Annotated in this window: 60 protein-coding genes, 1 tRNA gene, 1 riboswitch and 1 other annotated feature (1 of these 63 running past the window's edge); of the genes, 58 read left to right on the top strand and 3 right to left on the bottom strand. The window is 42.1% G+C overall.

The features are described 5' to 3' along the window. Positions 1–82: 82 nt before the first annotated feature. From U2P91_RS13220 to U2P91_RS13235, 4 genes are read left to right on the top strand one after another with little or no spacing between them, the layout of a single operon-like run. Positions 83–1,084 (top strand): ATP-binding protein, encoded by a 1,002-nt coding sequence (locus U2P91_RS13220; RefSeq protein WP_111889804.1) that lies wholly within the window; start codon positions 83–85, stop codon positions 1,082–1,084. After that, a complete protein-coding gene (locus U2P91_RS13225) occupies positions 1,071–3,137 on the top strand; it encodes a magnesium chelatase subunit D family protein (protein WP_322519785.1) in 2,067 nt (688 codons plus the stop codon). Before U2P91_RS13220 ends, U2P91_RS13225 begins: the two co-directional genes overlap by 14 nt. 9 nt (positions 3,138–3,146) lie before the next feature. After that, on the top strand, positions 3,147–6,623 hold the full coding sequence (locus U2P91_RS13230) for a cobaltochelatase subunit CobN (RefSeq protein WP_111889243.1): 3,477 nt from the start codon (positions 3,147–3,149) through the stop codon (positions 6,621–6,623). A gap of 13 nt (positions 6,624–6,636) precedes the next feature. Then, positions 6,637–7,692 carry a radical SAM/SPASM domain-containing protein gene (locus tag U2P91_RS13235; RefSeq protein ID WP_111889244.1) on the top strand — a complete coding sequence of 352 codons (1,056 nt, stop codon included), beginning with the start codon at positions 6,637–6,639 and terminating at the stop codon, positions 7,690–7,692. Positions 7,693–7,779: 87 nt separating this feature from the next. Here U2P91_RS13235 and U2P91_RS13240 read toward each other — a convergent pair whose 3' ends face one another. Further along, positions 7,780–8,241 carry a EutP/PduV family microcompartment system protein gene (locus tag U2P91_RS13240; protein ID WP_111889805.1) on the bottom strand — a complete coding sequence of 154 codons (462 nt, stop codon included), beginning with the start codon at positions 8,239–8,241 and terminating at the stop codon, positions 7,780–7,782. 146 nt (positions 8,242–8,387) lie between these two features. Further along, a riboswitch (cobalamin riboswitch) is annotated at positions 8,388–8,573 on the bottom strand. A 177-nt stretch (positions 8,574–8,750) separates the two neighbouring features. Between U2P91_RS13240 and modA the strand changes: the two genes are divergently transcribed. The 22 genes from modA (at position 8,751) to U2P91_RS13350 (ending at position 27,971) form a co-directional block, all read left to right on the top strand. Then, complete coding sequence (gene modA / locus U2P91_RS13245; RefSeq protein ID WP_111889245.1) at positions 8,751–9,545, top strand: molybdate ABC transporter substrate-binding protein; 795 nt, start codon at positions 8,751–8,753, stop codon at positions 9,543–9,545. Between the two features lie 8 nt (positions 9,546–9,553). Further along, positions 9,554–10,375 (top strand): ABC transporter permease, encoded by an 822-nt coding sequence (locus U2P91_RS13250; protein WP_111889246.1) that lies wholly within the window; start codon positions 9,554–9,556, stop codon positions 10,373–10,375. After that, entirely contained in the window at positions 10,372–11,133 is a 762-nt protein-coding gene (locus U2P91_RS13255; protein ID WP_111889247.1) for an ATP-binding cassette domain-containing protein, read from the top strand. The genes U2P91_RS13250 and U2P91_RS13255 overlap by 4 nt, the downstream gene beginning before the upstream one ends. Beyond that, positions 11,108–11,326 (top strand): heavy-metal-associated domain-containing protein, encoded by a 219-nt coding sequence (locus U2P91_RS13260; protein WP_111889248.1) that lies wholly within the window; start codon positions 11,108–11,110, stop codon positions 11,324–11,326. Before U2P91_RS13255 ends, U2P91_RS13260 begins: the two co-directional genes overlap by 26 nt. A 14-nt stretch (positions 11,327–11,340) precedes the next feature. Continuing rightward, positions 11,341–12,186 (top strand): ModD protein, encoded by an 846-nt coding sequence (modD, locus tag U2P91_RS13265; RefSeq protein WP_111889249.1) that lies wholly within the window; start codon positions 11,341–11,343, stop codon positions 12,184–12,186. An 81-nt stretch (positions 12,187–12,267) separates the two neighbouring features. Next, complete coding sequence (locus U2P91_RS13270) at positions 12,268–12,765, top strand: C-GCAxxG-C-C family protein (RefSeq protein WP_111889250.1); 498 nt, start codon at positions 12,268–12,270, stop codon at positions 12,763–12,765. Between the two features lie 368 nt (positions 12,766–13,133). Continuing rightward, the gene (locus U2P91_RS13275; RefSeq protein ID WP_111889251.1) at positions 13,134–13,421 is read left to right on the top strand and encodes an ArsR/SmtB family transcription factor; all 288 of its coding nucleotides are present in this window, start codon (positions 13,134–13,136) and stop codon (positions 13,419–13,421) included. After that, entirely contained in the window at positions 13,421–15,949 is a 2,529-nt protein-coding gene (locus U2P91_RS13280; protein ID WP_111889252.1) for an FAD-dependent oxidoreductase, read from the top strand. The genes U2P91_RS13275 and U2P91_RS13280 overlap by 1 nt, the downstream gene beginning before the upstream one ends. Before the next feature lie 271 nt (positions 15,950–16,220). Continuing rightward, positions 16,221–16,949 carry an ABC transporter ATP-binding protein gene (locus tag U2P91_RS13285; RefSeq protein WP_111889253.1) on the top strand — a complete coding sequence of 243 codons (729 nt, stop codon included), beginning with the start codon at positions 16,221–16,223 and terminating at the stop codon, positions 16,947–16,949. A gap of 4 nt (positions 16,950–16,953) precedes the next feature. Continuing rightward, entirely contained in the window at positions 16,954–17,874 is a 921-nt protein-coding gene (locus U2P91_RS13290) for a SufB/SufD family protein (protein ID WP_111889254.1), read from the top strand. A gap of 290 nt (positions 17,875–18,164) precedes the next feature. Beyond that, positions 18,165–18,533, top strand: coding sequence for a NifB/NifX family molybdenum-iron cluster-binding protein (locus U2P91_RS13295; RefSeq protein ID WP_111889255.1), 369 nt, complete (start codon positions 18,165–18,167; stop codon positions 18,531–18,533). A 2-nt stretch (positions 18,534–18,535) separates the two neighbouring features. Next, positions 18,536–18,838 (top strand): BMC domain-containing protein, encoded by a 303-nt coding sequence (locus tag U2P91_RS13300; protein WP_111889256.1) that lies wholly within the window; start codon positions 18,536–18,538, stop codon positions 18,836–18,838. Next, the gene (locus U2P91_RS13305; RefSeq protein WP_111889257.1) at positions 18,835–19,689 is read left to right on the top strand and encodes a 4Fe-4S binding protein; all 855 of its coding nucleotides are present in this window, start codon (positions 18,835–18,837) and stop codon (positions 19,687–19,689) included. Before U2P91_RS13300 ends, U2P91_RS13305 begins: the two co-directional genes overlap by 4 nt. After that, positions 19,667–20,533, top strand: coding sequence for an ATP-binding protein (locus U2P91_RS13310; protein ID WP_111889258.1), 867 nt, complete (start codon positions 19,667–19,669; stop codon positions 20,531–20,533). The genes U2P91_RS13305 and U2P91_RS13310 overlap by 23 nt, the downstream gene beginning before the upstream one ends. A gap of 178 nt (positions 20,534–20,711) precedes the next feature. After that, positions 20,712–21,080 (top strand): NifB/NifX family molybdenum-iron cluster-binding protein, encoded by a 369-nt coding sequence (locus tag U2P91_RS13315; RefSeq protein WP_111889259.1) that lies wholly within the window; start codon positions 20,712–20,714, stop codon positions 21,078–21,080. Positions 21,081–21,111: 31 nt separating this feature from the next. Continuing rightward, complete coding sequence (locus U2P91_RS13320; protein ID WP_111889260.1) at positions 21,112–21,471, top strand: DUF134 domain-containing protein; 360 nt, start codon at positions 21,112–21,114, stop codon at positions 21,469–21,471. 43 nt (positions 21,472–21,514) lie between these two features. Further along, positions 21,515–22,726, top strand: a complete 1,212-nt coding sequence (locus U2P91_RS13325; protein WP_111889261.1) for an iron-sulfur cluster carrier protein MrpORP — start codon at positions 21,515–21,517, stop codon at positions 22,724–22,726. Positions 22,727–23,014: 288 nt separating this feature from the next. Next, the gene (locus U2P91_RS13330; RefSeq protein WP_111889262.1) at positions 23,015–23,539 is read left to right on the top strand and encodes an FmdE family protein; all 525 of its coding nucleotides are present in this window, start codon (positions 23,015–23,017) and stop codon (positions 23,537–23,539) included. A 57-nt stretch (positions 23,540–23,596) separates the two neighbouring features. After that, positions 23,597–24,685: an ABC transporter substrate-binding protein gene (locus tag U2P91_RS13335; protein WP_111889263.1), complete on the top strand. Its 1,089-nt coding sequence runs from the start codon at positions 23,597–23,599 to the stop codon at positions 24,683–24,685. Between the two features lie 4 nt (positions 24,686–24,689). Then, entirely contained in the window at positions 24,690–25,772 is a 1,083-nt protein-coding gene (locus U2P91_RS13340) for a FecCD family ABC transporter permease (RefSeq protein ID WP_111889806.1), read from the top strand. Beyond that, positions 25,759–26,514, top strand: a complete 756-nt coding sequence (locus U2P91_RS13345) for an ABC transporter ATP-binding protein (protein WP_111889264.1) — start codon at positions 25,759–25,761, stop codon at positions 26,512–26,514. Before U2P91_RS13340 ends, U2P91_RS13345 begins: the two co-directional genes overlap by 14 nt. A gap of 125 nt (positions 26,515–26,639) precedes the next feature. Then, positions 26,640–27,971, top strand: coding sequence for an MFS transporter (locus tag U2P91_RS13350; RefSeq protein ID WP_322519786.1), 1,332 nt, complete (start codon positions 26,640–26,642; stop codon positions 27,969–27,971). A gap of 24 nt (positions 27,972–27,995) precedes the next feature. Here the strand turns inward: U2P91_RS13350 and U2P91_RS13355 are convergent, their stop codons facing one another. Continuing rightward, positions 27,996–28,652 (bottom strand): Crp/Fnr family transcriptional regulator, encoded by a 657-nt coding sequence (locus tag U2P91_RS13355; protein ID WP_322519787.1) that lies wholly within the window; start codon positions 28,650–28,652, stop codon positions 27,996–27,998. 97 nt (positions 28,653–28,749) lie between these two features. Here U2P91_RS13355 and U2P91_RS13360 point away from each other — a divergent pair, with 97 nt between their 5' ends. The 32 genes from U2P91_RS13360 to U2P91_RS13515 all read left to right on the top strand — a co-directional run bounded on the left by U2P91_RS13360 (position 28,750) and on the right by U2P91_RS13515 (position 57,324). Continuing rightward, complete coding sequence (locus U2P91_RS13360; RefSeq protein ID WP_322519788.1) at positions 28,750–29,553, top strand: ATP-binding protein; 804 nt, start codon at positions 28,750–28,752, stop codon at positions 29,551–29,553. A 493-nt stretch (positions 29,554–30,046) separates the two neighbouring features. Further along, positions 30,047–30,832 carry an AAA family ATPase gene (locus tag U2P91_RS13365; RefSeq protein ID WP_111889267.1) on the top strand — a complete coding sequence of 262 codons (786 nt, stop codon included), beginning with the start codon at positions 30,047–30,049 and terminating at the stop codon, positions 30,830–30,832. A 167-nt stretch (positions 30,833–30,999) separates the two neighbouring features. After that, a complete protein-coding gene (gene acsV, locus U2P91_RS13370) occupies positions 31,000–32,925 on the top strand; it encodes a corrinoid activation/regeneration protein AcsV (protein WP_322519789.1) in 1,926 nt (641 codons plus the stop codon). A gap of 17 nt (positions 32,926–32,942) precedes the next feature. Further along, complete coding sequence (locus U2P91_RS13375; RefSeq protein WP_322519790.1) at positions 32,943–33,590, top strand: DUF3786 domain-containing protein; 648 nt, start codon at positions 32,943–32,945, stop codon at positions 33,588–33,590. Continuing rightward, on the top strand, positions 33,590–34,246 hold the full coding sequence (locus tag U2P91_RS13380; protein WP_111889270.1) for a DUF3786 domain-containing protein: 657 nt from the start codon (positions 33,590–33,592) through the stop codon (positions 34,244–34,246). The genes U2P91_RS13375 and U2P91_RS13380 overlap by 1 nt, the downstream gene beginning before the upstream one ends. A 186-nt stretch (positions 34,247–34,432) precedes the next feature. Beyond that, on the top strand, positions 34,433–35,368 hold the full coding sequence (gene acsD / locus U2P91_RS13385) for an acetyl-CoA decarbonylase/synthase complex subunit delta (RefSeq protein ID WP_111889271.1): 936 nt from the start codon (positions 34,433–34,435) through the stop codon (positions 35,366–35,368). Positions 35,369–35,387: 19 nt separating this feature from the next. Next, on the top strand, positions 35,388–36,728 hold the full coding sequence (gene acsC, locus U2P91_RS13390) for an acetyl-CoA decarbonylase/synthase complex subunit gamma (RefSeq protein ID WP_111889272.1): 1,341 nt from the start codon (positions 35,388–35,390) through the stop codon (positions 36,726–36,728). A gap of 68 nt (positions 36,729–36,796) precedes the next feature. Beyond that, a complete protein-coding gene (gene acsE / locus U2P91_RS13395) occupies positions 36,797–37,582 on the top strand; it encodes a carbon monoxide dehydrogenase/acetyl-CoA synthase methytransferase subunit (protein ID WP_322519791.1) in 786 nt (261 codons plus the stop codon). Positions 37,583–37,868: 286 nt separating this feature from the next. Beyond that, positions 37,869–39,767, top strand: coding sequence for an anaerobic carbon-monoxide dehydrogenase catalytic subunit (gene cooS, locus U2P91_RS13400; RefSeq protein ID WP_322519792.1), 1,899 nt, complete (start codon positions 37,869–37,871; stop codon positions 39,765–39,767). Positions 39,768–39,793: 26 nt separating this feature from the next. Next, positions 39,794–40,579 carry an AAA family ATPase gene (locus U2P91_RS13405; RefSeq protein ID WP_322519793.1) on the top strand — a complete coding sequence of 262 codons (786 nt, stop codon included), beginning with the start codon at positions 39,794–39,796 and terminating at the stop codon, positions 40,577–40,579. A gap of 74 nt (positions 40,580–40,653) precedes the next feature. Further along, complete coding sequence (gene acsB, locus U2P91_RS13410; protein ID WP_322519804.1) at positions 40,654–42,822, top strand: acetyl-CoA decarbonylase/synthase complex subunit alpha/beta; 2,169 nt, start codon at positions 40,654–40,656, stop codon at positions 42,820–42,822. 181 nt (positions 42,823–43,003) lie between these two features. After that, a complete protein-coding gene (locus tag U2P91_RS13415) occupies positions 43,004–43,633 on the top strand; it encodes a hypothetical protein (protein WP_111889277.1) in 630 nt (209 codons plus the stop codon). Between the two features lie 175 nt (positions 43,634–43,808). Beyond that, on the top strand, positions 43,809–45,944 hold the full coding sequence (gene acsB / locus U2P91_RS13420; RefSeq protein WP_111889278.1) for an acetyl-CoA decarbonylase/synthase complex subunit alpha/beta: 2,136 nt from the start codon (positions 43,809–43,811) through the stop codon (positions 45,942–45,944). A gap of 117 nt (positions 45,945–46,061) precedes the next feature. Further along, complete coding sequence (locus U2P91_RS13425; RefSeq protein ID WP_111889279.1) at positions 46,062–46,259, top strand: CooT family nickel-binding protein; 198 nt, start codon at positions 46,062–46,064, stop codon at positions 46,257–46,259. A gap of 3 nt (positions 46,260–46,262) precedes the next feature. Beyond that, on the top strand, positions 46,263–46,685 hold the full coding sequence (locus tag U2P91_RS13430; RefSeq protein ID WP_111889280.1) for a DUF3842 family protein: 423 nt from the start codon (positions 46,263–46,265) through the stop codon (positions 46,683–46,685). Continuing rightward, positions 46,686–46,904 carry a hypothetical protein gene (locus tag U2P91_RS13435; RefSeq protein ID WP_111889281.1) on the top strand — a complete coding sequence of 73 codons (219 nt, stop codon included), beginning with the start codon at positions 46,686–46,688 and terminating at the stop codon, positions 46,902–46,904. Positions 46,905–47,134: 230 nt separating this feature from the next. Further along, positions 47,135–47,947, top strand: a complete 813-nt coding sequence (locus tag U2P91_RS13440; RefSeq protein WP_111889282.1) for a M15 family metallopeptidase — start codon at positions 47,135–47,137, stop codon at positions 47,945–47,947. A gap of 129 nt (positions 47,948–48,076) precedes the next feature. Beyond that, positions 48,077–48,153 (top strand) — tRNA-Arg (locus U2P91_RS13445). Positions 48,154–48,254: 101 nt separating this feature from the next. Then, positions 48,255–48,698: a GNAT family N-acetyltransferase gene (locus U2P91_RS13450; protein ID WP_111889283.1), complete on the top strand. Its 444-nt coding sequence runs from the start codon at positions 48,255–48,257 to the stop codon at positions 48,696–48,698. 262 nt (positions 48,699–48,960) lie between these two features. Beyond that, positions 48,961–49,728 (top strand): RNA polymerase sigma factor, encoded by a 768-nt coding sequence (locus tag U2P91_RS13455; RefSeq protein ID WP_162624553.1) that lies wholly within the window; start codon positions 48,961–48,963, stop codon positions 49,726–49,728. 52 nt (positions 49,729–49,780) lie between these two features. After that, on the top strand, positions 49,781–50,263 hold the full coding sequence (locus U2P91_RS13460; RefSeq protein ID WP_322519794.1) for a hypothetical protein: 483 nt from the start codon (positions 49,781–49,783) through the stop codon (positions 50,261–50,263). Positions 50,264–50,659: 396 nt separating this feature from the next. Beyond that, entirely contained in the window at positions 50,660–50,845 is a 186-nt protein-coding gene (locus tag U2P91_RS13465; RefSeq protein ID WP_111889286.1) for a hypothetical protein, read from the top strand. An 89-nt stretch (positions 50,846–50,934) separates the two neighbouring features. After that, a complete protein-coding gene (locus tag U2P91_RS13470) occupies positions 50,935–51,435 on the top strand; it encodes a GNAT family N-acetyltransferase (RefSeq protein WP_162624554.1) in 501 nt (166 codons plus the stop codon). Between the two features lie 250 nt (positions 51,436–51,685). After that, positions 51,686–51,835: a 50S ribosomal protein L33 gene (gene rpmG, locus U2P91_RS13475; protein WP_014355470.1), complete on the top strand. Its 150-nt coding sequence runs from the start codon at positions 51,686–51,688 to the stop codon at positions 51,833–51,835. A gap of 18 nt (positions 51,836–51,853) precedes the next feature. Next, complete coding sequence (gene secE / locus U2P91_RS13480) at positions 51,854–52,231, top strand: preprotein translocase subunit SecE (protein WP_111889288.1); 378 nt, start codon at positions 51,854–51,856, stop codon at positions 52,229–52,231. Between the two features lie 13 nt (positions 52,232–52,244). Further along, positions 52,245–52,781 carry a transcription termination/antitermination protein NusG gene (nusG, locus tag U2P91_RS13485; protein ID WP_111889289.1) on the top strand — a complete coding sequence of 179 codons (537 nt, stop codon included), beginning with the start codon at positions 52,245–52,247 and terminating at the stop codon, positions 52,779–52,781. A gap of 68 nt (positions 52,782–52,849) precedes the next feature. Next, positions 52,850–53,275 (top strand): 50S ribosomal protein L11, encoded by a 426-nt coding sequence (gene rplK, locus U2P91_RS13490; protein WP_111889290.1) that lies wholly within the window; start codon positions 52,850–52,852, stop codon positions 53,273–53,275. Between the two features lie 61 nt (positions 53,276–53,336). After that, the gene (rplA, locus tag U2P91_RS13495) at positions 53,337–54,026 is read left to right on the top strand and encodes a 50S ribosomal protein L1 (RefSeq protein WP_111889291.1); all 690 of its coding nucleotides are present in this window, start codon (positions 53,337–53,339) and stop codon (positions 54,024–54,026) included. Between the two features lie 70 nt (positions 54,027–54,096). Next, positions 54,097–54,217, top strand: a sequence feature (ribosomal protein L10 leader region). A gap of 24 nt (positions 54,218–54,241) precedes the next feature. Next, positions 54,242–54,763, top strand: a complete 522-nt coding sequence (rplJ, locus tag U2P91_RS13500) for a 50S ribosomal protein L10 (RefSeq protein ID WP_111889292.1) — start codon at positions 54,242–54,244, stop codon at positions 54,761–54,763. A gap of 44 nt (positions 54,764–54,807) precedes the next feature. Next, positions 54,808–55,194, top strand: a complete 387-nt coding sequence (rplL, locus tag U2P91_RS13505; RefSeq protein WP_111889293.1) for a 50S ribosomal protein L7/L12 — start codon at positions 54,808–54,810, stop codon at positions 55,192–55,194. Between the two features lie 80 nt (positions 55,195–55,274). Beyond that, on the top strand, positions 55,275–56,726 hold the full coding sequence (proS, locus tag U2P91_RS13510) for a proline--tRNA ligase (protein WP_111889294.1): 1,452 nt from the start codon (positions 55,275–55,277) through the stop codon (positions 56,724–56,726). A gap of 19 nt (positions 56,727–56,745) precedes the next feature. Next, a complete protein-coding gene (locus tag U2P91_RS13515) occupies positions 56,746–57,324 on the top strand; it encodes a hypothetical protein (protein ID WP_111889295.1) in 579 nt (192 codons plus the stop codon). 99 nt (positions 57,325–57,423) lie between these two features. On the opposite strand, the gene folK is transcribed toward U2P91_RS13515, so the two are convergent. Beyond that, on the bottom strand, positions 57,424–57,671 hold the 3' end of the coding sequence (gene folK / locus U2P91_RS13520) for a 2-amino-4-hydroxy-6-hydroxymethyldihydropteridine diphosphokinase (protein WP_111889296.1). 571 nt of this gene lie beyond the right edge of the window; only the last 248 of its 819 coding nucleotides appear in the window; its start codon lies off the right edge, out of view; the stop codon is at positions 57,424–57,426.

Here is a 57,671-nt window from a genome sequence, read left to right on the forward strand (position 1 = left end):
GGTTCGTCGTTTTCTACTCATGTGTATAGTTTATCTTATTTTCTGGATTTTGTGTCCAACTATTTGTGGACATTATAAAACGATGAAAAAGGCTTTGGTTCTCAATATCATCAATCCCCTTTTGGGTGGGGTATTAATTAGAGGGGAAAAGGGAACGGCCAAATCTACTGCGGTTCGGGCACTGGCGGATTTATTGCCGTCCCGTAGTCAGGTGGAAGGCTGCCCCTTTAGCTGTGATCCCCGGGAACCGGCCAATATGTGCAGTGATTGTCTTAACAAATATCAAAACCAGGAAACCTTTGTGGAGGTTTTTGGACGGATGAAGGTGGTGGATCTACCAGTCAGTGCTACCGAAGACCGGGTGGTGGGCACCCTGGATATTGAACACGCCATCAAAAAAGGCGAAAAGAAATTTGAACCGGGAATTCTGGCTCAGGCCAACCGGAACATTCTTTATGTCGATGAGGTAAATCTATTGGATGATCACATCGTCGATGTGCTGCTGGATTCTGCTGCAATGGGCGTGAACACCATTGAGCGGGAAGGGGTTTCTTTTTTTCATCCCTCACGGTTTATCCTGGTCGGCACCATGAACCCCGAAGAGGGGGATTTAAGACCCCAGCTGTTAGATCGGTTTGGGATGGTGGTGGATGTGATTGGTGAACGTAATCCTGAAAAACGGATTGATGTCATTAAAAACAGACTGGCCTATGAAAAGGATAAGGAAGCCTTTGCCAAACAGTTTACGACCGACCAGCAGGAGCTACGGGATCGCATTCTTATGGCGAAAAAGCTGCTCGAAAAGGTCAGCTATAGTGATCAGATGCTAGAGATAGCGGTAAAAATCAGTATCGAATTGGAGGTGGATGGTCATCGGGCCGATATTGCGATGATCAAAACCGCCATGACCATTGCCGCCTTTAAAGGTCAGACGGAGGTTGCTCCAGCCGATATGCAAGAAGCCGCGGAGCTGGTCTTGCCCCATCGCCTGCGTCGTACGCCGTTTGAAGAAGGCATTTACAATTTTGATCAGGTTGAGCAAATCATTAGTGCCGTCGGGAGTGCTCGCGATGCTGTCGTATAATTCGTTGCGGGACAGCGATCCCGGGAGAAGCCGGCCAGTTGTGGAGGAATGCCCGATGAATAAAAAAAACCTGAAGCAGATCGGACACCAGGATCGGCCTGCTTATCGCTTTCCTTTTGTCGCCGTCATGGGACAGGAAAGGGTGAAAAAAGCGCTGATTCTCAATCTGATTAATCCGCTGATCGGCGGGGTGCTGCTTTCGGGAGAAAAGGGTACCGCCAAGTCCACTCTGGTTCGTAATCTCGGTCAGATTACCCCGAACATGGAGGTGGTGGATTTACCCTTAAATGCCACCGAAGACCGGGTGATTGGTAGTATTGATATTGAAAAAACCATTTCTCAGGGTAAGCGAGCTTTTGGCAGCGGGATCTTAAAAAAGGCCCACAAGAACATCTTGTACATCGACGAGGTCAATTTGCTCAGTGAGCACATCGTTAACAGTATTTTAGAGGTGGCCGCATCCGGGGTGAATCATATTGAGCGGGAAGGTATTTCTTTTGAACATCCCGCCCGGTTTGTACTGATCGGAACCATGAATCCCGAAGAAGGCTTTTTACGGTCCCAGTTTCTGGATCGGTTTGGACTCTATGTGGCGGTGGAGGGGTCGAAGAATCCGGTTGAGCGAAAAGAGATTGTCAAACGGCGTCTGGCTTTTGAACACCATCCGGCTAGCTTTGTTAAAGCCTGGGAAGAGGACACCGAGATTTTAAAAAACCAAATACTTGAAGCCAGAAAGAATCTGGAGGCGGTAAAAATATCGGAAACGGTGTTAAAGCTGACTGCTGATATTGTTAACGAGGCCTATTGTGCCGGCAATCGGGCGGAGCTGATGATGATTGAAACGGCCAAAGCTCTGGCGGCTCTGGCAGGACGTCAGAATATTAATATCGATGATATCAAGGAAGCTGCACAGCTCGTTCTGCCCCATCGCAAACGGGAAAAGCCCAATGATCCCCAGGAACCGGATGAGCAAAATGATGAAGCACCGGAGCAACAACCAGAAGAAAAAAAACAAGAAAACCCGGAAAAAGATCAAAACGATGCTGAGGATGACAGCACCGATCAATCCGATCCGGAGGCCTCAGAAGCGCCTGATGATAATGATAAAGACAACGATGACAATGATGACAATGATGCGGAGGATTTGGAGCAAGAAGAAATCGAGCCCCCGCAACAACCGGATCTGAGTGAGCTGCTGGATCAGATTGACGCCATCGGCCGAACCTTTATGGTGAAAAACTTAAATATTAAGGTGCTTGACCGCAAAAAAAGAAGGGGCGAAGGCAAACGGCTTAAAACAAAAACCGATGCCAAAAAAGGGCAGTATATCAAAAGTGCCCTGCCCCGCAATACGATTAATGACCTGGCCTTTGACGCCACCTTACGGGCGGCAGCGCCCTATCAGCGGGTGCGGGAAGCTAACGGCCTGGCACTGATCATCAAAACCGAAGACCTGCGCGAAAAACTGCGGGAAAAGCGCACCGGCAGCACCATTGTTTTTGTGGTCGATGCCAGTGGTTCCATGGGTGTCAAAAAACGAATGGAAACGGTAAAGGGGGCGGTGGTATCACTGCTTACCGATGCCTATCAGAAACGGGATCGGGTTGGGCTGGTATCCTTTCGTAAAAAAGACGCTGAGGTACTACTAAACATTACCCGCAGTGTCGATATGGCCGAGAAATGCCTCCGGGATTTACCCACTGGCGGCAAAACCCCACTGGCCGCGGGTTTATTAAAGGGTTATGAAGTCATTAAGAACGAACAGCGAAAAAATTCGGATCTGTTGCCGATTCTGGTGCTGGTTTCCGATGGACGAACCAATGTCGCACTGGGTGAAGGGGATTCCTTTACAGAAGCCCTGGAAATGGGCAAACGGATCGCCGGGGAGGGTGTCCAGATGATCGTCGTGGATACTGAGGTGGATTTTATTAAACTGGGTCTGGCCAGGAAGCTGGCCGCCGCTATGGGTGCCCGTTACTACCGGATTGAAGATCTGGAAGCGGATGTGCTGGCTGAAGCTGTCCGGGATCTTTCCAAAGAATCGTCATTTTAGGGGGAAACAGTGAGTAATCAAGCGAACAGACGGATAAATAAAAAACAGAGCGATTTAAAACAGACCAATGGCGTCAGGGCGTCCGCCCACCAAGAAGGCAAATTAAAATCAGGCGAGCCAGCTGATTCCGAAAATTTTTCAAAACGCGTTCGGGATGGTATCTTTCATCCCGATACAAAAATTGTTTTTTCGAGCTTGGCGGCTTATCAGAATTGGTATCGTGGTTTGGACGATGCCCAAATGGTGGTAGGCATTCTAACCCACTACGAAAACTGGATTAAGAAAAAAGCGGCGGTGGAGGAAGCCTTAATTCGGGAGTTGGAGGTTCAGGGGATTCGGGTGATCCCGGTTTTTAGTTATTCGTCAGCGGATGAAGAAAGTGGGGTAAAAGGGTTTAGAACCATTATCAGCGATTATTTTTCCAGCAATGGAAAACTCAGCATTGATGGACTCATTAATTTTCAAATGCAGGCCGCTACCGGAAATACGCAATCCGGAGACTTGTTTTCTCAAAGTGTGGCTGTTTTTAAGGAAATGAATATCCCGGTTTTTCGGCCGGTTGTCAGTCGGCTCCAGAATCAGCAGCAATGGGAAGCGAATTTAGCCGGTCTTTCGGCGGAAATATCCTGGGCCTTTACCACCAGTGAAATGATGGGGATGATTGAACCGATTATTATTGGTACCCGCAAAGATACTCAGGATATGCTGAAGATGACGCCGATTCCCGAGCGGATTTCGCGGCTGGTTGCCAGAATTATTCGACGCATTGAACTTAAAAAGGTGAAAGCTGCTGATAAAAAAATCGTGTTAATGCTACACTGTTCACCCTGCGCGGGCGTTGAAGCGACGCTGGGATCAGGGGCCGGGCTTAATGTCTTTGAAAGTGTGGTGCGGATGTTGAAAACCTTGAAAGCCGCAGGCTACCAGATAACGGACATTCCCGCCGATGGACCGGCTCTTAAAAAAATGATGCTGGATAAAAAAGCCTATCAGGATTTTCGTTGGACCACGGTTGAGGACATTGTCAAGGCTGGCGGTGACATCTATCGGATGCCACTGTCCGGCCGGGGCGGATACAATCAATTCTATGAGAACTTGGACCCGCTGCTCAGAGCGTCGATGGAAGCAGCCTGGGGACCACCGCCCGGGGAAGGGATGGTTTTCGAGAATCAGCTGGTCATTACCGGGCTGAATTTTGGCAATGTGTGGGTGATGCTTCAGCCCAAACGGGGCTGTTATGGCCCGAAATGTACCGGGGAAGTCTGCAAGATTCTTCATGATCCAGCCTGCCCGCCGCCCCATCAGTATCTGGCCACCTATCGCTATATCGATGAGTTGTTAAAGGCCCATGCCGTAGTTCACGTCGGAACTGCTGGCAGTTTGGAGCATTTGCCGGGAAAAACCAATGCGTTGTCAGAATTCTGCTGGCCGGACGTGGTGATTGGCAATCTGCCTAATTTTTATTGCTATAATGCCGCCATCGGCGTCGAAGGCGTGGGTACCAAGCGCCGTAATTATGCGGTGGTGCTTGATTATCTGCCCAGCTGTCTCAATACCGATTATACCCGGATTGAAGTGATCAATGAGTTGGGAAACTACCTGGAGGCGGTTGATGTTCAAAGTCAGCAGGTTGAAGTGATGCAGAATAGCATTGAAAATCGCATCAATCAGACACCGGAATATTGCAAAATCGTTGAAAAAGAAGTGGCATTTTTAGAAGGCGTAAAAAAACTCAAGGGTTTACTAACTCAGTCCATCACCCATTCCTTTGAACAGGAGAATCATATTTGGGGAGAGGTTCCCAAACTCAGTCATCAGGTATCCTATATCAAAGAATCAATTGATGGAACCAGCTTGTATGCATCGCTGGTGAAAAAAGACTGTATCGATGACTATACCTATCATTCGGAAATGTTGTTGTTGATTTCTGGTTTGCTCAGCCCGACTAAAACTGCAGAACTCCAGTCGCACCCCAGTGATGTGATGGTACCGGGCATTCTGGAAGCGGCGGTGCTGGAAAATGAAATAAAAAACAACCAAAGCAGTTTGATGAGTGTTGAAAATGAATCAAGGGCCCTGATCGAGGCCTTGATGGGGGATTACATAGAGCCGGGGCTGGCGGGCTCACCCCGGGATGGACTGGGGCGGATTATGCCAACCGGGCGAAATTTTTACTTGATGGATACCCAAAAAGTTCCCACCAAATCGGCCTATGCCATTGGGGTGGAAATGGCGGATCAATTAATTCGTCAACATCAAAAAGACACCGGACAATTTCCCGAAAAGGTGGCCATGAACATGATTTCCACCGACATCTCGATGACCAATGGAGAACAGCTTTCTCAGGTTCTGGCCTTATTGGGCGTTACACCGGTCTGGAATGAATCGGGGATTGTGATGGATGTCAAGGCGATTCCATTAGAAGCACTGGGACGGCCGAGAATTGACGTGATCATCCGGATTTCCGGCGTTTTAAGAGATTCCTATCCCGATCTGATTGCCTTGATGGATCAGGCAGTGCAAATGGTGGCTGTGCTTAACGAACCAGAAAGCTTAAATTTTGTTCGCCGCAATGCCTTAAAAACAATCAATGAACTGGCAGGAACAGAAGAAGTGGCCCAGGAAACGAGGTGGCGGCGTGCCACCATGCGGATCTTTGGCGACAAGCCGGGAACCTACGGCTCTGGCGTAGATCTGGCCTTAAAAGCCAGTGCCTGGGAGTCGGAAGATGAGTTGGCCAAGGTGTTTACCTCATTTTCGGGTTATGCCTATGGCGATGGTTTAAACGGAGCGGTGTCCCATAAAGAATTTGTGGATAACGTTAAGTCGGCGGAGCTTGTTTTTGAAACCTCAGTGAGTAATCGGTATGACCTGCTTTCATCTGGCTATAGCGCTTCGGTGATCGGCGGTTTTAACATGGTCAAAAATCAGTTTGATCAGGATGCGCTCAAACAATATCACGGGACCTCCAACAATAAAGAAAAGGTAGTTATTACAACAATGGCAGATGAGCTCAATCGCATTGTCGAAGGCACCTTATTTAATCCGCTCTGGAACCGCTCAGTAATGGACAAGGGCTATCGTGGTGCCGCCGAGGTAATGCGAAAGGCGCAAACCATTTTTAGCTGGAAGTGTACCACCAAAAATGTTGATGACAGGGCTATTGATGAAATCGTTAAGACCTATCTCGGTGATCCGGAAATGGCAAGCTGGCTTAGCCAGGAGAATAGCTTTGCCATTGAGGAAATGTCAAGACGATTTCTGGAGCTCCACCAACGACAAAAATGGAATCCTAGTCTCGAGGCATTAGAAATTTTAACAAATATTTATATGAAAATTGAGGGTGATATGGAAGAGCTGATGGAAGAATCCCAGGGTGATTACCAGGGCGGGACAATCGAAATTGTCGGTCACCAGGATGTGGAAGCATGGAACAAAAGTATTCAGGAAGTGGATGCCCTGTTCGATTCAGAGAAAAGTCTGTAAAAAGAAGTGATGGGTGAGATCACAATTTTTAAGACGTGTAACGGAGGTGGTTATTATTTCAAAAGAAAGTGTGCTAATTGTCCTTTGGACTACCGGTCGCTGTAATCTGGCCTGCGAATACTGTTATGCCGGTTTAACCCATCTAAAAGCGGATATGGATTTTGAGACCGCGGCTCAGACGCTGGATCTGTTTTCCGATCATTATATGAAAATTCAGTTCGCCGGGGGAGAACCGCTGCTGAACTACCCTTTAATCTGTCAAGTGGTTTCTTATGTGAAGGAAAAAAATTACAATGCCAGCTTTCAGATGCAGACCAACGGCATCTGCATTACCCCGGAGATTGCCGTGGGCCTGAAAAAAATGAGGATTGCCTTAGGGGTCAGTCTTGATGGTCCCCCGGAGGTGAATGAGTTTACCCGGGGAAGGACAAGAGACGTGATTGCCGGGATTGGGTGTCTGGCTAATGAAGGAATCAAAATCAATCTCAACAGCGTGGTGACCAGTCACAGCATCACACAGCTTCCCAAGCTGGTCAGTTTCGCCTATTATTTGGGTAATGTAGGCGGGATTGGCCTTGATTTATTGCGGGATGCAGGGCGCGCCAGAGACCAGCGGGCGATCATCAAAAAAGCCACCCCAGAGCAAATCAAGACAGCGTTGACGAAAATGGTTGAGACTGCTGAGGAATTATATCGGCTGACTGGTAAAAAAATTGTGATCCGTGAGGTTCATGAAGCGAAGCAGCGGTTGAAAATGACCTCGTGCAACAAGGAATACTGTTATGCATCCTGCGGTAGATCCTATGTCGTGCTGCCTTGTGGCGATGTTTACCCTTGCGGATCACTAATTGAAAATCCGAAATATTTTATGGGGAATGTGGTAAAAGCGCGCCCCTTAAAAAACGTTGTCATTGTAAAGGCAGAATCGCAAGGCTGTAAAACATGTGACTATTATAGCATCTGTCCCGGGGGCTGTCCCTCGCGCCTGATCTTAAATGATGAAAAAAAACAGGACACCTCGCTGGACTGCGTGTTAAAAAAGGCCGCCTTTGAGCTGGCCAGACAATAACAAGGCTTGGTGAAGTGGGAAACGATTAAGACGCAAGTTTAGCAATCATATCGCTGTTTGAAAGTAAGTCTACGGCAGGTCGTTTGCTTAATGATCAAAAGCGACATACGCCTGAATAACCGTCTTAAGTTCAGAGACCCCTTCGCCGGTCAATGCACTTACCGGGTGAATCTTATCAGGGTGGACTCCGGCATAAGTCAGGTAGCGTAGACTTCGCTTGAGGTTACAGTGTTTATGATCAATTTTGGTAATAACCCCAATTACGGGGATGTTATAGGTACAGACAAAATTAGGTGGAACCGAGTTTTGGTGATCGGTGCTGGAATTAATTAGAATAATCAGCCCCGCATCACAGGTTACATTAATGGCCTGAGGACGAAAACAGGGTAATTCAACAAATTCGCCAGGGGTATCAATAAAATGATCAGAATAACTGACCTGCTGGGTTTTCCCATAGGTAATAAATTCATTGGTCAGCCGTAAAAATAGGGTGGTTTTACCGCTACCGATCCGTCCGATGAGGGCGATGCGATTTTTATTATTGGCCATAAATAAATCCTCCAGTCTGCAAAAAACAAAAAAACCTTTTTTAAAAAAGGTTTGCAAATACGGAGTTGTTTCCGTGACGCCTGCAGTTGATCGGTGGGGCGTCATTTCGTTTTATTCTCACATTTTGCAGCCTTCTTTGAAGCTTCAAACAGATCGTGTTTTGACAAAAATATCCTGACTCAGAGGGACATCATACACACAGCCTTCTTGGTTAACCCAATGACTGAATGCGTCCATATTCTTCTCCTTACAGTAGCAAAGAAACTGTCGCGGATTTTTACCGCGTTCCTTTTGTAAACACTTTTTCTAGTTTATTATAGTCTAAAATCGGTCAATAATCAAGCACCTTGATCATTTTTAAAAGGACCAAGGATTAATACAAGTGAAGAAATTTGGCTGCTTGCGAAGAAAAAGGGTTGGTTACTTGACATATGCCAATAACCTATTATATAATTCAAAACATATCTAAACGTTACAAAACAATACTAAAGTAATGAAAAGGAGATGTGATGAAGAGCGTTAAGAATTGGTTAGTGGTATTATTGGTAATGGGAATAATTATCAGCTTGGTATCAGGTTGTAGCAGTAAGGCTGACGGAGCGCAAGAGAAAGTTGCTGAAAGTCAAAGTCTCGCTGGTCAAATCTTGTTTGTGTACTGTGGGGCTGGCATGACCAAGCCTTTCGGGGAAATTGCCGATAAATTCAAAACAGAAACCGGTTGTGAAATGGAAGTTGTTTATGCCAATGCGGCCCAGCTTCAGAATCAGATTAAGACAACTGGTGAAGGGGATTTGTTTATTGCCGGCTCCGCTGATGAATTGGCACCAGTTAAAGATTTTGTTACAAAAAGTAAAGAACTGGTCAAACACATCCCTGTATTGGCTGTAAAAAGCGGAAACCCACTGGGAATTTCCGGCTTAAACGATCTAGCAAAAGAAGGGGTGGAAGTTGTGCTGGGTGATGGCGATGCCACGCCAATTGGTAAGATTGCCAATAAAGCGTTAACAGATCTGGGGATTTTAAGCAATGTCAATGTCATTGCCCGGGCAGCCACAGCACCGGAAATATTTAATGCCCTGTCCGTTGATGAATGCGATGCGATTATTGTCTGGAAAGAAAATGTGACTGGTTCCGCCACCGAAATTGTCAAGACAACGGATCTGGATACCTATGTCAAAAAAGTTCCGGCGGCACAATTAAGCAGCAGTAAAAATACCGAAACACTGGATGCGTTTATGACATTCTTAGATTCGGATTCTGCAAAAGCGATATGGGAAAACTATGGATACGAAGTAGTTAATTAAACGATCTGATGAGGGAACGATTTTCAGTATTTAGTTTATTTGAAATCATTACAATCGTCATTACGGTCATAGTTATTAGCTTTACCTCAGTACTGATAGTGGCAATCGTCTTAAAAGGGTTACCCTATTTGGGTCAGGCATTTTATTCAGAAGAAGTGCAATTCGCTGTTAAAATGAGCCTGTTCACCGCAAGTATATCCACAATCATTTGTATGGTGCTCGCCATTCCCACCGCATATGCATTAACACGGACTGCGTTTCCCTTTAAAAAACTGTGTCAGATGATGATTGAACTGCCATTATCGATGCCCTATCTGGTTTTGGGTCTTAGTTTATTAATTATTTTTTCGTCAGACTTTGGTAAGGCCCTTAAAGAGTTGGGATTTAAGGTTGTCTTTGATAAAAATGGTATCATTATTGCTCAAACCGTTGTCAATCTTCCCTATGTAGTCCGATTTATTCGGACCGCATTTGAGGAAGTTGATGAGCGACTGGAGTTTATTTCCGGCAGTCTGGGAGCGACGAAGTGGGAACGCTTCATAACCATTACCTTACCGCTATCCAAGAATGCCATTATCACAACTATTATTTTAGCCTGGTCAAGGGGCCTCGGCGAATTTGGGGCGACGCTGATGTTAGTAGGAGCCACCCGGATGAAAACAGAAACCCTGACGACATCCGTTTATTTAAATCTGGCAACCGGGGATACCGGTGCTTCCATGGCATCGGCAACAATTATTCTGATTATTTCGCTGATTTCTCTTTTTCTGACCAACTGGATTGGCAGGAAAAATCCCCAGGAGAGCAGGATGAAGGACGTGAACCGATGATTAATACAATGGTTGAAATTAAAGACTACTCCATTAAATTAGGAACCTTTCAATTGAATAATATCAATTTAAACATTCGTGAAAAAGAAATCTTTGCCGTGCTGGGCAGAACCGGATCAGGTAAAACTGTTCTGCTGGAGTCCGTGGCCGGTTTTTATCGGAAATTCTCTGGTGAAGTGTGCATTCAGGGAAAGCCGGTAGTCAAAATTCCTTTAGAGAGGCGGCAGATTGGTTTTGTTTATCAGGATTTCGGTCTGTTTCATCACATGTCTGTTTATGAGAATATTACTTATGGATTAAAAATTCAAAGAAAAGACAAGGCCTATAAAAAAGAAATGGCTGATAAAATGGCTGAAATCTTGTCCATCGGCGATATCTTGAATCAGTATCCGGGAACCTTAAGTGGGGGTGAACGTCAAAGAACGGCCCTTGCCCGGGCACTGATTCTTAATCCAAAATTGTTGTTGATGGATGAGCCCTTTTCATCCTTAGATCCGGCCACCAAAGAAATGATGTATCAGCAAATTAAAGAAATTCATAAACTATTTGGCTGTACTATTTTATTTGTAACCCATGATTTTAATGAGGCGCAAGTAATGGCTGATCGGATTGGCATTATGGTTAAGGGTGAACTACGGGGGGTCCGTAAAAGTACGGACTTGTTTAAAAACTGTCAGGATCAGGAAGTTAACCAGTTTTTATTGGGACGATACGAGAAAGGAGGAGCCGTGCATGAAAGAGTTTGCTTTGCAGGTTGAGGGCATTATGTGCCCAAAATGTGTTAAAAAAATCAAAGAGACATTACTAAGTAAGGATGGTATTGATGATGTTGGGGTTAGTGCGGATTTTACGACAGTAACGGTAAAACTAGATGAAAATAAAACGAATGCTTTACAGATTGGCAGTATTATTGAGAAAATAGAAGATAAATCATTTAAAATAATCAATTGAACATGGGGGAAGATATGGCGTTTATAGCAATTAATGAAATCGACCGGCTGATTAATGAGGATGTTCCTTATATTGACTTGACCAGCTGGACACTGGGGATCAGAGAGCAGGAGGCTCGGATTACTTATTTTACACGAGAAGACGCGGTTGTGTGCGGAACCGAAGAGGTGCGAGCGGTTTTTGATCGGATGCATATTGAGATGGATCATATGGTTGTTTCCGGAGAGAAGATTACCGCTGGTTCAGAGCTGATCACAGGAATCGGTCGGGCTGAGGATTTGCATATGGCCTGGAAAGTAGGACAGAATATTCTGGATAATTGTTCGGGAATCGCAACAAAAACACGAAAAATGGTAGATGTTGTTAAATCTTATAACCCGAATATGGCCGTTCTGACAACCCGAAAGGGTTTTCCCGGGACCAAAACCCTGGCGACCAAAGCCATTATGGCGGGTGGCGCCATGCCTCATCGGTTGGGTTTGTCTGAAACCATTCTTGTTTTTAAACAGCATCTGAATTTTATCGGTGGATTTGAGGGTTTGATCGACAAACTTCCGCAAATAAAAGCGGAATGTTGTGAAAAGAAAATCATTGTTGAAGCAACAACGCTGGAGCAGGCAGTTAGTCTTTGTCAGGCTGGAGTAGACGGCATCCAGTTTGACAAAATGAGTGCAGAAGAGCTGACTGGGGCAGTGGAACGTTTAAGAAAAGAGTTTCCATCCGGTATTTTATTGGCGGCCGGCGGAATCAACGAGACGAATATTTCAAAATATGCCCAAACAAATGTAAATGGGATCATTACAACCAGTTTATACAGTGCCAAGCCCATTGATATTGGTGTTAAAATAGACAGAAATTAAAAGTACTTACACATTGAAACCAGAAAAATTGGAGTAAGCATTTTTAAAAAAGTTCTAAGAAGGAAAGGCATGATAGATTAAATGAGACATCAAACAAAAGAAAAGACATCATTAAACGACAACCAGAGAAAAACGCATTCTGAAATAGCCCGGAACCTTTTTAGGCAAGGGTATAATTGTTCACAGTCTGTTTTTCTGGCGTTTTGTGATGAATGTGGATTGGCGTTTGAAACGGCTGCCAAATTAAGCTCATCTTTTGGTGCCGGAATGGGGCGGCTCCGGGAGGTTTGTGGTGCAGTCACGGGGATGTTTATGGTCGCAGGGCTCCTCTACGGCTACACCGATCCAGAAGACCAGAGCGGCAAAGCAGAGCATTATCAGCGGATTCAATTGCTTGCAAAGGCGTTTGAAGATCAGAATCACACGATTATCTGCCGGGAGCTTTTGGGACTTGAAAAAGGAAAAGACAACCCAACGCCGGAACAGCGGACAGAAGCATATTATGCGAATCGTCCCTGTGAATCATTGGTGGGAATGGCGGCAGAAATTATGGAAAAATACATTAACGAAGAAAATTAAAAATCCTTTGCTGGGTATCAATTATAACGCGGATCAGTTGGATAAAGAAATATTTAATAAGGTAGTTATTATTAAAGTATGAGAAAAGCCGGAAAATCAGGTTAAGCGCTAGGGCCACCTGAATAATCCGGTTTTTTTGTTATCTTCGAAAAATGACTCACACCAGTGCTTAAATCCATTTTGAATATTGATACTCAGAGCTTAAATAGGATTTTTAAAAAAGCTCGTTTAGATTAACAGAGTGTTTAAAGATTCTAAATAATGGTATATAAGTAAAATTAATAAAATTAAAAAAACACTTGACATATTAATATGTTATAATATAATGGTATTGACATTATCTTAACAGAGTTGATTGGAGAAATCTAATGGAAATGAAACCGAAAGATTGTGATGAACAGGCTGAAATATTAAAAATTTTAGGAAATCCGATTCGATTATGTATTGCCAGAGGTTTAATAAAAAAGGGCAGTTGTAATGTGACTTATATGGAAGAATGTCTTGGGGTATCACAATCATCGATTTCTCAACACTTGTCAAAATTAAAAAGTGCTGGGATCGTTAAAGGATACCGTTCCGGAACTGAAATTTATTATGAAGTAGTATCAGAAAGTGCAAAAAAAATAATTAATGCAATATACGAGGAGGAAAATTGATGAAAAAGATTTTGATTGTTGGAGGCGTTGCCGGTGGTGCGACTGCTGCTGCCAGATTGCGACGTTTAAGTGAAGAAGATGAGATTATTCTGTTTGAACGGGATGAATATATTTCTTTTGCCAACTGTGGTTTACCCTATTACATTGGGGATGTGATTAAAGATCGCAAGAAATTATTGGTTCAAACCGTCGATGGTATGTCTAAACGCTTTAATTTGGATATCAGAAATTTTAGTGAGGTCGTTGCGATTGACCCGGTTGCTAAAACTGTCGAAGTGAAAAATCATCAAACAGGAAAAACATACAACGAAAGCTATGATAAGTTGATTCTATCCCCCGGGGCAAAACCGATTGCACCACCGATTCCCGGATTGTCAGAAGCAAAAAATATTTTAACGCTAAGAAATATTCCGGACACAGATAAGATTAAAGCGGTTGTTGATAGCGGCAAGGTAAGACGGGCTGTTGTTATCGGCGGTGGTTTTATTGGTGTCGAAATGGCCGAAAATCTGCAAGAACTGGGTGCCAATGTAACCTTGGTGGAAAAAATGAACCAGGTCTTAAAACCCCTGGATTTTGAAATGGCGCAACTGGTGCATCAGGAAATCAATGCTAATTGTGTAAATCTGATTTTAGGAGATGGGGTCGATCATTTCCAAAAACAGGGCAGTGAAGTCGTTCTGGAAAGTGGTCGCGTACTGGAGGCCGATCTGGTCATTTTAGCTATTGGTGTGGTTCCCGATAATATGCTTGCCAAACAGGCAAATCTCAAGTGCGGGCTCCGTGGTCATATTGTCACGACACAAAACTACGAGGTACTCAGCGGGGTAGATGAGAGTGTTTATTCGGATATCTTTGCTATTGGTGATGCCATTGAAGTTAAAGATTTTGTGACTAAGGATCAAACCGCCATTCCACTGGCGTGGCCTGCTAACCGACAGGGGCGGGTTGTAGCGGATTACATCAATGGAAAAACAATTAAAAATTTTGGAATCCAGGGAACTGCGGTAGCAAAAGTATTTAATAAAACCATTGCTTCAACGGGAAATAATGCGGTACAACTGGATATGAAGAAAATTGACTATCAAATTGTGATGGCCCATCGTGCCAATCACGCGGGTTATTATCCTCATGCAACCAATATTGCCTTAAAGTTGCTTTACGATCCTAAAACGCTCAGCATTCTGGGGGCTCAGGCCGTTGGACAGGAAGGAACCGAAAAACGAATCGATGTGATTGCATCAGCCATGAAAATGGGGGCTACCGTTCTTGATCTTCAAGATTTTGAGCTTTGTTATGCACCACCTTTTTCATCAGCCAAGGATCCGGCTAACATTCTCGGTTATATTGCAGAAAACATTGAAGATGGGGTATACAAAACCGTTGAATGGCACGAAATTGATGCAATTGTCGAAAAAGGCGGATTTTTGCTGGATGTGCGCTCACCAGTCGAAGTCAGTGCGGGTGCCATTAAAGGTTCTGTCAATATTGAGTTGGATAGTTTAAGAGATCGTATTGCTGAGATTCCCATTTCAAAGGATACACCCATCTATGTCACCTGCCAGGTCGGTCAACGTGCTTATCTTGCCATCCGAATATTAAAGGGTAATGGCTTTACCAACATCTATAACTTGTCTGGTGGATATAGTACATACCGAACCGCTCATTACAAGTTGGCGGAGTTGGATTTTAATATTGGGGCGTGTATCGTTAAAAAAGTTGACTCAGATGACGGTGATGTTGACCAGGGCGGAAGAGGAAGTGATGGTGAGCAGGGTGGAACCGGAAATGATGTGATTAAAAAAAAAGTTGATGTAACTGGACTCCAATGCCCGGGGCCACTGATGGCCACTTATGACGCCATAAAAAGTGTCGAATCCGGTGATCTGGTTCAGATTATTGCCACTGATTTTGGATTTGTCAGTGACATAAAAAGCTGGTGTGAAACCAATGGACATACGCTGGTTTCTCAGGAGACAAAAGGGAAAAGCTATATTAGCATTATTAGAAAAGGTAGCGAGGGTGAAGCCTGTAGTTTGATGCCGGCGATATCGACTCAAAAAAATGCAACGTTGGTGGTTTTTAGTGGTGAGTTGGACAAGGTGCTGGCATCAATGATTATTGCACAGGGTGCGGCAGCCCAAGGAAAAAATGTGACCCTGTTTTTCACCTTTTGGGGACTTAATGCACTGCGAAAAAGAGATGGAAAAGGCCGCAACAAGACCTTTGTTGAAAAAATGTTTGGTGCAATGATGCCCAAAGGCGCGGGCAGATTGCCACTTTCGATGATGAACATGCTCGGCGCAGGACCAGCTATGATCAAAGGCATTATGAAGAAGAAACATGTCGATGATTTGGATACCATGATTAAAAAAGCTCAAAATGCCGGAGTTCGTTTTATCGCCTGTACCATGAGTATGGATCTGATGGGGATTAAAGAAGAAGAGCTTATTGACGGGATTGAATATGCCGGGGTAGGAACTTACATCGCCAGCAATGAAAATGCCGGGACAACCTTATTTGTCTGATTTAAGCACTTTAATTAGCTAACATAAGAATACATAAAAAGGATTGAAGTTTAACTTTAGTCCTTTTTTAGGTTGATGGCCCTTTAACATTTGGTACAGTTAAAAAATATGAATTTTGTTTTTTATATTTCAGTTAGAAATATATCCAAACGAAGTAATAAGTGGTAAAATAAAAAGTGAAAATAAGAAGTGTCTGGAAAATGCCTTTGCATTGACAAACAAAAACCATGATTAGCTTAAAAACTTTGAAAGAAAAAGGTAAGGAGAAAAAATGCTAAAGCTTGAAAACATTTCATTTGAAGTTGAAAATGAGAAAGAAATTTTAAAAAATGTCAACCTAACCATTGAAAAAGGGAAATTTATCGCCATCACTGGACCAAATGGCGGCGGGAAGTCGACGCTGGCCCGAATTATTTCTGGTGTTTTAAAACCAACCCGAGGGAAAATCACCTTTTATGGTGAAGATATCACTGATTTATCGATTACCGAACGAGCCCAAAAAGGGATCAGTTTCGGTTTTCAACAACCGATCCGCTTTAAAGGGATTACTGTTCATGATCTGATCAATATTGCCAAAGGAGAAGATCTTTCAGCTCTGGAAGCAAGTCATTATTTATCGGAAGTGGGTCTTTGTGCCAAGGATTACATCCACCGGGAGTTGGATGATAAACTGTCCGGGGGCGAAATCAAACGGATTGAAATTGCGACGATCATCGCTCGAGATACCGCATTATCTATTTTTGATGAACCGGAAGCGGGCATTGACTTATGGAGTTTTAATCATTTAATTGATGTTTTTATGAAGATTCATAAAAACAAAGAGAAATCAATTGTTATCATTTCCCATCAGGAGCGTATCCTGGATGTGGCAGATGAGATCATTGCGATGGTTGACGGAGCAATAATTGTGCGAGGCGCCAAGGAAAGTGTATTGCCGGAATTGCTCCATTGTGAAAATCCTGAAAATTGTGCATATTGCCAGGATATCGTGGAGGCATAAAGAAATGAATGAGATAGCAAAAAAATTACTAAAAGACGTGACGGGGCTGGAAGACATGCCTAAAGGTGCCTACAATATTCGTGAAAACAGTAAAACGGTATCCAGACAGTCCAGTGAAAACATCGAAATTGTAGGAAAAGAAGACAAGTCCGGGATTGACATTATCGTTAAACCCAATACTAAATCCGAAAGCGTTTTTATACCGGCTTTGGTTTCTTGTGGTGGGGTTTCGGACCTTGTTTATAATGATTTTTTTATTGGAGAAAATGCCGATATCACGATTATTGCAGGATGTGGTGTCAGTACTGGCGATAGCTGTGATGGTTCTGAGCATAATGGGATTCATCGATTTTTTCTGGGTAAAAATTCCCGAGTCCGATATGTAGAAAAGCACATCGGTGTGGGAACCGGCACTGGAAAACGGGTTATTGATCCGGTAACAGAGGTGGTGCAGGAAGAAAACAGTTATATGGAAATGGAAACTACCCAAATCAAAGGGGTCGATTCCACCAGACGGTTTACCAAGGCGAACCTGAAAGTGGGCGCTACCCTTGTGATTAAAGAAAAACTGATGACCCATGGGGAACAATTTGCAGAATCAAAATTTGAAGTGGATATGGATGGGGAAGATTCCCGTGTGAACCTTATATCGCGTTCCGTTGCCCGGGATTATTCAAGGCAAACCTTTATCTCGAAAATAAGCGGGAATACCCGATGTATGGGTCACTCCGAATGTGATGCCATTATCATGGATCATGGCGTGGTGAGTGCGATCCCGGAAATCACGGCTAATAGTCTGGATGCAGCCCTGATTCATGAAGCTGCCATTGGTAAAATTGCCGGAGAGCAGATCATTAAGCTTATGACTCTGGGTCTCACAGAAAGCGAAGCAGAAGCAAAAATTATTGATGGTTTTTTAAATTAACGGCGATAGAACCTTAAAAATAGTGGTGTTGGCAGATTTTAAAGGCAGATACTAAATAAAGTATGAAATGATTAAAACTGATTTCTCAAATCGTGAGAGATCAGTTTTTTTTTAAGTGCGCAGCGGTTCGGGATTATCAAAAGGATAAATATGACCAAATGTTTTGGTTTTAAGTCGTTTACGGTGAAGAAATATAAAAGGTATGAGAAAAGATAATTGTTGACATATGTTTTTAAAGGAGTATAATGGTTATTAAAGACATATGTCAATAAAAAAACAAGGAGATATCGATGAAAATTGCAATACCAGCTGATGAACAAATTTTAAATAGTGAAGTGTGTATGTCCTTTGGACGTGCACCATATTTTTATATTTATGAAACACTGACAAAAATGGGACACTTCATTGAAAATACGGCAGCAAGCAGCCCTGGAGGGGCGGGCGTTAAAGCGGCCCAAATCGTTGTCGATAATCATGCGGATATTTTAATAACACCGCGGTGCGGCGAAAATGCGGCTGAGGTTTTCAAGGCCACCAAACTTGAGATCTATAAGAGTAAGGTTGGTTCAATTCAGGATAATATTAATGCTTATCTGGATGAAAGATTAACGGTTCTGGACCAGTTTCATGCCGGTTTTCATGGGGTTAGCGGAGCTTGACGATGAAAATTCAATTGATCAATGGCGTGTCTCAAGGAACAATGGGGATTATTTCCCGAAAAATTGGAGAAAAAAAGCTCGTTGAACGTATTCTTCAAAATGAATTCGCAGCAGTTGGATTATGTCAGGGAGATGTTATCAGCATCCTGGAAGCCAGTGACATTGCTGAAAAAACATCAGATGTTGTGGTAACTGAAATTTCTGGGGTGTGTCCTCAGCATATTATTTGTCTGGCAATTCTGGGTGATATCACATCTGTCGAGACTTCTCTGGCGGCGATAGAAAGTAGGTTGATGAGTAAGTGAAATTAGCAGTACTCAGCGGAAAAGGCGGGACCGGAAAAACTCTGGTGTCGGTTAATCTGGCAGCAGTAGCAAAAGAATCTGTTTATGTGGATTGTGACGTTGAAGAACCAAATGGTCATTTGTTTTTTAAACCAACAGATGTGAAAACAAAAAAGGTAGTGAATAAAATTCCTGTGGTGGATGAGGATCTTTGCCTCGGTTGCCGAAAATGTGTAGACTTTTGTAAATTCAACGCGCTCGCCGCGATTGTTGATAAGCTACTTGTTTTTGATGATATTTGTCACGCCTGCGGGGGCTGTATCATGCTTTGTCCGAGCAACGCTTTGTCTGAAAAAGATAAGGTTATTGGAGTAATAAATTCAGGTGTTTCCGAAGCCGTCAAGGTCATTTCTGGGGTTTTAAATACCGGTGAAGTATCGGGAGTACCGATTATCAAAGCGTTGTTAAAAAAAATAGCTGATGAAAAAAGACTGACCGTGATTGACTGCCCACCAGGTAGTGCATGTGTGGTGATGGAAAGTATTCGCGATGCGGATTATTGCATCTTAGTAGCAGAACCAACCGTTTTTGGGCTCAGTAACCTGATCTTAGTTCATGAACTTGTGAAAATTTTTAACAAGCCTTATGGGGTCGTAATTAATAAAGGCATGGAAGGTGAGAATTTAATTGATACTTATTGTCTTGAAAATAAGATCAAGGTGTTAAGTAAAATACCTTTTGATTGCGAATTGGGAACGCTTAATTCCGAGGGCGAAATTGCATCAAAAATCGAGCCATACCACAGCATATTTTATGCGTTGCTTCAAGCCGTCATGAAGGAGGTGCAAGATGAAACAATTGCTTATTCTTAGTGGAAAAGGCGGAACCGGAAAAACAACGGTGGCAAGTGCATTTATCAAACTGTCCCAGGCAAAAGTCTATGCTGATTGCGATGTGGATGCCCCTAATTTACATCTTGCGATAAAACAGACCAGTCAGCCTAAGAGAAATGATTTTTTCGGGATGCCAAAGGCGGAAATTAATACAATTTTGTGCGCAAAATGTGACCGCTGTGTCGAAAATTGTCGTTTTGATGCAGTCCAGGTGGTTGACAATAACTATTGGATTGATCCATATCTGTGTGAAGGTTGTGGTGTCTGTGAAATGGTTTGCCCAGTTCGAGCGATCAATTTGAAACCTCATATTTCCGGAGAACTGATGCTATATGATAAGGATGTGATCTTTTCAACTGCTCAGCTCAAAATGGGTAGTGGCACATCGGGAATGCTGGTTACTGAAGTAAAAAAGCAAATGAAATCTATCGATCGCGGTGATGAGCTAGCGATAATTGATGGATCACCCGGAATTGGTTGCCCTGTTATTGCTTCGATCAGCGGGGTGGATATGGTCTTAATTGTTGCTGAACCATCGGTTTCTGGAATCAGTGATATGGAGCGGATCATTAAAACAGCCCAGACCTTTCATACAAAGACGGTTGTATGTGTGAATAAATACGATGCAAACTTAAAAAAAACCAAAGCGATTATCGATTATTGTCAAGCTCACGACATTCCATATGTGGGAAAAATACCTTATGATAAAAGTGCTGTTGAAGCGGTAAATAATGGATTAACGCTGGTCGATGTTTTTTGTGAGGCTGGCGCTGCAGTTCAGGTAGTGTTTGGTAATACGATGGAAATGTTATTAAGAAATTAAGCTAAGAGCACGTTTAGAAAAAAATAAATCAACAGGTAATGAAGATGAATAGCATGGAAAAGCAATATTGTTATTGACATATGCCATTCATGTATTATAATAATGCTGTTGATAACAGAGGTTAATGATCTTAATAACAAAAAAATCAATAACAACAAACATAATCGGAGGAACTATTATGAAAATTGCATTACCAACACGAGAGAACTTAATTGATGGCCATTTTGGTCACTGTGAGTATTATACGGTATTCACCATTGATGAGCAAAGCAAAGAAATATTGAGCCAGGAAATAATTGCTTCACCAGCAGGATGTGGCTGCAAATCCAATATTGCCACAACACTTAAAGAAATGGGCGTAGAACTTTTGCTCGCTGGCAACATGGGCGAAGGGGCTGTAAATGTACTTAAAAAGTCTGGCATCGAAGTTGTCCGGGGGTGCGCCGGGAATGTTAAAGAAGTGGCGCTAAGCTGGTTGGCTGGTTCTGTTATGGATTCTGGCGAAATGTGTCATGCCCATGAAGCTGGTCATGAGTGCCAGCACTAAGTCAATCAATTTGGATAAGGAGAGTTAGTTTATGTCCAGACCGGTAAAATGGAAAAAAGTCTGTTGTTTACCAGAAACGGATTTGTTTGGACCCCTTAATGCAAAAAACAGGGAAGATGGAATTATTACCATGTCAGTAGAAGAGTACGAAACGATCCGCTTGATTGATCTGGAAGGTATGCTTCAGGAAGAGTGTGCAGAAAGTATGCACGTGGCACGAACTACGGTCCAGAAAATTTATAATGATGCCCGAAAAAAGCTGGCTGACGCATTGGTTAACGGTAATGTCTTAAAAATTGAAGGCGGCAATTATAAATTGTGCGAAGAAGGCCAGGAAAATTTCGGCTGCAGCCGATGCCGTAAACAGCGGATGAATGGAAGCAACAATTAGAGTTAAGAAAAAACGATAAAACAAACGAATGAGGAGAATTGTTATGAGTGAAGAATGCAGTCAATCCTGTGGATCATGCGGCGAAGAGTGTGAAGATCGAAAGGTAGATTTTTCAGAACAACCGCATGAGCTAAGTAGAATAAAAAAAGTGATTGGTGTTGTCAGTGGAAAAGGTGGGGTTGGAAAATCGATGGTTACCTCCCTGATGGCAGTTACAATGAGACGAAAAGGCTATCATACCGCTATTCTAGATGCTGATATTACGGGGCCATCGATTCCCAAAGCATTTGGGATCAATGAAAAAGCGATGCCCACAGAATTAGGACTTTTTCCGATATCCAGTAAAACCGGAATCGAAATTATGTCCATTAACCTATTGTTGGAAAATGATACCGATCCGGTGGTTTGGAGAGGGCCGATTATTGCCAACACCGTTAAACAGTTCTGGACCGATGTGATCTGGGGCGACGTTGATTATATGTTTGTGGATATGCCGCCGGGAACTGGTGATGTGCCATTAACCGTCTTTCAATCGCTGCCGGTAGACGGGATTATCATTGTCACATCGCCTCAGGAATTGGTCTCAATGATTGTTGCCAAAGCCGTAAATATGGCAAAAATGATGAAGATTCCGGTGCTCGGTTTAGTTGAAAACATGTCTTACTTTAAATGTCCGGACTGCGATAAAAAGCATTATTTATTTGGTGAAAGTCGCATCGAAGAAGTAGCGAAACAACATGGCATTGAGGTTGTGGCCAAGATGCCGATTGATTCCTCCCTTGCCGGAGCCTGTGATAAAGGGCTGATTGAATTATTTGATAACACCTGGCTGGATCATCTAGCCGAGACGCTGGAAGTGAATTTAGACGAAAATACAAAAGAAAATGGAGAACTAAAAATGAAAATAGCAGTAGCAAGCGATAATGGTATAGTATCTGGTCATTTTGGCCATTGTGAAAGTTTTATGATTTATGATACCGTGGATGGTAAGGTTGTAACGACTGAAGCCGTACCAAACCCTGGCCACAAACCGGGATTTTTACCGGTATTTTTAGATGAAAAAGGTGTCAACGTTATTATTTCCGGCGGAATGGGCGGCGGTGCAGTTGATATTTTTAACGAAAAAAATATTGAAGTCATTACCGGTGCCCAAGGCAAAGCAGAAGATCTCGTTAATAGTTATCTATTGGGAGAACTGGTTTCGACCGGGTCTGTCTGTCACGAACATCAACATCATGATGAGTGTGGCGAATAAATTAAAAATTCCTAGCCAAGTAAAAAAAGCTGTTTATCGGGATCAAAACTAGAATTTAATCATATCCAGTCGTGAAATTAGTATTGACGGCTGGATATTATTATGTTAGAATAATGCTTGTATATACAAGGAGCTGGTGTTTTGCTGAAGCAAAATGTACATCTAAGAAAAGTACGTTGATCCGTATATGTGTTATACTGGGAAAGATTAATAAAATTTATAATTATGTGTCTGAAGACTCACTTTTGTGAGTCTTTTATTTTTTGAAAATTTAAGGAGAAAAGCAAAATGAATCAGAAATTATGGGAAAAATCGGTCGAGTTTCACGGACATCATTGTCCCGGATTAGCCATTGGGGTGAGAGCGTCACAGGAAGCGATTAAAGCGCTCAATGTTTCATTTTCAGAAGACGAGGATGTGGTTTGTATTACTGAAAACGATGCCTGTGGGGTTGATGGGGTACAGGTTATTTTAGGATGTAGCGTAGGAAAAGGTAACCTGCTGTTTAGAAACCGCGGAAAACAAGCCTTTTCATTCTTTAATCGCAATACCGGCGAAAAACTCAGACTGGTTTTAAAAGCGCTACCAGAAATGGAGCGGGATGAAATGGAAGCCTATATCTTAAATGAACCAGATGCCAGCAAAATCTTTGACTTTAAAACCCCGGATTATGAATTACCAGAACGGGCCCGGATTTTTCAGAGCGTGATCTGTGAAGAATGTGGCGAAAAAACCGCTGAGCATATGATTCGCCTGGAAAATGGCAAAAAAGTCTGCGTGGATTGCTCCAATCCCTACACTCGAGGTTTTTAAAGAACGCCTTTGCGGTTAGAAGAGAACTAAGGCAATAATTTGAAAGAGGTGAAACGAATGAAAAGAATCGTTGCAGTTTTATTGAGTTTAATGATGATGGTAACTTTTGCGGCCTGTACCAATACAATAGCAGAGACCACTGAGAGCGAAACGACCACAAAGGTTGTGACCGATAGTTTGGGCCGACAGGTGGAAGTGCCGGCCGAGATCACCAGTGTGGGTTCACTTGGTGTTATGCGGCTGTTAACTTATATGGATGCGGCCGATTTGGTGACTGGTGCAACGGATATGGACAACGTTCAAGTACTGACCCGTCCATACACGTTGGTTAATCCCAATTATGCAAGTCTGAAACAGATTGGTCAGGGCGGTGCCGGTGGAATTGTCCCCTTTGACGAAGAAATCATCAAATTGGCACCTGATGTGATTTTTGTGGTATCCGACTACACCCAGACCGATGAATTGCAGGCAAAAACCGGTATTCCTGTGGTGGCGGTAGCGAATCCCGGGCTGTTTGATGGAAAAATGGATGCTTCGATCGATATTATCGGCCAGGTACTGGGCAAAGAAGATCGTGCCAACGCAGTTAATGAATTTATGGATGCGGCTCAAAAAGATCTCAATGACCGGACCAAGGATATACCAGAAGCCAGTCGTATTACTGTCTACAACGGCGCTTTGAATTTTAAAGGCAAACACGGTTTTGATGGCACCAGCGGGAACTATGGACCCTTTGTGGCAATCAACGCTAATAATGTCGTCGATCAAACGGGACAAAAGACGGCATTTACTGTGGATCTTGAGCAGGTATTGGCCTGGAATCCGGAGATTATTTTCCTTAATCCAGAGAACATGGATCTGGTCAATGAACAGTATACCCAGAATCCAGACTTTTTCAACGCACTCAAAGCGGTTCAGGACAACAAGGTTTATACTCAATTGGCATATAACAATAACTATACCAATGTTGAGATTGCCTTGGCTGATGCTTATTATGCAGGAACTGTTGTTTATCCTGACAAGTTCAAGGATATTAATATTGAAAAGCAAGCTGACGAAATTTTTGAGTTCCTGCTTGGTGAAAAATTGTATGCAAAATATGTAGCAGCAGGTCAGGGCTTTGGTCCGCTGACAATTGGTAAGTAAAAAAATGGACAACAAAAAAAAGACGGCTTGCGGAGTTAACTATGATCAATACGTTCACCGCAAGGTTTTGACCATTGTAACTCTGGTGGTGTTGACATTTCTAACCGCTCTTTTTGCTATATCTGCTGGTTCAGCTGATATTCCGGTCTTGGAAGTACTTAAGGCACTGTTCGGATTTGGAGCGGCCAAAAACGTGCTGGTTACCGTCAATATCCGGTTGCCGCGAATTCTGATGGCGATTGTCGGAGGGATTGGGCTGGCTGCTGCTGGCTGTGTCATGCAGAGTATTTTAAAAAATCCGCTGGCATCGGCATCAACTCTGGGTATTTCCCAGGGAGCTTCTTTTGGCGCCGCGATTGCGATTACCTTTTTGGGTGGCGGAACCGTGATGGGAAATACCGCCAGTGCCGTGACCGTTAATAACCCCTATTTAACGAGTATGTGTGCATTTGCAGCGTCTATGTTTGTCACCCTAGTAATCTTAGGACTATCCAAGGCCCGGAAAGCTTCGCCGGAAACCATGATTCTGGCCGGGGTTGCACTCAGCTCGTTGTTTGCCGGAGCGACAGCACTGATTCAATATTTTTCCTCAGATGTTCAGATGGCTGCCATTGTATTTTGGACCTTTGGGGATCTGGGGCGGGCCAGCATGCAAAATATCCAGGTAGCTGCCGTGGTTACTGCTGGAGCACTGATTTACTTTATGTTTAACCGCTGGAATTACAACGCCCTCGAGTGTGGCGAACATACGGCTACCGGGCTGGGGGTCAATGTATCCCGGGTTCGGCTTATCGGAATGACGGTGGCTTCTCTGACAGCGGCAACGATCGTGTCCTTTGTGGGGATCATCAACTTTATCGGTTTAATTGCCCCTCATATTATGCGTCGTTTTGTGGGCAATGATTATCGCTACTTATTACCGGCATCAGCTTTAACAGGAGCTTTGATGCTGCTCGTCAGTGATACATTTGCTCGTCTGATTGTCTCACCAATTATTCTGCCAATCGGGGCCATTACCTCATTCCTTGGGGCTCCGTTATTCTTATATCTCATATTTAAAGGAGTTGGTCATAATGCTGAAAATTGATGCCTTAGAATTTGGCTATCGATTCAACCGAAAAATTTTGGATCACATTAAATTCGATGTAAAAAATGGCGAATGTGTGGCGATTTTAGGTAACAACGGGGCTGGGAAAAGTACCATGTTAAAGTGTCTGAATAAGATTATCTCACCCCAAAAAGGCCGGGTGGTGGTAAATGAGGTGGACATTCTTAAACTCAATCGTCTGGATATTGCAAAGAACACAGCTTATGTTGCCCAAAAAAGCGAAGGCAGCCGAATCACCGCTTACGATGCTATCTTGTTAGGGCGAAAACCCTATATCAAACTGGCGCCCAAAAAAGAAGACTATGAAATTGTCGAAACAATTATAGAAAGTATGGATTTAGAAGCGTTCTCATTGCGTTATATTGACGAGTTAAGCGGCGGGGAATTGCAAAAGGTGATGATCGCCCGGGCCCTGGCCCAGGAGCCGAAGGTTTTGCTTCTGGATGAACCCACCAGTTGCCTTGACCTTAAGAATCAGTTGGAGGTCTTAAAACTGATCCAGAGCATTACCAAAGAAAAAGAAATTGCCGTTGTCATTGTGATCCATGATCTGAACCTGGCACTGCGGTATTGTGACCGGTTCCTCTTTCTCAAAGACACGGAAATTTTCTGTTATGGCGGAATGGATGTGATGACCTCCGAAAACATCGGTGCCGTTTATCAGGTCCCGGTAGCTGTTGAATCGTACCAAAATCAGAAGGTTGTGATTCCTTTAACCTGAAATAGGCAAAAATTCTGGTTTGTTTAGTTGAACCAGAGTTTTTTGTTGCAATTAATCTAAATAATACGATTGTGGGCCTTCGCGAAGTCTGATAAAATAGAAGAAAAGTCAGGGGGACTATGCCGATGTCAGCATTTAAGAATACAGCTCCGATTGTTTGGTTATTAATATCCATTGCGGTATTTGCCGGTGGCATGATTATGCTGCTTGATGTCAAGCTGGCTTGGAATATGATTATTACCAGCATCTCGATTATGCTGGTGGTGGTCGGGATTATGTATCTGTCAGCTATTTTTCTAAAAAAGGGCGAAAGTAAGTTTAAAGAGTTGGGAATTGGAATTTTATCTCTGTTGGGCGGGGTTTTTACCTATCTCAACCCGCAGTATTTAAAGGTGCCGTTTAGTTTTGCAATTGGGATGCTGGGGATTATTATTGGTTGCTTTGTTTTATTAAGTAGCATTAAATTAAAAAAAGACGGTGCTTCCTGGGTGTGGACCTTGCTGGTGGCTCTGGTCTATATCGGCTTGGGTATTAACATGGCTTTTTTGACCACAACAGGCCGGATCTTTGGCATTATCTTCGGCGTTTATCTGATCTTTTTTGCTTTAAATATTTTTGGCGATGCCTTGGTCAGTTTGATGAAACACAATGATGGGGCCAAAAAAGCCAAGAAGCACATTCGTGTAACCCTACCACTGGTATTTGCTGCGTTCCTGCCGATGCGGATGTTAAAAAAAGTGAATGCATTGGTGCAAGAAGAACCGGATGCTTTATTATTGCTAGAAGACCACTCCATAGAACGAACCACCGATATGGAGATTTTTATCCATACCAAAGAAGGATTGATTCCGGGCATGGGTCATGTGGATGCTGCCATAGGCGAGTGTGTTTACAGCTATGGCAATTATGACGATTCCACCTGGAAGTTAGGGGGCTTTTTAGCTGATGGCGTTTTGGTTGAAATGCCCAAGACCGAACATGTTAAACAGGCGCTGAAAGTTGAAAAGAAAATTTTAATGGGCTATGGCCTCGCACTGACGCCAGAACAAAAAAAAGGGGTTCAGGAGCAGCTGGACGATCTCCTGTCTCACGTTCTTCCTTGGGAGCCAAAGGCGGAGCAAGCGGACAAAGGCGAAATCAAAGGAAATGCAAAGGATTTTGAGGATGTTTCCAGTCAGCTTTATAACGACGCAAAGGCCAGTTTTTATAAATTTAAACAGGGCAACGAGTTTAAAACCTATTATGCCCTGGGAACGAATTGTGTCAAGTTGGTGGATACGCTTGTCGGTAAAACCGGAATTGATCTGATCAAGATCAATGGCATTATTACCCCCGGTGCCTATCTGGATTATCTGGATCGTCTTTATGACCGGGGCGATTCCATTGTGGTTTCCCGTACCCTGTATCAGGACATTGAAAATAAGAGGGAAAAGGAAATAGCAGTTAGTCCGGCCTAGAACGCTCAGCTTTTACTGGGGCCATTAAAGCAGCTTGAAATGATTGTGGTTGTACTCAATGATCCCGTCTTTTTGAAGTTTGGAAAGAACCCGGGATAGGGCACTGCGGTCGACACATAAAAAATCAGCTAATTCATTGCGCGTAAAGGGAATCTCAAAAGCGAGGTTCCCTTTTTTTTCGGCCTGTAACGACAGATAGGAGAGTACCTTGTCTTGAATAGTCCGCCGCGATAACAACTGGTTTTTACTGCTGAGGAGGATGTTCTTTCGGGCGAGTATCTTCAGTAGATTCTCAATCAGGTGATTGTGAAACACACAGGAGTTAGGACAGGTATTAATAATCCGTTCGATCCCCAGAAACATGACAGCTGTGTTGGTTTTTGCCAGTACCGTGACGGGGCTTTCTTTAATACCGGCACTGGCAAAGGCTTCGCCAAAAATATGGCTGGGACTTAGTTCCGTGAGAATGGATCGATTACCGTAATAATCCTCTTGAATAACTTGGACTTCTCCCGATAAAATAACCCCCACAGTGGTTACCGGCTGGCCAGTCAGTAAAATAATCTCCCCCCGGTCATAATTTTTTTCTTCACCACCCAGGCACTTTAGCATGGCTTCCAGGTTTTCGTCGATGCCATCGAATAATTTAACTTTTCTTAAAACATCTAAATTTTTATTCATAATTATCCTTTGTGTTGCATATGCAACGGTAGTTTTGGGTAAATTATATTATGATTGGTTCAAGAAATCAATACCAAATTCCAAGGAGGAAAATAAGATGATCCGAAAAATAATTACAATAGATGAGAATAAGTGCAACGGCTGTGGATTATGTGCAGAAGCCTGCCATGAAGGCGCAATTGGAATGGTTGACGGCGTGGCCAAATTACTACGTGACGACTATTGCGACGGATTGGGAGATTGTCTGCCAAGTTGTCCCACCGGAGCGATAACCTTTGTGGAACGGGAAGCGGCAGCTTATGACGAAGCCGCGGTCTTAGAAAATATGAAAAAAAAGGAAACGACACAAAATAGTGGCGCGAAAAAAGCAGGCGGATGTCCGGGAACCCAGGCAAAAACCATTGTCCGAGAAACGATAGCGACCGATGACGGACCGGAACCACTGCCATGCGGATGCCCCGGCTCATCTTCTAAGGCCATTGTTCGGGAAACCGTGGCTGCGGAGAAACCAGCACCAACTGAAGCGCTCGAATCACAACTTAGACAATGGCCGGTTCAAATTAAGCTGGCACCGGTTAATGCCCCTTATTTCAATGGTGCCCACTTGTTGATTGCGGCAGATTGTACCGCCTATGCCTATGCTGATTTTCATAATCGCTTTATCAAAAATAAAATTACCTTAATCGGTTGTCCAAAACTAGATGCCGTTGACTATGCGGATAAGCTGACTGAAATATTAAAACGTAATGAGATTAAAAGCGTTACTGTCGTCCGAATGGAAGTTCCCTGTTGCGGAGGGATTACTGCAGCAGTTACCACGGCACTTAAGGATTCAGGAAAAATGATTCCATGGCAGGTATTGACCGTCACTACTGATGGAAAAGTATTGGAGAATGATTAAAGAAGCATGATAGCGATTTATTGTCTTAGGCGAAGAAAAATTAAGATAAGCGCTTAGGTATCAATTCCTGGCAGTAAGCTTGGCTAAAAAAGTGTCCTGTAATTATTCGTCCCCAAAATACAGCCATATCCAAAATTTTTGTGGATATGGCTCTTTTTAGTTTACAAATGCAAAATTTAAGTAGCTTCAGCGATCGAAAATAAAATGCATTACAAGTATTTAGAGCGTGGATAAAGTGCAAAAAAATACAGCATTTATCATGGTTTCGTAAACCTTTGCAGAAAACAGAAAAAAATAATTTATAAAGGCTTTAATTTGCTCATTAAGCGATAAAGTTCTGTTGTAAAATCAGAATGATTATGTTATGATAACCCTGTCGATACATATATATACAAGTTGACAAAATACGAATTTTTCCTGTTGATAAATCAGTGGGTATAACTTACACTGAAAAGAGAAAATTGACCGGAGAAACGATAATGGAGGAAACATTATGGCTTTTAATATTGCAGTTGCGGGTAAGGGTGGCGTTGGTAAAACAAGTCTTACCGGTATGCTTATTGAATATTTAGTTGCAGAAGGTCTGGGTCCAATTTTAGCAGTGGATGCCGATGCCAATGCAAACCTTAACGAAGTACTGGGGGAAGAAGTGGAACTTTCCATTGGTGAGATTAAAGAAGAAGTAAATCATGCCGAAATGGATGGGGTACCATTGCCTCCAGGTGTGACAAAAACAGACTTTTTGAGACTTCGGTTAAATCAGGCCGTTGCCGAAGGAAATGGTTATGATCTTCTGGTTATGGGTCGCAGCCAGGGTGCTGGTTGTTATTGTTATGTTAACGGAATCTTAAAAACTCAGCTTGATATGCTGGCAGGTAACTATCAATATATTATCGTTGATAATGAAGCGGGGATGGAACATCTAAGCCGGGGAACGCTCGGTCGAATTGATATGCTTATTCTTGTCAGCGACTGTTCCCGTCGTGGGATTCAGGCTGTTGGCCGAATCAAAGAGTTGGTTTCTGAACTTAAACTGAAAGTACCAGTGATTAAGCTGATCGTCAACCGCGCCCCAGATGGCGTTTTAAACGAAGGAACAGCCGAAGAAATTAAAAACCAGGGTCTTGATCTTATTGGTGTTGTGCCATTAGATCAGAATGTGTTTGAATTTGATGCTTATGGCAAACCGTTGGTTGATTTACCATCTGATTCACCAGCCAAGGTTGCGCTACGCGATATTGTCAACAAACTTGAACTGATCAAAAACGGCAAAAAATAAATGCCTGATTAAGGCTCTTAAGACTTATTGACAAATGGATTAAGTAGCACCGACAATTGTTATATCTAAAGAGATTATCAATTGATCGGTGCAGACGTTTGTCGAGAAACATGGGGCTGTTTGGCAGCCCTTTTAGACGGAAACTGCGGAAAAGGGGAGGTTGTTATATGAATAAGGTGCGATTTAATATTAAAGGAAAAAGATCGGTTGATTTAATCGCGAGCGACGGAGAAAATTTACTAGAAGCCGCCAGAAGAGCTGGTGTTATGATTGATTCACCGTGTAGCGGAAACGTGACCTGCGGTAAATGCAAGGTTAAAATAGAGTCGGGTCAGGTTAAAACAGAAAAATCCCGGCATATTTCTGAAGCAGAAATGGCCCAGGGGATCGTACTTTCATGTAATTCAACCATCATAGAAGATATCGAGGTGGAAGTACCGGATTTAGCGTCTTCTTTTGTAAACGAAATGCAGATCACCGATCTGTCGGTCAATGAGAATAGAAATATTAAATACGTACGCAAGAAAATGATCAAAGAAGGAATGACCAATGCCAGCCGACTCTGGTCTGAGATCATCAAGTTGCCGTGTCCCAGCATTGAAGATAACAGTGCTGATGAAGATCGTCTAAAGCTTTATTTTAAGCAGCAATTAGGCTATGAAGATATTGCCATCAGTTTAAATGTCATCAAGAAACTGCCAGATGCTTTTAGAAAGAATGATTTTTTGATCGAAGTCGTTTATTTAAAACGCCGGGAAGTGGCTGAAATTCTGGATGTCAAACCGGCAAACAGTGAAAAATCGGTTCTGTACGGGATTGCTCTGGATATTGGGACAACTTCGGTGTCGGCTTGTCTGGTCGATATGAATACCAATGAGATTTTAACAAAGGCTTCAATGGGGAATGCCCAGGTTAAATATGGGGCGGATGTTATCAACCGAATTGTTTATTCAGAAAAACCTGGTGGCTTGGAAAAACTGCGCCGTGCCATAGTTGATGAGAGCATCAATAACCTTATTGAAAAACTGGTCAATACCATTGGCATCAGCAAAGAAGATATTTATGAGGTCTGTGCGGCCGGAAATACGACCATGAACCACTTGCTGTTGGGGCTTAATCCGGACTATTTAAGACGGGAACCATTTATTCCGGCCATTAATGACATCCCCGAAATGAAATGTGCAGAATTAGGGATTACTGTTAATCCGGAAGGAAAAATATATTTAGCACCTTCGGTTGCCAGTTACGTAGGCGGCGATATTACCGCCGGTGTTTTTGCGGTACCCGTTTGGATGCGGGAAGATTTCACCATGCTGGTGGATCTGGGAACAAACGGCGAAATTGTCTTTGGAAATAAAGATTTTCTGATGACCTGCGCCTGTTCAGCCGGACCTGCTTTTGAAGGCGGTGAAATTAGCTGCGGTACCCGGGCTGTGCCTGGAGCGATTGAGCAAGTTACTATCAATGACGGAGACTTAAGGCCTTTTTATAATACCATTGGTCAGGTTAGCCCGGTGGGAATTTGTGGTTCAGGGATCATCGACTTAATTTGCGAGATGAAACGAACGGGTATAATCAATGGAAAAGGCCGAATGGAACGGGATCTGAATCATCCTCGAATCAAGTTTGATGAATACGGCATCGGTCAGTATTATCTCTACTCCAAAGAATTGGATAATGGTTCTAAAGATGTATATATTACGGAAATTGACATTGACAGTTTTATCAAGGCAAAAGGAGCGGTCTTCTCCGCGATCTATATTTTAATGGAAAGTCTGGATATGTCCATTGATGTTCTGGAAAATATCTATGTCGCCGGGGGCATCGGTACCAATCTGGATATTACCAATGCTATCGCCCTGGGGATGTTGCCAGATATCCCGGTGGAGAAATATTACTACATCGGTAACAGCTCAATGCAGGGATGTTACCTGGCATTGACCCTCAGTGAAGGAAAAGACAAGATTCGGGAGATTTCTCAGAATATGACGTATATGGAATTAAGTGTCCACCCAACTTATATGGATGAGTTCATATCAGCCTGTTTTATCCCCCATACCAATATGAATTTATTTCCTTCCCTGGAAAACTGAAAATAGGAGATTTTTAAATGGAAAATACGTTACGGGATGAAACCGCAATTGAAGAAAAAAGAAAAGATAAAATACCCTTCGAACACTACAAGGGCTTGTTAAAGGACCTTAATCCCCAGATGATTGCGGCTAACAGTACCTGTCCTTATAATGAAAAAGATAATTTTTTCACAGTCACCCTGATGGGAACGCCATATAAGGTGACCTATCCTCAGGGTGATGTGACTGATATGGACAGCCGGGATTTTGATAATTATAAACTCAAAACCATGATTTTACGGTATTTGATTAATGCTAAAGGGGTTAAGGCCACCGGCGAAAACATCGCCTATCGGGATGTTTCCGGTGGGAATGTCTACTATCCCTGTTTTGAAGGGCGTTGTTTAAAACGTTTTGCCTTTACCTTTAATTACAATCTTGACGGTTTAAAAAAGGCCATGGCTGTTCTAAAAGCAGAGCCGCAAAGTATTGGTGATCTTTCATGGCGTTTTGAAGTCATTAATAATATGTTTATGACTGCTATTCTCTGGATTGGGGATGATGAATTCCCACCGGAAGCGCAAATATTATTTGATGCTAATTTCCCCAGTGCCTTCAGTGCTGAGGATATGGCCGTAATGGGTGATATTTTTATTCCGGCATTAAAAGAACTCAGCAAGAAATAATGAAACAATCAAAGATACTAAATATTGATCCCCATTTTTCGGAAAGTAGTTATATCATCAACCGGGATTTATTTAAAAATTTTGATCCTGTTGCGATGAGTCAAAAGTCTCTTTGTCCCTTCGATCCGAAAAATGGGCGGTTTGAAATAATGGTCCTGGGTGAATCCTATTTTGTACTTCATCCCAGCGGTCTGGTTTTGAATGCCCGAGAGGAAGAATTTGATAATTACTCGGTCAAAATTTTTATTCTTCGCTACTTAATGAATGCCAACGGAAAAGAAGCAACCAACGAATGGATCAGCTTTAAAGAATTTCCGGATGGGCCCATTTATTATTCGAATTTTCATAAACGCTGTATTCAAGTTTTTGCGCAAATTGGCAATGAGAGGCCGGAACAGCTTAAACACTATATGAGCCTGCAAAAAGCTAAGACCTATGGTAAGGGTGATCTTTCCTGGCAGTTTACGGTGACACCGGGGGTTGATCTCATCTGGATTTTATGGTTTGGCGATGATGAGTTTGAAGCAGAGGCTCAAATATTATTTGACAAAAAATTAACAGACGTCTTTAATATTAAGGATTTGGCAATTTTAGGCGATGTTTTGATGATTTCGCTGAAAACCTTTACGCTCTCTTTAGACTCTAAAAAAAATTAGGATAAATTTTAGAAAAATGCCGAAAAATAATTGACAAACTTTTAACTAATAGTGTACAATCTGTGTATACTTATATATACAGGTAAAAAGCTGTAAAATATGTAATGGTTTTAATTTGGTTTTAAAGTGTGAAGCTTTGAAATAAATATTTTGAAAAAAGGTAACAGGTTAGGAGGAAACAAAAAAATGCCATACAAAAAAGCAGAACAAAAATTTAGTGGCAAGATCAACGCATGTGAGATAGGTGTAGGAGATGCAGCTATCAGCATTGGCGGAGAAAACTCATTACCATTTTTAGGTACTGAAGGCTTCAAAACCGCAGTTGGAATCGCAATCTCTGACACAACCGATGAATGGTCAGATTGCTTTGGAACAATTTACGGTGACGATCTTAAAAACCCAGCGGCTTTGGCAAAAGCAGCAGTAGAAAAATCAGGTGCGGACTTCTTGTTAATTAAACTTGAAAGTGCTGATCCAAACGGTGCTGACAATTCAGTCGAAAACTGTGTCGCGACAGCGGTAGCTGTAGAAGCGGCAATTAGCGTACCTTTAGTTGTAGAAGGATGTAAAAACGCAGACAAAGATGCTAAGTTACTGGAAAAAGTTGCTCAAGCTCTTGAAGGAAAAAATGTGGTTTTATTTTCTGCTGTAGAAGACAATTACAAGACAATCGGTGCTGCCGGCGGAATGGCTTACGGACAAAAAGTAGCCGCAGAATCCTCAGTTGATATCAACCTTGCAAAACAATTAAATATCTTATTAACACAATTAGGTGTTAAAGGAAAAGATATTCTGATGGATGTTGGTTCAGCAGCTGTAGGCTATGGCTTTGAGTATGTTGCATCAACCATGGATCGTATTCGTTTAGCTGGCCTAGGTCAAAATGATGAAAGTTTACAAATGCCAATTATGACTAATATTTCTGGTGAAGCGTGGGGCGTTAAAGAAGCGGTTTCCACCCTTGAAGATGCACCGGAATGGGGCGATCAGGAAGCACGCGGGGTTGGTATGGAAGTATCAACAGCGGCAGCTTGTGTTGTTGGCGGATCAAACGCAATCATCGTAAGACATCCAGAATCAGTTAAGGCGATCAAAAGCTTAGTTGCTGGAATCATAGGTTAGGAAAGGAAGGCGAATACAAATGGCAGTAAAAGGTTTAGATATTTTTAAACTCACTCCTAAGACAAACTGTAAAGAGTGTGGTTTCCCAACATGTATGGCTTTCTCTATGAAAGCAGCTACTGGTGCTGTACCCATCGAAAAATGTCCATACATTTCAGAAGAGTCCAAAGAATTATTATCAGAAGCAACAGCTCCACCAATGAAAACTATCAAAGTTGGCGCTGGCGAAACTGAAAAAGCGCTTGGTGGCGAAACAGTCTTATTCAGACATGAAAAAACATTGGTTAACAAAAACTTATTTGCAGTTGAATTATCAGATGCAATGAGTGACGCTGATGTGGATGCGATTTGTGCTACATTACAAAAGGTAAACTATGACCGTATCGGCGAAATGATGTCGGTTGAAGTTGTCGCCGTACGTTTTGTTTCTGATGCAGCTAAATTTGCGGCTTTAGTTAAAAAAGTTGCAGATTGCGGAAAAATTCCAATGATCGTTACTGTTGATGCTGAAGTAGCAAAAGCAGCGGTTGCAGGTGCTGGCGCTGGCGCTATCATCATGGGCGCAACCAAAGATAACGCAGCAGCGATGGTAGACGTAGCTAAGGCTGCAGATGCTGTTCTTGGTGTTTCTGCAGACAGTATCGAAGCACTACACGACTTAGTTGAAGCAATTGAAAAAATGGGCTATAAAAAACTGGTATTAAACGTAGGCGAAACTTCCATTAAAGAAGCTTACGCAAATGCAGTTGATATTCGTACCGCAGCAATCAAAGGCAATGACCGAACATTTGGCTATCCTTCAGTCGTGTTTGCCAACAAACTGGCAACTGGCGATATCAACCTACAAATTGCTCTGGCATCGGCTTTTGTTCTGCGATATGGTTCCATTATTGTTATGGAAGAAATGGACTTTAACGCTGCATTGCCGCTGTTTGGTTTAAGACAAAACATCTTTACCGATCCTCAAAAACCAATGCGTGTTGAACCGAAGGTTTATGAATTTAACAAACCAACCGGTAATGATCCTGTTTTAGTTACTGTTGACTTTGCATTATCTTATTTTGTTGTTGCTGGTGAAATTGAACGATCTAAGGTTCCTGCCTACCTGGCAATTCCAGATGCAGGTGGTTACTCTGTTCTGACCGCTTGGGCTGCTGGTAAATTTGGATCAAGCGTTATTGCTAACTTCATTAAAGAAAACAACGTTGCCGATGTAACGACATCTCGTAAGTTAATCTTACCTGGTAAAGTTGCCGTTCTTCAGGGCGATCTAGCTGAATTACTACCTGAATGGGAAGTAATCGTTGGACCAAACGAAGCAATGCAATTACCGAAGTTCTTAAGAGACATGCAAGCATAATATCAATCTGTGCTCGGGACTCATCCCGAGCGCACCTAAATATTTTTTCAATTTGAAAGGGGAACAATATGTCAAAATTTATGGTTATTGGTGAAAGAATTCACTGTATCTCTCCTGCAATTCGTCAGGCTTTCGCAGATAGAAACCCTGAGCCAATTCTTTTAAGAGCAAAAGAACAATTAGAAGCGGGCGCAGACTACTTGGATTTAAACATCGGACCGGCTGAAAGAGGCGGCGAAGAATTAATGCAGTGGGGTGTTAAATTGCTCCAGGAAAACTTCGATAATGTGCCATTAGCGCTTGATACAGCGAACATGAAAGCGATCGAAGCGGGAATCCAGGTTTATAACCGATCAAAAGGAAAACCAATTGTAAACTCTGCAGATGCAGGCGACCGTATTGAATATGTCGATTTAGCAGCAGCTAATGATGCTATGGTAATCGCTCTTTGCTCTAAAGAAGGTGTACCAGGAAATAATGACGAACGTATTGCTTACTGTTCAGAATTATTAGAACGTGGTATGGAACGTGGTATGGAACCAACAGATTTATTGTTTGATCCATTATTCATTGTAATCAAAGGAATGCAAGATCAATTAGTTGATGTTTTAGAAGCAATCCAAATGATCACTGACATGGGCTTGTTAACAACTGGTGGATTAAGTAATGTATCCAACGGTGCACCAAAACATATTCGTCCATTATTAGACTGTGCTGTTTTAGCAATGGCTATGCAATGTGGATTCAGTTCTGCAATCGTTAATCCATGCGACAAACGATTAAGAGAAACAATCGTAGCTTGCGATATTATCAAAAATAATATCCTTTATGCAGATTCAGTACTTGAGTTCTAGAAATACCTTTTTAAATTAGAAAAACAGGTATTTGAAAATACTCACAAAAAAAAGCCCCCGACCACAATTCATCACTTGCCGCACAAGATAAGATGAAGGTCAGGAGCAAACAACTATGTATAATGTATCACTCACCTACATTGTATAACATTTAACAATGTTTGTAAAGGGGATTTTGATTATTTTTTTAGATATGACGAAACTTTTTACAAATGCGTAAAAAATAACTATTATACGAAACGGGTGCGTTGATATAAATTATAAAATTTAGAGAGGTAGAAAAAATATGAGCAATGAAATTTTAAACTACGATAAGGTCGCTGAAGCTTCCCTTGCGAAAGCTCAGAGAGATGGCGCAGAAACAATGTGGGATCGCCGTGCAGCCCAAAAAACCCAATGTGGTTTTGGAGAAGCAGGGGTATGTTGCCGAATTTGTGCAATGGGTCCATGTCGAGTAAGTCCAGTACCCGGAAAAGGTGCTGAAAGAGGTATTTGTGGAGCTAATGCTGACACAATTGTTGCAAGAAACTTTGCCAGAATGGTAGCCGCAGGTACATCTGCTCACTCGGATCATGCCCGTGATATCGTTCATGCAATGCATCATGCTAAAGCTGAAGGTCCTTTCAAAATTCGTGACGAGGCAAAGTTACGACGAATCGCGAAAGAATGGGATGTAGTTGATGCTGATACCAAAGAAACATACGCATTGGCACACGAAATGGCTGAATTAGCCCTGGAAGAATTTGGAAAACCTTTTGGAACTCTACGCTTCTTAAAACGAGCACCACAAGCGCGTCAGGATGTTTGGGCAAGAGAAGGTATTGAACCAAGAGCAATTGACCAGGAAGTAGTAACTTTACTCCACTCTACTCATATGGGTTGTGCTGCAGATTACGAAAGTATCTTCCGACGTGGGATGAGAACTGGTATGTCTGATGGATGGGGCGGTTCCATGATTGGTACCGAATTCTCTGATATTCTTTACGGAACACCAACTGCTCGTGCTTCATCTTCTAACTTAGGTGTAATTGATGCTGAAATGGTAAATATCCTGATCCATGGTCATGATCCTAACCTTTCTGAAATGTTAGTATTAGCAGCTCAAGATCCAGCAATGGTTGAAATGGCTAAATCTGTTGGTGCCAAAGGCATTAACATCGTTGGGATGTGCTGTACAGGTAATGAAATGACCATGAGACATGGTATTAAAATTGCCGGAAACTTCTACCAACAAGAAATGTGTATCATTACTGGTGCAATGGAAGCTGTAGTTGTTGACGTTCAATGTATTTTCCCGGCTCTTCCAGAACTGGCTAAAACATACCATACCCGATTCATCAGTACATCACAAAAAGCTAAAATCGCTGGCGATTTATACATCGAATTCTCAGAAGCAACCGGTTTGGAAAATGCTGCCGAAATCGTTAAAATTGCAATTGAAAACTTCCCAAATCGAGATGCTTCCAAAGTAGAAATTCCAGACATCAAACAAGATACCCTGGTTGGTTACTCTGTTGAAACCATCATCGATCATTTGGACAAAGTTGTTAACTCTCAATTAGAAGATAAACTGGGAACTGTTAAACCATTAACCGACGTTATCTATGCCGGTGTTATCCGTGGGGCTGCTGGTGTTGTTGGTTGTAACAATCCTAAACAACAACATGACTATGCTCATATTACTGTAATGGAAGAACTAATCAAACGTGATGTAATCTGTGTTGTTACAGGTTGTGCCGCTCAAGCTGCTGCTAAAGCCGGTTTATTAACATTAGAGGCAAAAGAAAAATGTGGCCGTGGTCTGCTAGAAGTTTGTGAACGTGTAAACATTCCACCAGTTCTTCATATGGGTTCTTGTGTAGATATCAGCCGTATCCTTCACTTAGTAAACCTATGTGCAGATTTAAAAGGAATCGATCCAGCCTTATTACCTGTAGTCGGTATCGCACCAGAATGGATGTCAGAAAAAGCGGTTGCGATTGCTAACTATGTAGTTGGTTCTGGGATCAATACTTACCTGGGTGTTATTCCACAAGTATTGGGATCACCAAACTTTACAAAATTAATGACTGAAGATGTTCAGGAATTTATTGGCGCTCACTTCGTATTTGAAAAAGACCCAATTGTCATGGTTGATAAAATCATGGAAGATTTAGAAGCAAAACGTACTGGATTAGGTATCTAATTTATAAAAGATAGACAGGTGATAAAATGAAAATAGCATTAACAGGAAAAGGCGGGGTTGGAAAAACAACCATCTCAGCAAGTTTAAGCCGATATTTCGCCGATGAAGGATTTAATGTGTTAACAGTTGATGCTGACCCCGATGCCAATCTTGGTCTTGCCTTGGGTATGACTGACGAAATGATTGCCAGTATTGTTCCTATTTCAGAAATGAAAGACATGATCGAAGAACGTACAGCGGCCGATACCGGTTCATTTGGCTCAATGTTTAAAATGAATCCAGAGGTCGCCGATATTCCCGAACGCTACGCCAAAGAATTTAATGGCGTCAAACTCTTAACCATGGGAACGGTTGATACTGGGGGATCAGGCTGTGTCTGTCCCGAGCATGTATTGCTAAAAATGCTGATGAGCCATCTGGTACTTTACCAAAAAGATGTGGTCATCATGGATATGGAAGCAGGCATCGAACATTTGGGTCGAGGTACTGCCGGTGCAGTTGACGCTTTTATTGTCGTCGTCGAACCGGGAGTCCGTAGTATTCAGACGTTTCATAAAGTTAAATCCATGGCAATGGATATCGGTGTAAAACAGGTTTATGTTATTGGAAACAAAATCCGGAATGACGGAGATATCGCCTTTATAAAAGAAAAAGTCGGAGACGAAAACATCATTGGTTTTTTATATTACCGGGATGCCATTTCGGAATCGGATCGCAACAATCAATCGCCCTATGATGATCCTGAGATGAAGGAAGATATTGCTGTTCTCGGCAAAAGCATTCTGGCGATTGTAGAAGAAAAAAAGAAGTAATTACGAGTACACGTACAACAACAAAAATCTAATGTTAATTGAACTAATCTAAGGAGGAAAAAGTCCATATGAATATGAATCTTTTTGATATAATTTACGACGGCCAAGCTCAGTACCTACAACGTGCTGAAGAAATGGTAGCCAAAGTCGTTGCTGAAAAGGGAAAAGAAACCCCAGTGAAATTCCCAGGTACTGCCTATGGTTTACCTTGTATTTATGCCATCACAGGCAAAAAAATTACCAATGTAGGTGAACTGGAAGATGCGTTAGCACTGACTAAAGAACATATTAACAGAACTAACTATCTGGCGGAAGCCTTAGATGCTGGAACAGCTGCGGCAATGTGTGCAGAAATTATTGAAGCAATTAAATATGTTTATGAAGAACTTCCATACGAAGGTCGTCACGTCGAAGATTTAAATACTACTGATGCCCGTTGTTTAGGACATCTCACCGATGCTGAGGTTCGTAGCTTCGGGGTTGCACTTGTAACCGAAGACATCCCAGGGGTTGCGGTTATTATCGGCGAATGTAAAGATGCTGAAATGTTGGCAACGATCGTTAAAGATTACCAGGGCAAAGGTTTATTAACCTTTATGGTTGGTAAAGTTATCGATCAGGCTATCGAACAAAAAATTAAAATGGGTATCGACCTTCGTGTTATTCCTTTGGGATACGAAATTGAATCTGTTATCCACGTTGTATCGGTTGCAATTCGTGCCAGCTTAATCTTTGGTGCGACACCTCCAGGCGACTTCCTGGCTCACAGAACTTATACAAAAAACCGTGTTAAAGCGTTTGTAAATGTATTTGGACCATGGGATAACAAAATTATTGCTGCCGGTGCTGCTGCCATCGAATTAGGCTTCCCAGCAATCACAGAAACCTATATCAATGAAGTACCAACCTTATTATTAAATCAACCAGACAACAGCAAAGTTGTTGCTACTTCTTTAGAAGCTCGTGGCATCAAAATCAAAGTTACTGAAATCGACTGTCCAGTTGCTGTTTCTTCAGCATTTGAAGGTGAACGTGTTCGTAAAGATACTATGTTTGCTGAATTCGGCGGAAACAAAACTGAATGTTGGGAACTTGTAACAACTGGTGATTTAGCCGAAATGGAAGATCACAAAATTACAGTTGTCGGACCAGATATCGATGACGCGATGTTCGCAGGCAAAGACGTTGTACGTTTACCTATGGGTGTTGTTGTTAAAGTTGCTGGTAAGCAAATGCAAAAAGATTTCGAAACCGTACTTGAAAGACGTATCCATTACTTCACAAACTATATTGAAGGTGCAATGCATGTTGGACAAAGAAATATTGCTTGGATCCGTTTAACCAAAGAAGCATTTGAAAAAGGTTTCCGTTTAAAACATATCGGTGAAGTTTTATACGCAAAAATGCGTTCTGACTTTGACAAGGTTGTTGATAAATGTGAAGTTACCATCTACACCAATGCTGAAGACGTAAAACGACTTGGCGAAGAATTAGTTAAACCAATCTATGCAGAACGTGATGAACGAATGGGTTCTTTAACTGATGAAAGTGTTGATGAATTCTACACCTGTTTATTATGTCAATCATTTGCTCCAAGCCACGTTTGTGTTGTTACACCAGAACGTTTAGGTCTTTGTGGTGCAGTGTCCTGGTTGGATGCTAAAGCTACTAAAGAACTTGATCCAATGGGACCAAACCAACCAATCGTTAAAGGTACAGCAACTGACGAACGTCTTGGAACATGGGATTCTGTAAATGAAGTAGTAGCTCAAACTTCACAAGGTGCAGTTGAAAAAGTTACACTTTACTCAATTCTTGAAGATCCAATGACCTCTTGTGGTTGTTTCGAATGTATCTGTGGTATTATGCCAGAAGCTAACGGTGTTATCATTGTAAACCGTGAGTTCCCTGACACTTCTCCAGTAGGTATGACTTTCGGTGAATTAGCATCTATGACAGGTGGTGGGGTTCAAACTCCAGGTTTCATGGGTCATGGTCGATTCCTGATCGGTTCTAAAAAATTCATGTCAGCTGAAGGCGGTTTATCACGAATCGTTTGGATGCCAAAAGAATTAAAAGACGATGTTGCAGAACGTTTAAATAAAGCAGTAAAAGAAATGACTGGCATTGAAAACTTCGCAGACATGGTTTGTGATGAAACAATTGCCAGTGATTCAGAAGCAGTATTAGAATTCTTAGAATCAAAAGGACATCCAGCCTTGGCGATGGATCCAATTATGTAATTAAATTTGACTTAAGTCGAATTTTGTAACATGCCTGAAGGCAGAGCACAGATGTGTTCTGCCTTTTTTTTAAGTCGATAAAAACAATTCTAGTTTAGATTAATTCCCGATAAATTCTAGTTTTATTAAGTATTAAGTGTTATAATTATCACAAATTAAAGTATAACAGGAGGAAAAAAATATGTGTAATAATAAAGAACTGCATCGTCATGGTGAACACCATGACCACGAAGAAGGTCATCCTCATAGCGGAACGACCAGTCATGATCATCAACATGCTCATCCCCATGCTGGTGATGAGGAGCATGAACATATCCACGAACATGATCATGAACACGCCCATACTCACAGTCATCCTCATAGTGATGACCATGATCATGGCAGTGAACATGTGCATACGACAGAACATGAGCATGAACATACCCATAAACACGCCCATCCCCATCCTCATCAGCATGACCATGCCCATCCCCATGAAACACAGGAGCATGCCCATGGTCATGAACATCCCCATGGACACGAACATCCCCATCCTCACGTGCATGGTGATGGACATTGTGGAAATCATGCCAAAAATGGCGCCGGTTGCTGCCAAGGTGGTGATGTTGAAAACAAAGACGTCGAGATATTAGGCTTATTGCTGGATCATTGGGTTACCCATAATCAGGATCACGCGATGGAGTATAATACCTGGGTTGAAAAAATGAACCGACTCGGTAAAAACGATGTCGCTGAATCCCTTATCGAAGCAATTGCATTGATGAGCGAAGCAGATAAACATCTCGTAGAAGCAAAAAAAGAATTAAACTAATCATTACTGTTTGCGTTTCTAGTGCGATCATCGTCTTGAGACGCAAATTTTGCAACTAATCGTATAAAGCAGAAAAACAATTGATGGGCGGTTGCTTTATTTTAGTCGCCCGTGAAAGTGTTAACCAATGCCTGAAGGTATTGAATTTCTTTAGAAAAGGAAGTGTGTAGTTGTTATGAGTTTGACAGATTTGATTTACGCTGGTTCTAATGCGGTGGCAGGTTTAACAGAAGGTGCAGTAGATGATGCCATCAAAAAATATGGTGAGAGCCACGCGGTAGGATATCCCGATACAGCCTATTTTTTACCGATTATTTATGCCGCAACAGGGGTTAAGATAAAGACATTGGGTGATTTACCGGCAGCAGTTGGGATTCTTAAGAGTTTGATCACCAATAAAGAAGATTTGGGCGAAGCGTTAAACGCCGGACTGGCGACAGCGGTTGGGGCTGAAATTATTGAGGCGATTCGATATCTTGATGGTGATCCATACGCCAACGATTCGGGCATTGGTTTTGTGGCGGATCCCATTATTCGTTCGTTGGGCGTGCCCCTGGTAACCGGCGATATTCCCGGGATTGCCGTTCTTTTAGGGGAATCCTCAGACCCTGCTGAATTAGCAGCGATTGTAAAAGATTATCAGGAAAAAGGTTTACTGACCTTTATGGTTGGTAATATCATCGAGCAGGCGCTGGAAGCCGGAGTTAAGATGGGGCTGGATTATCGTGTCATTCCTTTGGGCCATGAAGTGACCTCTGTCATTCATGTTGTCTCGGTGGCAATTCGGGCGGCGCTTATTTTTGGTGGCATCGAGCCTGGTAAACTGGCTGAATTTTTAACCTACACCAAAGAACGGGTGCCGGCCTTTGTCAATACCTTTGGCGAATTAAATGAAGTTGTAGTTTCGGTGGGAGCGGGAGCGATTGCCCTGGGTTTCCCGGTGATTGCCGACGTCCCTGTGCCGGAAGTACCGGGTGCATTAATGACCCAGGCAGACCATGCTAAAACAGTTGAGTTTTCTTTAGAAGCTCGTGATATTAAGATCAAGGTTACAAAAATTGATGTTCCCGTTTCGGTTGCCTCGGCGTTTGAAGGTGAGCGTGTCCGTAAGGATACCATGTTTGCTGAATTTGGCGGCAACAAAACGAAATGCTGGGAATTGGTAAGAGAAGCGGAATTAAGTGAAATAGAAGATCATAAAATTACAGTAATTGGTCCAGAAATTGACGATGCCCAATTTGCAGGTGCTGATGTCGTGCGGTTACCCTTAGGTATTCTGGTTGAAGTTGCCGGTAAAGGTATGCAAAAGGATTTTGAATCGGTATTAGAACGACGGATTCATTACTTTACCAACTACATCGATGGCGCCATGCATGTCGGACAACGTAACATTGCCTGGATTCGTTTAACAAAAGAAGCTTATGAAAAAGGATTCCGCTTAAAACACATCGGTGAAGTATTGTATGCAAAAATGCGGGCAGACTTCGATAACGTTGTCGATAAATGTCAGGTAACGCTTTATACGACTCAGGAAGATGTGGCCCGACTTGAAGAAGAAGTGGTCAAACCAATTTATAGCCAACGGGACGATCGTTTAAACGCCTTAACCGATGAAAGCGTTGATACCTTCTATACCTGTACCCTCTGTCAGTCGTTTGCACCGAGCCATGTTTGTGTGGTAACGCCAGAACGATTAGGCTTATGCGGTGCTGTTTCGTGGTTGGATAGTAAAGCGACCAAGGAATTGGATCCGGCCGGACCATCCCAACCGATTGAAAAAGGTGTTGCTGTGGATGAAAAAATTGGTATCTGGGAGTCTGTTAATAAAACCGTTGCGGCAGCATCGCAGGGGGCCGTTGAGCGGGTAACCTTATACTCAATCCTGGAAGATCCAATGACTTCTTGCGGTTGTTTTGAATGTATCTGTGGGATCATGCCGGAAGCCAATGGTGTTGTTATTGTTAACCGTGAGTTTGGCGAAATCTCACCGGTGGGGATGACCTTTGGGGAATTGGCGTCGATGACTGGTGGCGGCGTTCAAACACCCGGATTTATGGGACATGGCCGACATTTTATCGGGTCCAAGAAATTTATGTCGGCTGAAGGCGGACTAACGCGAATTGTCTGGATGCCAAAAGAATTAAAAGATGATGTCGCAGAACGTCTAAATAAGGCCGTACTTGAATTAACAGGGATAGAAAATTTCGTTGACATGGTTTGCGATGAAACCATTGCGACCGACTCCGAAGCGGTATTGGAGTTCCTGGAATCAAAGGGACACCCGGCTCTGACCATGGACCCCATTATGTAACAAATGGTTGTAATTAAGACTAAACGGTTATAATGAATGACAGTCACCCCTTAAGCTTGTGTTAAGGGGTAGGCTGTGTTAAAATAGCCTAAATTAAAAAGAAAGGAGACCAAGAACATGTGTGAATCTTCAGCTTATATGATTACTCCTGAAGGAGAAACAAAGATAATGGACTATGTTGTTGATATCGTTCCAAACGACGATGGCAGTTTAACGCTGTCTGACTTATTGGGTGGTACAAAAATTGTTCAAGGCAAACTCAAAGAAGTAAAACTTCTAAACCACAAAATTATTATTGAAGGAATAGCGGTTTAGCCAATGAACATTGTTGTGCTAGATGGTATGGGAGGAGGCATTGGATCTCGAATTGTCGGTATTTTAAAAGATGAAATACCGCCGTATATTGAAATATATGGATTGGGAACCAATGCACTGGCCACAGCGGCCATGTTAAAAAAAGGCGCTAATAAAGGTGCAACCGGAGAAAATGCCATTGCGGTCACGGTAAAAAAAGCGGATTTTATAATTGGCTCAATTGCGATGACCATTCCAAACTCGATGATGGGAGAAGTCACGCCACGAATGGTTGAAGCGATTGGAAACAGCGATGGATTAAAAATCTATATTCCGATTCTGCCGGAAAATCACCATATTGTTTCACTGGAAGAAAAACCACTCTTGCTCCAGATTCGAGAAGCCGTTTCGTTGATAAAAAAAGAACTTAATTTAGGAGAAGTGTAGATGGATGCTAAATTAAAGATGGATAAGGAAGCGGATATTTTCAAGGTGTTGCTGGCCCATTGGATTAATCACACCGGTGATCATATTGATGGCTATCGGGAGTGGGCTGAGAAATTACAGGGTACATCAAAAGACGCGGTGTCCCGGGAAATATTTCTGGCAATTGACAAGATGCGTGAAGCACAAAAGAAAATTATGGAAGCCAAAATGCGTTTCTAAAGACACGATAATAGCTTAAAATTAATGACAACCCATGCTTGAAAGCAGGACTTTTTGTTCTGTTTTTTTTCGTATTAGTAAAGTGATGCGACAGCTGTAAGGAATCGTAGTCAAAAGTGGAGCCCCGGGAAAATGATACGTTTTCTCGGGGCTTTTTTTAATAAAAAGTTATGTGGTTTTTTATAGATGAGGTATAATTAAAGTAACGAAAAGCAAAAGAAGGTAAATAAATGCGAATAAAAGATAAGAAACGTTTTATGCTAGCTTGTGGTGGATTGGCGACAATTCTGATTTTAATGATTACTGTTTTGACCATCGGTTTTTGGAACCGCAATGATAACCAGGCAAAGACTGATAACAACACGAAGTCCCAGACGACAGCGGTGGCAAACGAAAGTGAAACAGCGGTAAATTCCCAGGCAGCAGTGACTGAACAGCCATCAGAAACAAAAGAAGAAATAAAAAATGCATCGTCTGCAGATATAAATAGCACCGACAGTATAACAAAACTGGTTAACAAGAACCACAGTATTTCGTCAAACTATCGACCCGCTGATCTGGTTACGGTTGATCTGCCATCGACCCGGGATACCCAACTGCGAAGCGTTGCGATCGCGGGCCTGACGAACCTTTTTGAAGCAGCTGAGGCTGAAGGTTATGAACTGTTTTGTTGTTCCGGGTATCGCTCCTATGAAACCCAAACTGAACTCTATGCCTGGAATGTGGAAACCTATGGGGTTGATGGTGCCGAATTGGTCAGTGCCCGGCCGGGAATGAGCGAACACCAGTTGGGTTTAGCTATGGATGTCACAAGTGCGTCGGTGGAGTTTGATCTGCTGGAGAGTTTTGGATCAACGCCAGAAGGACAATTCATCAAAGAGAATGCCCATAAATTTGGTTTTATTGTCCGCTATCCCCAGGGTAAAACCGATATTACCGGTTATGCCTATGAACCCTGGCATCTGCGCTATTTAGGGATCGATGTGGCTACCGATATTTATAAGAGCGGAAAAACCATGGAAGAGTATTATGGTACAAATTAAGTGACCGATCCGAGATCAAAGAGATGTGAAAAAGAATACCAAAGGTGGTGTCCTTTTTTGATAGCCATGGCTGCCAGAAAAAAACTATTTAAAAAAACTTGACTATCTGATATAATAATCAGTGTTTCTGCGCCCGTAGCTCAGGTGGATAGAGCAGTAGTTTCCTAAACTGCGTGCCGGAGGTTCGAATCCTCTCGGGTGCACCACGATTATCAGGTTAAAAAAGACGCAGTCTGCGTCTTTTTTAACCTGATTTTTTATGTTATGATGCAAATGAGATTGTTTATAAAAACGAATGAGAATTAAAATGAAAATTATTAATGTAAAAGACCGAAATGCTATGCTGATAGAGCAACTTGTAAAAGTGCGAAAAGCTTCGGTGAAAGAAACGCATTTATTTTTGTCCGATTTGGAGATTGACAATATTGAAAAATATGTTCCGCAGGCTTTAGCAGGGATTCCAAATTTGATTGTTGCAGAAAACCAGCGTGGTGTTTCGGTTGCATTTATGGGAATAGATGAACAAAAACTTGAAATGTTGTTTATTCATCCCAAAGAACGCGGGCATGGTTTGGGCAGAGAATTAGTTGAATATGGCATTAAGGAATATTTTATTAATGAGCTGGGAGTTAATGAGCAAAACCCACAAGCAAAAGGATTTTATGAACATATGGGATTTGAAGTTTATAAGAGAACTGAAGTAGACGAGCAAGGCATGCCGTATCCTATTTTGTACATGAAATTATCATAAGTTATTTTTTGTGGGTTAATAAGATTTTCCCTACATCTATTTTGTACTAATGTCACAGTGAAAAATTAAGGACGGTTTTCAGCCGTCCTTTTTGTTCTCCACAACAATGATAATACAATAAATTTTTTTACATAGAAGTACCTAAGTCGATAAGCACATGCTCTACAGAATCACAAAAAGTAGTAAAAAAATATTTTTTTAAAAAGCCAACAAAACAACGATGATGCTGCATTTAAACAGCATAAGGATAAAGGAGGTAATAATGAATATTGTCAAAATTGAAACTATATTTGATTTGATAAAAAACAAAGAACTGTCTGGGTTCGAACTTTTATACGAACAGTATTTTCGTATTATGTACGGCATCGCATATTCGATTACCGGCAACGACGAGGTGAGCAAGGATGCTGTCCAAAATACGCTAATTAAGCTATTTGTTCTCGAACCACATAAATTCCCCCAAGCGCATGCGTTGACATGGCTCTATACCGTTGTCAAAAATGAAGCGCTTATGTTGCTCCGCAAGGAAAAGCAGACTATCGACATCAGCACCGTTGCTGAAAAACTGCCAATGATTGACAAGGGCATCGAGGAATTTATCGATATGGAAAACTACTACACTTTGATTTCATCGCTGAACGAAAAACAACGGCAGATTGTCACGCTGAAGGTGTTGGGTGGTATGAGTCATAAAGAAATATCCCACATGCTGCAGAAGCCGATAGGTACTATTCAATGGACATACAACATGTCCATCAAAAAACTGCGTGTTGCGATTTCTACGATGGCTGCGTTTGTCATCATGCTAGGCACAGGCTTTGTTTATAAGCTAATTAGAGCATTTGATACAGAATACATTGAAATCCCAGAAATGGATATGGAGCCGCCCGTCAATATTCCAGCATCACCAATAATTGATGCGTGGGTTATTGGGCTCGGTATATGCTTTTTGTTGTCGGTAACAGCTTTAATCATATTTTTTAGAAATTCAGACAAATTGCCAACAAAACGCAAAGCCAGACGCATCTAAAAGACATAAGCAAAACAAAATGCTTAAAATTAAAACGAAAAGGAGAATAACAGTGAAAAAAAATAAAACAATCATGTTGCTGACTCTTGGATGCGTTATGTCTCTCAGTTTAACCGCCTACGCCTGTGTTGCCACCAACTCGAAAGATTCGATTCTAGACAGCCAAGTTGAGTTGAAAATGCCTATAACAGCACCAGCACTGGAAGGTGAAATCACTGATGATGCTGAAGTGCTTGATGTTGCGCAGTTCAAAGGCAAAATTGACAGCATTGATGGGGACGAAGCCATCGTGACACCCGATAAAGGTGAAGATATCCGTAGCTCTGGAGATGCCGTTCGTATCAATATCGCCGATTACAGCAAACCACTCAACAAAGGCTATTCCGTAACGATCTATTATGACGGTGTAATTATGGATAGCTACCCGTTGCAGATTAACCTCCTTGGCATTAACGATGAAATGTTCGATATTGAAGAACCTAGCATCAGTGACGACTTCGATGAAGCGGTTTCGTTTGATAATTCATATGAATAAACGATTCTATATCCTCTTATTATTTGATATTGCATCTATTTTATACTAATTGCACAAACTTTTCAGGCTGAAATAGATGCAATATTGTATCTGTTTTGGTCTGATTTTTTATGTTATACTTAAAATAATGTCTGACGAAAGATCTTTTTATTTTTTATACAATGTATGGACGCAGGGATTTGTGGAGGTATCTACTTCAGCTAAGCTGCATCTATTCTGATCTAACGACACAATAAAATACGATGGCATAGCCGTTTTTTTGCTGAAAAACTTAAAAATTTGTGGTTTTGTAAAAATTTTATTTGTGCGATAAAAACTATTGCAAAGTATCACAACAAGGTTTATACTTCATAGAGTTGTATCGTGGGAACCGCCGTGTTTAATCAAGGAGATCGTATGGAAAATTATAAAAAGTATCTCATCGTTTTTGGATTACTGTTATTATTTGCATTAGTTTCTCCCGTCATTCTTGCCTGGATCAGTGTCATTCTTTCGCCGATTATAACAACAGCAGGGGTGGTAGCGTTAATTTTTATTGCCACGGTGATCATTGCCTGGTACGGAAAAATTGGACGCAAGTAGCGGTTGCACGATCGATTTACTTTTGACTAAACATGAGGTTCGGAAACGGGTATAACAAATATTTTACAAACAGGGGTGCGTTGACTAAGTTGAACATACGATTAGTAGCAGAAAAGGATTATCCTCGGGTATTGGAAATTTTAAATGAGGCGATTGCCGCCCGGAAATTTACGGCCCAACTTGCGCCGGCAACCATGGCAATCCGAAAAGATTGGTTTGTTCACCATTCGGCACCACGGCACCCAATGTTTGTGGCAGAGCTCGCGGGTGATGTGGTTGGTTGGATTACCTTGACCGAATTTCGGGCTGGACGGGAGGGCTTTCGGTTTACTTCCGAGATCAGTTATTATATTGATAGCCGTTTTCACCGCCAGGGCGTCGGCTCGAAGCTGATGCAACGGGCGATTGAGTCTGCCGATGAAATAGGTTTCAGAAATTTGATTGCGGTTATTTTCGACACGAATGTCAGTAGCCGTAAACTCGTTGAAAAACATGGCTTCAAGTTATGGGGGCATATGCCGGATGCGGTCGATATTGATGGGAACATCATTGGTTGTGATTATTGGGGATTAAAAATAGAAAAACAATAAAAGCTGCTTGATTAATTGCGGCGTTGCTGATATAATTTTAATGTTGTCCAAAAGGCTGGGCTTTTTTTTATTTGGACCAAAGCAATCATATTCTTTTTGCCAGTAACTAAGAAAATCATTGACTATTCTGAATGTTTTTATTGACAATTATCAGGTTCTCGTGGTATTCTATGTTAGTGACTATGAAAATAGGGAACGTGTGCCTGCGTGTTCCTGCGGGTGTTGATATAAGGATGTAGGAGGTGCTGGAATGAGAGTAAAAGTTACTTTAGCATGTACAGAATGCAAGCAAAGAAATTACGATACCATGAAAAACAAGAAGAATAACCCTGATCGTTTAGAAGTGGACAAATATTGCAAGTTTTGCAAGAAGCATACACCACATAAAGAAACGAAATAATGGATAAAGAGGAATATCATGGCAACTAATAAGAAAACTAAAAATGCCAGTAGTAAACAAGGAAAAGAAAACACCCAACAACAGGCACAAAAAACCGATGATAAGGCAGTAAACCTGGTAAAAGAGGAAAAGAAAACGCCTCAATCAACGGCAAAAAATGAGAAAAAAACTCCAAAAAAGTCAAGCGAAAAAAGTAAAGAACCAAACATTTTTCAAAAAATGGTGGGCTTTTTTAAAGGCGTTCATCATGAACTACGAAAAGTAACTTGGTTGACTAAAGATGAATTACTTAAAAAATCCGGCGTTGTTGCTGGGATTGTTGGGATATTCACTTTTCTCGTTTGGGTTGTTGATTCAGGATTAGGTGCACTTGCCGCGTTATTTATGAACATTTAGGTAAGGGAGAACCATGGATACTAATCAACCAGAACAGGCTCAATGGTTTGTTGCACATACTTATTCGGGATATGAGAATAAGGTTAAAGCAAGCATTGAAGCTACCGTCGAAAACAGAAATATGGAGGATGTGATCCTTGAGGTTCAGGTCCCCGTACAAGAAGTAGTGGAAAGTAAAAACGGCAAAAAGGTCGTTAAAGAGAAGAAGCTATTTCCAGGTTATGTCATGATTAAAATGTTCATGACAGATGATTCCTGGTATGTTGTCAGAAATACCCGTGGTGTTACCGGGTTTGTTGGTCCTGCTTCAAAACCTGTCCCATTGTCCAAGGCTGAACTAAAGAGTATGGGCATTCGTCAGCAACGTGTGGAAATTAGTATGCATGTCGGCGACGAAGTGAAGGTCATTGAAGGACCACTTGAAGGTTTCACTGGAGTGATTGAAGAAGTACATGCCGAGAAATCAAAGGTTAAGGTCAATGTTTCCATGTTTGGTCGAGATACCCTCGCTGAACTGGGATTTGAACAAATAGAAAAAATAAACACTTAAGGAAAAACTATTCTTCATGCTACTCCATTAGGAGAAAAAAACTATAATAAAATGAAGGAGGTGTTATCATGGCAAAAAAAGTAATTGGTATGATTAAATTACAAATTCCTGCCGGTAAAGCAACACCAGCACCACCAGTTGGACCTGCATTAGGTCAACATGGGGTTAATATTATGGGATTCTGTAAAGAATTCAACGCAAAAACTGCAAATGACGCAGGGATGATTATTCCTGTTGTAATCACTGTTTATCAGGATCGATCTTATTCATTTATTACCAAAACTCCACCAGCTGCCGTTCTGTTAAAGAAAATTGCTGGTATTGAGTCTGGATCTGGCGTACCGAACAAAACCAAGGTAGCTAAGGTTACAAATGAACAATTAAGAGAAATCGCAACATTAAAAATGCCTGACTTAAACGCAGCATCTGTAGAATCAGCGATGAGAATGATCGCTGGAACCGCCCGTAGCATGGGCATCACAATCGAAGAATAATTTTAGAAGGTAGAAACACCTTAAGTGGGAGGGAAACCGCTATTACCACAAGGAGGCAAAGATGAAAAAAGGAAAAAAATATCAGGATTTGGTAAAAAGCTTTGACAAGCAAGAGTTATTTGAACTGGATGCAGCCATTGCACAGGTTAAGAAACTTGCGACAGCAAAGTTTGATGAGACTATTGAATTGCATGTAAAATTGGGTGTTGACTCACGTCATGCAGATCAACAGGTTCGTGGCGCAATCGTTCTGCCACATGGTACCGGTAAAAGTGTTAAGGTTCTTGTTATTGCCAAAGGCGATAAATTAAAAGAAGCTGAGGAAGCTGGTGCGGATTTCTTTGGTGAAGACGATATGATCGATAAAATTCAAAAAGAAAACTGGTTTGATTTTGATATAATGATTGCAACTCCAGATATGATGGGGAAGGTTGGTCGTTTAGGCCGTGTATTAGGACCTAAAGGTTTAATGCCAAACCCAAAATCAGGAACAGTAACCATGGACATTGCAAAAGCAGTTGCGGATACAAAAGCCGGTAAGGTTGAGTATCGTTTAGACAAAACCAATATCATTCATGTCATTATTGGTAAAGCATCTTTCACGGAAGAAGCTTTAAGAGAAAACTTGACGGTATTATTGGATACGGTTAAAAAAGCAAAACCTGCTGCTTCTAAGGGTCAATACTTTAGAAGTGTTACGCTGGCAAGTACCATGAGTCCTGGAGTTAAAATCAACACAGGCAAAATCTAGGAGTTTATTACTTGAAATAAACTTTGAAACGACTTGACATAGAAAATGACAAATGATACAATAACGTCGTTGTTAAAGACACATTCATCCATAGACAGTAGGTTTGTAAATCCTACCGAGGTTGAAGAGAAAAAGCTTATTAAATAATAGAGCTCTCTTCACGCTGTGGAGTGAGCTTTTTTGATACGATTTTTAAAAGGAGGTGCAGATAATACATGCCAAAGATTGAAGTAAAACAAGTTGTTGTACAAGAAATTGCCGAAAAACTTAGAAATGCTCAAACAGCTGTTCTTGTCGACTATCGTGGTTTGAACGTTGAAGAAGTGACTGAGTTACGTGCTCAGGCTCGGGCCGCAGGTATCGACTACAAGGTGTATAAAAACTCAATGATGCGGTTTGCAGCTAAAGAAACTGGTTTTGAAGGTTTTCTTGACGTTTTAGTCGGACCAACGGCCATTGCGTTTTGTGATACCGATCCCGTTGCTCCAGCAAAACTACTTAGCGAGTTTTCAAAAAAGCATAAAGCATTAGAAATTAAAGCAGGTATGGTAGACGGTAAGGTTTTAGACGTTAAAGGCGTTTTGGATCTTGCAGAATTACCACCACGTGAAGTATTGGTTGCCAAGGTTCTTGGTGGCTTAAACGCACCAATTTCAGGTTTTGTTAACGTACTTAACGGAAACATGCGTGGATTGGTTGTCGCATTAAACGCGATTGCAGAACAAAAACAAGCATAATTTGAAAAATAAATTAAAGAAAGAATATTTGGAGGTTTTATAAAATGGCAAGTGAAAAAGTAACACAATTAATTGAAGACGTAAAAGGTTTAACCGTATTAGAATTATCTGAACTGGTTAAAGCATTAGAAGAAGAATTTGGCGTTAGCGCTGCTGCTCCAATGGCAATGATGGCTGCTCCAGCTGCTGGTGGCGGTGCTGCTGAAGAAGCAGAAGAAAAAACTGAATTTGATGTAATTTTAACAGCTGCCGGCGATCAAAAAATCAAAGTTATCAAAGTTGTTCGTGAATTAACTGGCTTAGGCTTAAAAGAAGCAAAAGCATTAGTTGACGAAGCTCCAAAACCAGTTAAAGAAGCTGCAACTAAAGAAGAAGCTGCTGAGATTAAAGCTAAAATTGAAGAAGTTGGCGGAAGCGTCGAAGTAAAATAATTACTCGATAACCACTAAAAATCACTTGCTTGCGCAGGTGATTTTTTTGTTTAACAGACGAAGTCTGAGAAAGAAATAAAATGGCGAAAAAACAGACAAATCAAGTCAAGGAAATTACCCCCATGGCAGTAGATTTTCCCCAATGGTATACGGATGTCATATCTAAAACAGAATTGGTGGATTATTCTCCGGTAAAAGGGTTTATGGTAATCAGACCCTATGGCTATGCTATTTGGGAACTGATCCAGGGCGCCTATGATAAACGGTTTAAAGAAACTGGGCATGAAAACATGTATTTCCCGTTATTAATTCCGGAAAGCCTTTTAACCAAAGAAGCGGAACATGTGGAAGGGTTTGCCCCGGAAGTAGCCTGGGTAACCCATGGTGGCGGAAAAGAACTGACTGAAAGATTGGCGGTGCGCCCCACTTCAGAAACAATTATTTGCAGCATGTACTCAAAGTGGCTGAATTCCTACCGCCAACTGCCATATTTGTATAATCAATGGTGTTCGGTTGTCCGATGGGAAAAAACAACCCGACCATTTTTAAGAACCTCTGAGTTTTTATGGCAGGAAGGCCATACGCTCCATGAGACCCCCGAAGAAGCTCAGGAAGAAACCATGCAGATGCTGGGAATCTATCGCGAAATTGCAGAAAGTCATCTGGCCATGCCAATGGTGGTGGGACGAAAAAGTGACAAAGAAAAATTTGCCGGAGCCGATGCAACCTATACGATGGAAGCGCTGATGCATGACGGTCAGGCGCTCCAATCCGGCACCTCCCATAATCTGGGCCAGCATTTTACCAAAGCCTTTGAAATTACCTATCTGGATCGAAATAATGAGCAATCCTTTCCTTATCATACCTCCTGGGGGGTGTCAACGCGATTAATAGGCGGTGTCATTATGGTTCATGGCGATGATAATGGTCTGGTTTTACCACCGAAAATTGCCCCGATTCAAGTGGTTGTTATTCCAGTTGCCCAACATAAAGAAGGCGTCCTGGACAAAGCCTGGGAAATTGGCAAAGCCCTGGGAAAAGACTTTAGAGTCAAGGTTGATGATGTGGACGGCTATTCTCCTGGTTGGAAGTTTAATCAGTGGGAAATGAAAGGCGTGCCAATCCGGCTGGAAATCGGTCCCCGGGATATCGAAAAGGGCCAATGTGTCCTTGCCCGTCGTGATACGAGTGAAAAAATCCCGGTTAGTCTGGATAATATCACCCAGGCGGTAGAGGCATTGCTGACCGAAATTCAGGCGAACCTGTTTAATAAAGCGTTGAAAATGCGGGAAGAAAAAACATCAACGGCGGAAAATATCGATGAATTTAAAATAAATTTAAAAGAAAATCCGGGTTTTGTTAAAGCGATGTGGTGTGGTGACCGTAGCTGCGAAGACAAGATTAAAGAAGATACCGGGGCATCGATCCGTTGTATTCCTTTTGACGATGAACAGGAAGTATTGTTCGAAGGCAAATGCGTATGTTGTGGCAAGCCGGCGCAGAAAATGGTCTACTTCGCCCGAGCTTATTAGAAGGAGTGAGTGTGTGAAGATGAGCAGCATAACAATGACAAACCTGGGGTTTTTCTTGAACGAAGGCGCGTTTTATGAACATATTCGAATGAAAAAAGGATCAAAACGGGCGTTGCCGATTGAACGGATTCTTGAAACGGCAAGAAACATTCCTCTACCGAAGGTTTTATATCGGGTTTCCGAAGCGAGAATCATTGATGCTACACACTTCACGCTGGATGGCGTTATTTTTGAAAGTGAAGTTGGCGTTGAGAAGATTTCCAAGGCAACCTATGTTTTTCCGAATATTGTCACGGCCGGTTCAGAAATCGAAGATCATTGTTTTTCCCGCGAAAATCTGCTGGATCAGTACATTATTATGGAACTTTGTAATTTTGCCTGTGAATTTGCCAGAGAAACATTGATTCGTGATATAAAAAGTCGTTACGGCGTTGAGATATTGGACTGTATCTACCCTGGTGAAGAGGGATTTCGTCTGGAATCCGGGAAGAAGATCTTTGACCTATTTGAGAATGTTGAAGATGAGATCGGTGTTTCTGTTACTGAAATGGGACTGACCACCCCGAGTCGAACGGCTTATGCTATTTATTTTGGATAGCATAAATGATGACCAGATGAATTAAGAGCGACTATTTACGATAAAGCGGTTTGGCAAACATAAAAAAGAGACGTATCGAATTTCAATACGTCTCTTTTTTTACGCCTTTTTTAAGGTCTCAAAAATTTCAAACATCCGTTTATTAAGCAGCGGATGAACAAAATAAGGTGCGATTTCTACCATTGACTCTATCACAAAAGCCCGTTCCTGGATTCTGGGATGGGGTAGAATTACCAGGGGATCAGCGGTGATGAGATTGTCATAGAATAAGATATCCAAATCGATGGTTCGGGGTCCCCAGTGGATCGTCCGTTCCCGTTTGAGCCCCTGTTCGATGCCTAGCAACA

The sequence above is a fragment of the Acetobacterium sp. K1/6 genome, from assembly GCF_034438075.1.
In the GTDB taxonomy this organism is placed as follows: domain Bacteria; phylum Bacillota; class Clostridia; order Eubacteriales; family Eubacteriaceae; genus Acetobacterium; species Acetobacterium carbinolicum.

Coding starts and splice junctions, on each gene's coding strand:
- acsE (WP_322519791.1), top strand. CDS start 36,797: ATGTCAAAATTTATGGTTATTGGTGAAAGAATTCACTGTATCTCTCCT.
- U2P91_RS13455 (WP_162624553.1), top strand. CDS start 48,961: ATGAATATTGTCAAAATTGAAACTATATTTGATTTGATAAAAAACAAA.
- U2P91_RS13515 (WP_111889295.1), top strand. CDS start 56,746: ATGAGCAGCATAACAATGACAAACCTGGGGTTTTTCTTGAACGAAGGC.
- U2P91_RS13355 (WP_322519787.1), bottom strand. CDS start 28,652: ATGAATAAAAATTTAGATGTTTTAAGAAAAGTTAAATTATTCGATGGC.
- U2P91_RS13435 (WP_111889281.1), top strand. CDS start 46,686: ATGGATGCTAAATTAAAGATGGATAAGGAAGCGGATATTTTCAAGGTG.
- U2P91_RS13360 (WP_322519788.1), top strand. CDS start 28,750: ATGATCCGAAAAATAATTACAATAGATGAGAATAAGTGCAACGGCTGT.
- acsB (WP_111889278.1), top strand. CDS start 43,809: ATGAGTTTGACAGATTTGATTTACGCTGGTTCTAATGCGGTGGCAGGT.
- rpmG (WP_014355470.1), top strand. CDS start 51,686: ATGAGAGTAAAAGTTACTTTAGCATGTACAGAATGCAAGCAAAGAAAT.
- modD (WP_111889249.1), top strand. CDS start 11,341: ATGGCGTTTATAGCAATTAATGAAATCGACCGGCTGATTAATGAGGAT.
- U2P91_RS13275 (WP_111889251.1), top strand. CDS start 13,134: ATGGAAATGAAACCGAAAGATTGTGATGAACAGGCTGAAATATTAAAA.
- U2P91_RS13300 (WP_111889256.1), top strand. CDS start 18,536: ATGAAAATTCAATTGATCAATGGCGTGTCTCAAGGAACAATGGGGATT.
- U2P91_RS13320 (WP_111889260.1), top strand. CDS start 21,112: ATGTCCAGACCGGTAAAATGGAAAAAAGTCTGTTGTTTACCAGAAACG.
- U2P91_RS13290 (WP_111889254.1), top strand. CDS start 16,954: ATGAATGAGATAGCAAAAAAATTACTAAAAGACGTGACGGGGCTGGAA.
- rplJ (WP_111889292.1), top strand. CDS start 54,242: ATGCCAAAGATTGAAGTAAAACAAGTTGTTGTACAAGAAATTGCCGAA.
- U2P91_RS13375 (WP_322519790.1), top strand. CDS start 32,943: ATGGAAAATACGTTACGGGATGAAACCGCAATTGAAGAAAAAAGAAAA.
- U2P91_RS13335 (WP_111889263.1), top strand. CDS start 23,597: ATGAAAAGAATCGTTGCAGTTTTATTGAGTTTAATGATGATGGTAACT.
- rplL (WP_111889293.1), top strand. CDS start 54,808: ATGGCAAGTGAAAAAGTAACACAATTAATTGAAGACGTAAAAGGTTTA.
- U2P91_RS13280 (WP_111889252.1), top strand. CDS start 13,421: ATGAAAAAGATTTTGATTGTTGGAGGCGTTGCCGGTGGTGCGACTGCT.
- U2P91_RS13380 (WP_111889270.1), top strand. CDS start 33,590: ATGAAACAATCAAAGATACTAAATATTGATCCCCATTTTTCGGAAAGT.
- nusG (WP_111889289.1), top strand. CDS start 52,245: ATGGATACTAATCAACCAGAACAGGCTCAATGGTTTGTTGCACATACT.
- proS (WP_111889294.1), top strand. CDS start 55,275: ATGGCGAAAAAACAGACAAATCAAGTCAAGGAAATTACCCCCATGGCA.
- U2P91_RS13285 (WP_111889253.1), top strand. CDS start 16,221: ATGCTAAAGCTTGAAAACATTTCATTTGAAGTTGAAAATGAGAAAGAA.
- U2P91_RS13315 (WP_111889259.1), top strand. CDS start 20,712: ATGAAAATTGCATTACCAACACGAGAGAACTTAATTGATGGCCATTTT.
- rplA (WP_111889291.1), top strand. CDS start 53,337: ATGAAAAAAGGAAAAAAATATCAGGATTTGGTAAAAAGCTTTGACAAG.
- U2P91_RS13450 (WP_111889283.1), top strand. CDS start 48,255: ATGAAAATTATTAATGTAAAAGACCGAAATGCTATGCTGATAGAGCAA.
- U2P91_RS13240 (WP_111889805.1), bottom strand. CDS start 8,241: ATGGCCAATAATAAAAATCGCATCGCCCTCATCGGACGGATCGGTAGC.
- secE (WP_111889288.1), top strand. CDS start 51,854: ATGGCAACTAATAAGAAAACTAAAAATGCCAGTAGTAAACAAGGAAAA.
- U2P91_RS13340 (WP_111889806.1), top strand. CDS start 24,690: ATGGACAACAAAAAAAAGACGGCTTGCGGAGTTAACTATGATCAATAC.
- U2P91_RS13250 (WP_111889246.1), top strand. CDS start 9,554: ATGAGGGAACGATTTTCAGTATTTAGTTTATTTGAAATCATTACAATC.
- U2P91_RS13345 (WP_111889264.1), top strand. CDS start 25,759: ATGCTGAAAATTGATGCCTTAGAATTTGGCTATCGATTCAACCGAAAA.
- U2P91_RS13260 (WP_111889248.1), top strand. CDS start 11,108: ATGAAAGAGTTTGCTTTGCAGGTTGAGGGCATTATGTGCCCAAAATGT.
- modA (WP_111889245.1), top strand. CDS start 8,751: ATGAAGAGCGTTAAGAATTGGTTAGTGGTATTATTGGTAATGGGAATA.
- acsC (WP_111889272.1), top strand. CDS start 35,388: ATGGCAGTAAAAGGTTTAGATATTTTTAAACTCACTCCTAAGACAAAC.
- U2P91_RS13415 (WP_111889277.1), top strand. CDS start 43,004: ATGTGTAATAATAAAGAACTGCATCGTCATGGTGAACACCATGACCAC.
- U2P91_RS13365 (WP_111889267.1), top strand. CDS start 30,047: ATGGCTTTTAATATTGCAGTTGCGGGTAAGGGTGGCGTTGGTAAAACA.
- U2P91_RS13465 (WP_111889286.1), top strand. CDS start 50,660: ATGGAAAATTATAAAAAGTATCTCATCGTTTTTGGATTACTGTTATTA.
- U2P91_RS13350 (WP_322519786.1), top strand. CDS start 26,640: ATGTCAGCATTTAAGAATACAGCTCCGATTGTTTGGTTATTAATATCC.
- U2P91_RS13295 (WP_111889255.1), top strand. CDS start 18,165: ATGAAAATTGCAATACCAGCTGATGAACAAATTTTAAATAGTGAAGTG.
- U2P91_RS13255 (WP_111889247.1), top strand. CDS start 10,372: ATGATTAATACAATGGTTGAAATTAAAGACTACTCCATTAAATTAGGA.
- U2P91_RS13310 (WP_111889258.1), top strand. CDS start 19,667: ATGAAACAATTGCTTATTCTTAGTGGAAAAGGCGGAACCGGAAAAACA.
- acsV (WP_322519789.1), top strand. CDS start 31,000: ATGAATAAGGTGCGATTTAATATTAAAGGAAAAAGATCGGTTGATTTA.
- acsB (WP_322519804.1), top strand. CDS start 40,654: ATGAATCTTTTTGATATAATTTACGACGGCCAAGCTCAGTACCTACAA.
- U2P91_RS13425 (WP_111889279.1), top strand. CDS start 46,062: ATGTGTGAATCTTCAGCTTATATGATTACTCCTGAAGGAGAAACAAAG.
- acsD (WP_111889271.1), top strand. CDS start 34,433: ATGCCATACAAAAAAGCAGAACAAAAATTTAGTGGCAAGATCAACGCA.
- U2P91_RS13270 (WP_111889250.1), top strand. CDS start 12,268: ATGAGACATCAAACAAAAGAAAAGACATCATTAAACGACAACCAGAGA.
- U2P91_RS13220 (WP_111889804.1), top strand. CDS start 83: ATGAAAAAGGCTTTGGTTCTCAATATCATCAATCCCCTTTTGGGTGGG.
- cooS (WP_322519792.1), top strand. CDS start 37,869: ATGAGCAATGAAATTTTAAACTACGATAAGGTCGCTGAAGCTTCCCTT.
- U2P91_RS13330 (WP_111889262.1), top strand. CDS start 23,015: ATGAATCAGAAATTATGGGAAAAATCGGTCGAGTTTCACGGACATCAT.
- U2P91_RS13405 (WP_322519793.1), top strand. CDS start 39,794: ATGAAAATAGCATTAACAGGAAAAGGCGGGGTTGGAAAAACAACCATC.
- U2P91_RS13430 (WP_111889280.1), top strand. CDS start 46,263: ATGAACATTGTTGTGCTAGATGGTATGGGAGGAGGCATTGGATCTCGA.
- rplK (WP_111889290.1), top strand. CDS start 52,850: ATGGCAAAAAAAGTAATTGGTATGATTAAATTACAAATTCCTGCCGGT.
- U2P91_RS13440 (WP_111889282.1), top strand. CDS start 47,135: ATGCGAATAAAAGATAAGAAACGTTTTATGCTAGCTTGTGGTGGATTG.
- U2P91_RS13325 (WP_111889261.1), top strand. CDS start 21,515: ATGAGTGAAGAATGCAGTCAATCCTGTGGATCATGCGGCGAAGAGTGT.
- U2P91_RS13225 (WP_322519785.1), top strand. CDS start 1,071: ATGCTGTCGTATAATTCGTTGCGGGACAGCGATCCCGGGAGAAGCCGG.